Source organism: Thermogymnomonas acidicola JCM 13583 (assembly GCF_001316105.1).
Classification (GTDB): Archaea; Thermoplasmatota; Thermoplasmata; order Thermoplasmatales; family Thermoplasmataceae; genus Thermogymnomonas; species Thermogymnomonas acidicola.
Genome location: NZ_BBCP01000005.1, coordinates 1 through 53,965 on the forward strand (window position 1 = coordinate 1; position 53,965 = coordinate 53,965).

Genomic DNA, 53,965 nt, shown 5'->3' on the forward strand with positions numbered 1-53,965 from the left:
CCATTCCCCCCCTCTCTCCTCTCTTTCCAGGCCCTCATCTTCCCTATTTCTCCCATCGTCCTTGACCTTATCTCTTCCGGCGTGGGGTACCTTGAGACCCTCCTTCCCCCCCCTCCAGGTAGGGGCTAGCACGCCCTCAACTCTCCCTCCACACGGGCACTGCGGCCCGCCCTGGCCAGCGGGCACCACGTATGTGTTCCCGCATGAGGTGCACCTGAACACGTCCTTCCTGCCAGAGAACTTACCCCCCCTCTTCGTCCTCGGCTCCCCCCCGTCCACCTCCACTATGTCCAGGGCGAAGTCGAACGGCCTGGCCGAAGCGATGGATGTGCCTATGCCGAAGACCTCCGCCCCTGCCTGCACTAGGGAATCGAGGTTCTCCAGCGTTATGCCACCAGACACCATGATCCTGACGTCACTGTGGCCCCTTAGCGCCAGTTCCCACCTCACCTCCCTGATGAGCTGCTCGAAGTTGCCCCCCCTCCTTGAAGATGGGGTGTCCAGCCTCATGACCTCCACGTCCGGGTTCTCTTCCACCGCCCTGATCGCGGAGAACTTCTCGTCCATGAACGTGTCGATTAGTATGACCTTCTTCCCCCCCCTGGGCAGTGATTGGAGCGTGTACCTCCACGCGTCATCGTCACCAAGGATTATGGCCAGGGAGTGGGGCATGGTGCCGACTGCGTCCCTGCCTATGATCTCCGCGCCAATTATGCCGCTGACGCCGTCCGCGCCACCTATGTAGGCCGCCCTGTCGATCATGGGCGATATGCCGGGTGCATCCTCCTTATGCCGAAGGAGTAGAAGGGTATGCTTCCCAGCCTCATCCTGACCCTGGTGGCGTATGTGGATATGCCCGAGGACTGGCATATGAAACCCAGGATGCTAGACTCGAACACACCGAACTCGGAATAACGGCCGGTTATGCTCATGAAAGGCACGGGGGGGATGCCCCCTGGAGTCCCTGGGGGGGTTTAGTATTGTGCCTCCGGGACGGCCCTGAGGTCGACGTCCTTGCCCTCCAGCAGCGATACCACCTCGTCCAGGCCAGAGAAGGTGACGAACGTGTCCAGCGGGCCTGAGACCGTGGCCTCCATGGTCACCACCGTCCCTGCCCACTTTCTTGAGCACCTCCATGGTCCTGGAGAAGTAAACGTCAGATGCCCTGCCTTCAAGGATATCCTCCTCTGTCGCTATGTTGAACCTCCTCAAGCGTACCACCACTCCGTCCTCTCCCCCCCCACATCCTGGATCTCTATCCCGCTCTCCCTGAGGGCCTGCCTGATCCTGTCGGACACCTCGTACATCCTCATGGCCCTCATCTCCCTCCTTATGCCCAGAACGTTCTCAACGAGCTTCCCGGTATCGGCCTTTGGCTCCTGAGTATGCCAAGGAACGCATCTGCCCACTCCAGGAACGACCTGAACTCCTGCACCCTCTCAACCCCCCCCTGGCGTTGGCCTCCCTGCAGGCCTCCACAACCACCCCCCTATGGCGCCCCTTGTGTCCATATCACTGTCCATGCAGGCCATGACCCTGCCACTCAGGTCGCCTGTATCAGCGGCCCAGGTGCCGGTGGTGGCCCTGTAGTAGGCGTTCTGTATGTACCTCCTGAGTTCGTCCGAGGCCCTTATGGTCTCCTCATCGAACTGCAGGGTGTTCCTGTACCCGGTGCCCAGAACATGGAGCCTCACGGTCTCCTTCGGGTACCGTCCAAGCAGCTCGCCTATGGTCACATAGTTCCTCAGTGACTTGCTCATCTTCTCCCTGCCCACGTTCACCATGCCTGTGTGCAGCCAGTACCGTGCCAGGTGCCTCCTGCCAGATATGGAACGCATCTGCGCGATCTCGTCCTCGTGGTGCGGGAAGATCAGGTCAGAGCCGCCGCCGTGTATGTCGTACTCCGGTCCGAAGTATGCCTCCGTTATCGACGTGTCCTCTATGTGCCACCCGGGCCTCCCATCACCCCCCCAGGGTGAGGGCCAGTACGGCTCGCCTGGCTTCATGAACTTCCAGAGCACGAAGTCTCCGGGGGTTCCTCTTCCCCCCCTCGCCCTCCACCCTCATGTTCGGTATCAGCTCGGAGAGCTTCTGGTGCGACAGCTCCCCCCCGTAGTCCGGGAAGGTGGTTATGTCGAAGTAGACGCCATCGCTGGATACGTAGGCATGGCCTGAATCGAGGAGCCTCTGCACCTGAGACAAGATCTCGTCCATGTAGAGGGTGCTCGGCGCGTACAGGTTCACGGAATCTATGCCCAGGGCCCCCCCCATGTCCTCCATATAAACGCTTAGGAACCTGGAGGCCACCTGCCTGTAGTCCGTGCCCTCCTCCTGTGCCCTCTTGATTATCTTGTCGTCTATGTCCGTTATGTTCTGCAGGTAGAAGACGCTGTAGCCCTTCAGCCTCAGGTACTTCGCAACCGTGTCGAAGAAGACGTATGTGCGCGCGTGGCCCAGGTGGAAGTAGTCATACACCGTGGGGGGGCCGCAGACGAACATGTTCACCCTCCCCCCCCTGTGCATCTCCCTGAACTCCTCCTCGCGGCCGGAGAGGGTGTCCCTGATCCTCATCGGACGCAGGATGGACAGGATCACAATAATGTTTTCTCCGGGCCAGCCTTCCGGAGCACTCCTCACGTCCCGGAAAGTGTTATCTCACCATGCTCCATTCCGCCCTGTTGATCCTGAAGTTCGCCCTCGCCCTGGCGGTGTTCGCGCTCACCCTCTACCTGGTCACGGCAAGGCCGAAGGGCCTGCAGATAGCTTCGGTGCATGATAGGTGCAGCCTTGGCACTCCTGGCCGGCATAACCCCCCCGCTCCGTGACGTTGCCACCGTCTGGGGCATCGTGTGGGACTCCACCTTCACCTTCGTTGCCATCGTCGTCATGTCGCTGGTATTTGACGAAGCCGGCTTCTTCGAGCACATCTCGAAGAGGGTGGAGGCCATGACGCACGGGAGCACCAGGAAACTCTTCACCTACAACATACTCCTCGGCGCAGCGGTCTCTGCCCTCTTCTCCAACGACGGCGGGGGCCTGGTGCTCACGCCCATAATATACTCGGTCATAAGGCGCACGGATATACCCGCACACAGGTACCTGGCCTTCATCATGTCGACGCAGTTCATCACAGACACTGCGAGCATACCCTTCGTGATAAGCAACCTCGTGAATATCATAGGGTCGACATACTTCTCCATAACGTTCCTCCAGTACTTTCTGCACATGTTTTTGCCGTTCGCCACCTCCGTTCTATCGTCTCTTGCCATGCTCTACCTGGTCCTGGGCAGGGGGGGCCTGCCGGAGAGGTTCCACTACACGCCTCCCGCAGATACCTACAAGGACGAGAGGGTCATCGCCCTCGCCATCCCGTTCATGGCCTCACTGATCGCCGTCTACTTCGCCACCAGTTTCCTGAACGTGCCTGTTGCATTCATAGCCGTGCCTGCCGTCGCTGGCCTTGCTGGATACGCTGCCGCCAGGGGGGGCCGCATCTCAGTGTCCAGGATACTGAGGGAGGCACCGTGGCAGATCATAGTCTTCTCGCTCGGCATGTTCATCGTCGTATATGGCCTGGGGGGGAACAGCGGCATGACGCAGTACCTCGCTTACGCACTCTCCAGGATACAGGCCACTGGCCCTGTCGCTTCCACGGTCCTGTCGGGCTACATGTTCGCTGGCATGGCGGGCCTTATGAACAATTTGCCTCTGTGCTCCTTGGCAACCTGGCCATAGCACGCCTGCATGACCCGGGCATACTGCCGTATGTGAACGTGATAGCCAACGACATAGGGCCGAAGTTCACACCCATAGGGTCACTGGCGACCCTGCTCTGGATGTACACGCTGGAGAGGAAGAGCGGTATGAGGGTCTCTGCCCTCTATTATATGAAGATAGGCACAGTCACCGCACTGCCGGTGCTCACACTCACCCTCCTATCCTCCTACCTCGCCTCCCTCCTCTGATCCCTGAAGAAGGGGGGGAATGTGGCGAGCATGGCCAGGGACGATGCGGATGCGAGGACAACAGTGTTCCCGACGCCGAGGATGGGGGGGCCAGCCAGGGAGCCCAGGGCCTGGCCGATGTACATGAAGGTGTTGGATAGGCCGATCACCGAGCCGTATTCACCCCTCACGGAGGCTAGGAGCATTGGGACGAAGAGAGCCTCGAAGAGCGAGTAGCCCAGGAGGAAGAGCGTGTTCGAGACGTAGATGAAGGGCCTCGACGGCAGGATGATGTGCACTGGCAGTGATATCAGCAGTACAGCTGATGCAGTCAGGGCGAATGGCCTCCTCCCCCCCTTTATGTCAGCCAGGCCGGAGAGGCCCACGGCGATCGCTCCGCCGATGACGGCAGGGATCAGGAGGTAAAGGTAATAGGAGTTCAGGCCTATGCCCAGGCTCTGGGTGAAGTAGAAGAAGGCGGAGACGAGGATGCCCGATGCAATGGACGGTATGTAGAGGGGGCGATGGCCTAGCGGGGGGGCCGTGCAAGCGTTCCCCGCGCACCTCACTCAGGCCCGGGACGAGTGCAAGGGAGAGGAGGGCCAGAACGCCGGATACTAGGAAGACGTAACTGAGCCCTATGACCGATGCCAGTACGGGCCCGAGAGCTATGCCCAGCAGGAGGGCTGCACCAACGGCAATGCCCGCGATGGCTGTGGCCCTGCTCCTGAACTCCGGTCTCACGCTCTCCTGGAGGAGCGCGTTTGTGCTCACCGAGACGCTACCCACCCGGACAGGGCCCTGAAGCTATGAGGCCGTAGATGCTGAAGGGGGGGTGGAAGGAGAGTATGTTGCCGAGGGCGAAGGGCACAAGGGCGATGGCGACAGAGGGCCTCCTGCCCATCCTGTCGGAGACAACGCCCATGGGGGGGTACTGCGATACCAGGAGCAGGATTGGCTGGGCGGCGTAAGCAAGGGATACGAGGAGGTCCGATGAGGTGAACTGCCTCGCATAGAGCACCACGACAGGGAAGGTGAGGAAGAGCGCCATGTACCTGAGGAAGTCCAGTGCGGATACGTTGCGGATGCTCCTTATCTCGTCCCGTGAGAGTGAGGAGAACACACTGCGTGAGGGAAACATGGGTTAATTCAGTTTCCATCGCGTAAAATTTTAGGCCCCGTGGCCAAACCGGGCTCAAATGAAGAAGCGCGCCTCTATTCCAGGCCCGCGCATTTAATCCTTTTACTGCATGCATGCTGCGATCTGACCAGGCATTCGCGAAACCTCACCACGGGTGTGCGAAAGTTTAATCTCAAACCTCGGGAGTTACTCGCACATGGGTGTTGAGGAGTTCCTAGCTCCCGGTGAGACCGTGAGGTTTGCATCCAGGGATACCGTGACGTACCAGGACCAGGAGTACGAGTTCTACATAACGGACAGGAGGCTCATATGGTTCAGCTCAAAGGGGGGGCTGATATTGAAGAAGAAGAACCTGCTGTCCGTGCCCATAGAGCAGGTCAGGAACGTTGCCTACGAGGAGAAGGGGGGGCTGGTGAAGAAGAGGGCCAGGATAGAGATCATCATGGCGGACAGGCGCTATGAGTTCTCGGGCACCGCGCAGTCCATGAGGGCCATATACGGCGAGCTGCAGGCCCATATGGTACCTGCGGGGGGGAAACAGGGCACACAGTGATGGCGCACAGGTGGGCAGGGAAGGTAAGGCGCGGTGGGGGGGCCCTGTCTGGGTACTGGCCAGCGGGACCAGGCCCGGGCAGTACCGCAGGCTGCGCTCCCCATCGCCATCAGTCCCCATGCAAACATGGTGAGGATAATTACAAGGGGGGGATTGCGTGAAACCGTCCCCCCCTGTCGGGATGGGGGGGAACCCTGTCCCTCCACGGACTCATGTCAGGTATTCCCGTTCCGGTGGTGGTCAGAGGCTGAACTCCCCCCCACCCTCTCGATGGCAGTGCTCCTGTTCCTGTATGCCAGGTATGTTATGACTATGGCGGCAAGGTAGATGCCGGCAATCCACGCGGAGTAGTTCAGGGGTGCAGGCGGTGCGGGGTAGACCGTGTAGAAGATCGCTACAGCTATGGCTGCTGCCACCAGTACAGGTATCACCGTGTGGACGAGGGCCCTGAGATCCCCCCCCTTCCTCCTGTGGTAGGCTGTGAGGCCTATGCCGGCGATGGCGTGGTTGGAGAGGGAGAAGATGGAGTTGCTTATTATCAGGAAGACACCTGCGGTCAGCGGGCCCAGGACGATGCCAGACACTATGGCTATCACAGCCGCCAGGGCGCCGTTGAATATGACCATCCTTCCCGGGGCACCGTGCCTGTTCACCCTGGCCATCCACTGCGGGAAGAGGATGCCGTCCCTGGCGAAGGCGTATGACGTCCTGACCGCCGCGGTCTCGAAGGACACGCCGGAGGAGTTGAAGCTGTTCACTATGAAAACTGCAAAGACTGCGGCCACTGCCGGGCCGAGGAATTTCGCGTATATTATGATGCCCGGGTCGCTGAGGCCCGCGTAATTGAACATGTCCGCTATGCCGTATGATATGGTCTGCGAGTAGCAGTTCAGGATTATCGCCAGGCCCAGGATGGTCGCCAGGAGGGCTAGCGCGAGAGGAACGTTTTTCTTCGGGTTCCTGGTCTCCTCCGCCACTGGCACAACTGTGTTCAGGCCGCCGAACGTCGCTATGCCAAGCACCATGGCGACCAGTAGCGTGGTGGCACTGTTCCCTATCGGTTGGGCTGTGAAGGCCACGGGCGATATGGAGCTGTGGTTCACAACAAGCAGCGCTATGGAGGTGCCGATCAGGAACGCTATCTCGCCAGGCCGGTGTAGAGCACATAGCGCATGGACGGCTTTATGCCAGGTAGTTCAGGGCGGAGGTCTCCGCTATCACAGCCAGGGTTATGGGTATCCAGAGCCATGGGTACGCTTTTGCAACTCCAGGGAAGATCACGTATAGGAACGATGAGAGGCCAAGGACGGCGAAGCCTGTGTAGCCCAGGAGGTAATAGTAATAGTAGGTTGTGCCGGCATAGAAGGAGAGGAACCTCCCGGCCCTGTTGAAGGCCTTCCTGTGGTACGCAGCCCAGGAGTAGGCCGAGGCCACCTCCTTCGACCACTCGTACGTTATGAGCGTCATGCCAAGGTATATCAGGAAAGAGAGCGTTACGACAAGCGGGAGCGAGCCTCCGACTATGCCTGCGAGGCTAACGAAGAAGAGCGCAGTGACGGCCGCGGGCCCGTTCGTGCCCAGTCCTTGGGCGAAGGCGTCCCAGAGCGTCAGGACACCCCCCCTCCTGAGTCCCTGTTCTCCTGCCATGAGAGGTAAAATGTGGCACGTACAATATGAATGTTTGGAAATGCGTTCTGGATATTCGCTCTGAAATGGAAGATATTCCCGGCACCATGACGGGATCGTTAACGTGTCACTGCAGATAGAGTGCCACCATGTCCTCCAGGCTGGGCCTCCTCCTCACGAGCCTCGGACTGCCGTCCAGCATGACTTCCGCGGGTGTTGGGAGGAGGTTGTAACTGGATGCCATGGAGGAGACATAGCACCGCAGTTCCCCCCCACAACCATGAGGTCGCCGGGTGACGGCACAGGCATCCTCAGGCCCCCCCTTGCTGTGAAGTCAGTGTTCTCGCAGGCCTGGCCCACGACATCGAACTCACCCTCATCGCGCTCCGACCTGTAGAGGAAGAGGATCGGGTGGGACGCGCCGTACAGCGGTATGCGTATGAGCGTATTCATGCTCACGTCAGTGCCCACGTATACCCGGTCCGCCACCTTGACCTCTGTCACGGTTGCGATCAGTAGGCCCGCCTCTGCCACAAGGTACCTGCCCGGTTCTATCACCAGGCCAGGAGATCCGGGTATGCCGGCGGAGAGGATGGCCTCATTCGCGAGCCTGGCTGCCCTCTCAAGGTCAAGGGGGGGCTCCTGGCCCTCAGCGTAGGGCACGCCGAAGCCTCCGCCGATGTCGATGTAGTCGAACGCTATGCTGCACCTTGCGGACACTTCCAGCGCTGCCCTTGCCGCAGCCTCAGCCACGGCGCCGAAGAATTCCGGATCAAGGTTGTTCGAGCCCAGCATCATGTGGAGGCCGAAGCTGCAGGCGCCGTGCTCCCTTGCGGTGGAATAGGCCCTAATGGCATCGCCCAAGGGCATACCGAATTTGCTCCCATGGCCTCCAGTGGTTATCGCGCGGAACTGGCCGGAGCCGAAGCCAGGGTTTATCCTGAACGAGACGCGCTCCGGCCCCCCCATGTCCATGACCTTCTTGTACTGCTCGAAACAGTCGAAGTTCACAGCAATGCCGTTTTCCAGGAACCAGATGAGATCCTCCCTGGAGGCGTAGCTGGGCGTGGCCATGACCCTGTCACGGGTAAAGCCAGTGAGAGCGAGAGCTTTGCCTCGTTGACGGTGGAGGCATCGATGCCCGCACCCAGTCCCCCCCTCAGGACAGAGAGGATCGGAGGGCTCGGGTTTGCCTTGCAGGCATAGTGCACATCCGCCTTTCCGAACGCCCTCTTCATTCTGGCATACCTGGAGCGGATCGTTCCAACATCGTAGACTATGAGCGGCGTACCGAATTCTTCCGCCAGTGACCACAGCGTCCCGGCACCTATACCTTCGTGGAACCGCATTTCCGGTGGGGGGGAGAATCGCTCAATTGATTAAAAAACAGACCCTGCGTGTGGAATGGTGCAGGCTTCCCTGCCGGACGCCCGGGTGAGGTACGCTCCAGTTATTCCTTCTTTACGCCCAGCACCTGTGCTATCTCGGACCTCAGCTGGTCATCGCTCTTGCCATCCACGCTTATGCCCAGGTTCCTGGCGGCCTCCCTCACGTTCACGGTGGCCTGCTGCTGGGGGCGTGTAGTTGATGGCGTTCCTAATCTCCCTCTCTATCTCCATCTTGCCCCCCTCTGAAACTCACCCCGATGCCCTGCCCAGGCTCCTGGCCAGTTCCGGTATCTTCTTACTCCCGCCGAAGAGAATGACCGCCACAATCAGTATCTCGAGGATCTCCTCAATACTGATCATTGCTGAGTCATAGTTAGGACATATATTAATCCAACCATGGACGAAATTGAACACTGTCGATCGCCGTATCTAAAGCACGGTGTAGATAAGATAGATATACAGAATCGTACTCTTAACCGCATGGCGAAGTTCCCCCCCAGCGAGGAGTGGGTGAAGCAGTACGTGGAGAAGCTCAACAGCAACCCCCCGATTACGAAGACGCGGCCAGGAACTGGGAGGGCGATATAACGTTCGTGGTTAAGGGAGATGAGAGGTTCGCGGGAGAGGCATACCTGTACCTCGATCTGTACCACGGGAAGTGCAGGGGTGTCGCCTATGCCTTCAACGACTCCTCGGGCCTTAAGAAGAGCGAGTTCAGGTACATAGGCACATATTCGAACTGGGTGCGCCTGCTGAAAGGGGAGATCGACCCGATACAGGGCGTGCTCATGGGGAAGTTCAGGCTTGAGGGCCCCCCCATGGTCAAGGTCATGAGGTACACAAGGGCGGCGAAGGAGCTGGTGAGGACCGCTGCAATGGTGCCTACGGAGTGGTAGGGTTGTGGTTCTTCAGGGTTCCGCAGGTTGTCTTTGGCGAAGATGCCCTATCGTTTCTGTCGACACTGGGCATCAAAAGGGCCTGCATAGTGTGCGACAGGTATCTGGCCGCTGCGGGGGATGCCACAGAGGGTCATGAGGTTCCTGGACGGTGCGGAAGTGGCCGTGGTCAGCGACTTCGGTGAGGAGCCATCTCTCGGAGATGTGGAGAGGAACCTCACGCAGGTCAGGGAATTTGGCCCGGACTGGTTCCTGGGCCTGGGAGGCGGTTCGTCCATGGACATGGCCAAGATCCTCTTCGCCCTGTACGAGAGGCCGGACATCAGCGCGTACGACATAACTCCCCCCCTTGTGCCCTGGGCCTCAGGAAGAGGGCCAGGCTGGCGCTCATACCGACCACGAGCGGCACGGGCTCGGAGTGTTCCTGGGCAGCGGTGCTCTCCGATGAGGGGCACAGGAAGAACGAGCTGCTTCGCCGGAGATCATGGCCGACTATGCCATCCTTGACCCCCTCCCTGGTGCTTGGCCTGCCGAAGGGCGTGACGAGGAACACCGCGGTCGATGCGATAACGCACTCCGTTGAGGCGTACGCAAGCGCCTGGAGGAACCCTTACTCCGACGCCATGGCGGAGAAGGCCTTCGAGCTGATAGTGAACAGCATCCTTCGGGTCCTGAAGGACCGTCAGACGTTACTGCCAGGGGGGGAACGTGCACATAGGTGCCTCCATGGCCGGCTCTGCCTTTTCGAACTCACAGATAGGCCTCGCCCACGCCCTGGGCCACGCCCTGGCTCGCACTTCAGGGTGCCACATGGCATGTCCGTGGGCCTCTACCTGCCATCGGTGGTGAGGTTCAACAGCCAGGCCGTGCCGGAACGGTACAGGAGGCTGAACTCGCTCGTGCCAGATGGGATACGGAAGGGCACCCTCGATCTCTCCCTCCAGGCCCTGTTTTCGGAAATGGGCAGCCGCTGAGCGTTGACGAGGCCGGGATCGACAGGTCAAGGTACCTGGAGAGCCTGGAGGGCATGGTAGCAGTCGCATCTGAATCCACAGGCACAGTGGGGAACGCAAAGGACGCGTCCACATCTGACATACGCACCCTGCTGCTCTCCGTGCTGCCTGAAAAATGATTAATAGCCTCACCCGATCTGTGACCATGGGCGTGCCAGGGGTTGACTTCGGCCAGTACCACCACTCCACAAGGAGGAGAGCGAGGCGCTGAGGCAGAGGATCGCATTGATCTTCTCAAGGGCCTTCTCATACCTCGAGGAGAGCAGGTTCTCCCCATCATCCGTTGTGGACCTCGGTGCCGGCCTTGGGTTCCTAACCCACCTCGTCCTTTCAAGGTTCCCCCCCAGGGCCAGGGCCACGCTGGTGGACACATTCTCAGGCCACGGCCTCCGTGGAGCCTCGGTGGACAGGGCTAGGGCCAATATGGAGGCCCTCGGCTACGCGCAGAGGGTGGACTTCTACGTGGCTGACGTGCGCTCCCTGCCCTTCAGCGACGCGTCTTTCGACATGGCCGTGACGAGCCTGGTCTTCCACAACCTGAGCGATGGGGGTTCAGAGGGCTTTCTCGGAGATGCAGAGGGTTGTGAGGCCCCCCCTGGGCTACATGCTGTACGGCGACATATTCATCGAACTGGAGAGGCACAGGGATTACCTCAGCGGCTGCAGGGTGATGCAGAAGTATGAGGAGAGGCTCGGCGAGGAGATGTTCTACACGCTCTACGTCATAAGGAAGGACCCTGACTAGACCTCTCCCTGCTTAGCTTCGATAAGTTCTCTATCAGTGTCCTTGTCCTCCTGTCCCCCGCGGTCAAGCGAACCGACCGCTTCCCTGAAGAACTCTATGGCCCTGTCGTAGTCCCTGACGTTGACAGGCTTCGGGACGCCGTCCTTGCCGCCCACCGCGAAGGAGAACTTCACGGGGGGGTCGCGGGTTGATGCCTTCTCTCCCGTTATGACCTCTGCCATGTAAGAGATGGCGCGCAGCGTGCTCTTTCCAAGGCCAGGCATGTCCACCAGCTGCTCGAAACCCGTCACGTCGTACTCGTACAGCTGCCGCAGCCTCTTCCAGTCCACCCTTATGTCCAGGTTCAGCACCGGCTTACCGGTACTGTCCAGCGTCCTCTGGCCACCTATTGCGAACATTGACATGAGGCTCTCTGGCCTCTCCCTTAGGACCTCGACCATTGCCCTCCTGTTCCCCCCCCTGCTTGATGATGCCGTGAGGTCAAGGACGCTGTCCTGCGGGACAGGGGCGGATATGCCCTCCCTGTTGTCGTCCAGCATGGTGCCCATTGTGCCGCTGTACCAGTGGTACCTCCTGGCCATCCTCTTACCCTCGTTCATCCCCCCCTGCTGCACCACCGAGAAAGTGCCGGAGCCAACCACAAGGAACTGCATGTAGAGGTCGTAAGAGTCCTGGAGGAAGGCGTCGTCTATCCTGGCAACCCTCTTCGCCAGCCTCATTGTCGTGTCTGCGTCACCTATGAGGCCAGCGCTTTCCGCGGCCTCGACCTCCTCCCTTGTCGCTGACATGTGCCTCCCCCCCTTGCCACCTGCCACAGCGATCTCCCTGGGTGCCTGGAGTAATATTCCTTGATGGCCGAGAGCGTTGCGGTGGTCGTGCCGCTTGAGTTCCAGTCAAAGCCTATTACCAGCGACAGGGCATGGAACCAGAAGGGGGGGTCAGAGAAACGCCTCACGAGCTCCTTCGCGCCGTAGACCTGCACTATGGTGTCGCAGAGCAGGCCGCCCAGTTCGACCATCCTCCTGTACAGGTATTCCGGCGGGTGGCCGTAGTGGAGGGGGGGAGGAGCGAGAAGCCTGTCCTATTCACGCCATGCCAGTGCTGAAATGCATATAAGGCATTCCCATCGCTGCGCAGCCACAAAAATTTTAAGATCGGGGGGGAGGCCATCACACCCTATGGCGGAGTTCAAGTGCTACGTCTGCGGAAAGAAGGTGCTGACCGGCGAGAAGTTCACCTTCACCAAGAGCGGGTCCGTGCACTACGACTGCTTCATATCCGAGAGGAGAAAGCAGGTGAGCGATGACAAGCAGGAGCAGCTCAGGGCCCTCTCGATCATACTCGACATAGAGCTTCAGCACCTCCTGAACGTGCTGTCAATAAAGGTGGACGATGAGAAGGCGCAGGAGATCGTCAAGAAGAAGTACAAGGATATAGAGGCCGCTGCGGGTGACACGACCAGGCAGATAAGTGCCCTCTGATCACCTGCCGCCTTTCTTTTCCTCTTTTCCGGTCTGCTTCTTCTTAAACTCGGTGTACCCGCACCGCCCGCACGATAGCCTGTCCTCGTGCTCCGCGAGGAACACGCCGGGGGGGCCACACCTGGGGGGGCAGTACCTCCTCTCCCTGACTACCTTTTCCCCCCCCTCAAGCTTGTACAGTTCCCTCTTCTGCATCCTCAGCTCGCCTCTTTCTGCTTCAGCCCGTTCCTTATCAGTTCGTAGTCAGGCTCGTACAGCATCGCGCTCTCCCTGTCCCTGTAGACCTTGGCGTAGCCGGTGATCGCGTGCTGCCCTGCCTCCTGCAGGTTCCTGTCCACTATGACCAGGCTGCTGTCCACTCCCAGGTTCCTGGCCAGCAGCTGCCTGACCTCGTCCCTCTTCGGTGTGGGTTCCCTGCCGAAGAGGACCCTGTAGCGCACTTCCTTCCTCTTCAGTAATACGTTGTCCCTTGTCTCCAATACCTTGAGCTCAGCCATTGACCATCATCTCCAGCATCCTCGTAACTCTATCCTTCTCCTCAGGCGTGACCCTTATGCATGCCATGCCAACGTCCGGGACGCCGTAAGCCACCACCGTATTGAGAGGTGCGTAAAAAATTATCGGGATCACCGCCAGGTCCTCCTCTCCCTCCACCTCGATCCTCTTTGGCCTGCCGGTGAGGAAGGCATCCCTTATCTCGATCATGAGGTCGTGGGATATGGTGCCCGCCTCGTTGATCACGCGGACTGAGCCTTCGATGTGCTTGAATGAGGCCTCGCCCCCCCTCTTCGTCTTGAGATCCACGACCTCAACGAAGGGCCTTATGCCTGCCCCCCCCTGAGCCTCTCGGTCGTCACGTCCCCCCCACAGACGCCACCATGGCCTCGGACCTCAGGTCTTCTGGGGGGGTGCAGATCCTGTGCTCGAACCTCGATACCCTTTCCCTGACACCGGGGGGGGCAGGACGAGCCTACTGCCTGACCTTAATTGCATACCTGCCCTTCTCCCTGTACCCTCCTGCCTCCGCTATGACGGAGTGCTCCGGGTCCTCGATGATCACGAAACCGGCCCACTCGTTTGTAGTCTTCTCCTCGGGGTGCACCGAGCACACCTCGTCAGTGGTGAGCCTCTTACACTTCCTGCATGCCCTGTACTCTGCCTTTGCCATGGCACATCACGCCTGTACCTTCTTCTCCGCAAGCCACTGGATCTTGCCTAGGCCCATCTGCTTCATGGTGAGGCCTATCCTGCTGTCGGCGATGGATGAGGAGCTCAGGTTTATGTGCACTATCTTCACCCTGACCTTGTCACCCACCTTCAGGTCCTTCTTGGTGTCCTTGCCTATGAACCTCTGGTTGCCCAGGTCTATGTCGATCCTGTCGTCCATGATCTGGCCTATGTGGAGCAGGCCCTCGAAGGGCCCGATCTTTATGAACGCGCCGAACTTCTGCACCGACACCACTGTGCCCTCGACGATCTCCTGCATTTCCGGATAGAATGCGATTGCCCTGTACCTTACCCTCTGGTAGACGCCACCGTCACCATGGACTATGGTGCCGTCACCCTCTGCGCTCACATCGGTCAGCGTGACAATGTAGCACTTGCCAAGGTTCCTGCCGGTCTTCTCATCGTTAACGTCAACAAGCTGGCCCTCCAGCTTCTCCCTGGCCACCCTCTCCACCACTTCATCGTAGTCCTCACCCAGGAGCTGGGGGGGCGGTATCCTGACAACTTCCTCATCATCAATCTCAACGTACATGTGTGAATCTTCAACCTCCCTGAGAACGTCCAGAGCGTACAGCTCCACAGGTAATCGCTCATGAAAACTTAACTTTTTGCCTCTCCCTCTGAAGTGCATGCATTATATCGGTACCGGCCATATACTCACCATGCTGTCAGAAGAGCTGGAGATGCTCAGGTCAAACGTCAGGGAGTTCGTCTCAAGGCATGTGGAGCCCATCGCCAGGGAGGTTGATGAGAGGGACGAGTTCCCCCAGGGAACTCTTCAGGGAGATGGGGAAGCAGGGATACCTTGGCATCACCGTGCCGGAGAGGTACGGTGGCTCTGGCCTGGGCTACACGGCACAGTCTGTGGTGCAGGAGGAACTCGGTTATTCCTCCGCATCGATAGCGCTCTCCTACGGTGCACACAGCAACCTGTGCCTTGATAACCTCTACAGGAACGGGAACGAGCACATAAGGGAGGAGTTTGTGCCCAGACTGTGCTCTGGCGAATGGATAGGTTCGCTCTGCCTCACTGAGCCGGGTTCCGGCTCCGATGCGCTTGCCATGAGGACAAGCGTCACAGAGGACAGGGGCGAGTTCGTCCTAAACGGGAGTAAGACGCTGATCACCAACGCGCCGTACGCGGACCTCATGCTTGTCTACGCCAGGGACGGGGACGGGTACTCCGCATTCGCTGTGAGGGCAACGGACAGGGGAGTTTCGAAGGGCTCGAAGTTCTCCAAGATGGGCATGCGCGGATCGCCCACAGGGGGGGAGCTGCACTTCCAGGACGTCAGGCTTGGCCCAGAGAGGCTCGTGGGCCAGAGGGGGGGAAGGCCAGGGACGTGATACTGAGCGGCCTGAACATGGAGAGGGTGATCCTGGCCTACCTGTTCCTGGGCCTCGGGAGGAGGGCCTTCGACATGGCCATGGCGTACAGCGTGCAGAGGAAGCAGGGTGGCAGGGAGATAAACGAGTTCGAACTGGTCGAGCAGAAGTTAGCGAACATGTACACTTACCTTAGGACGAGCAGGCTCCTGTGCGACGACGCGCTGGGGGGGCTGTGAGCAGGGACCCGATGGACGGCGTCGCGGCATCATCCGCCATATACTGGACAGCCGAATCGGCGGAGTACTGTGCCAGGGAGGCTGTGCAGGTGATGGGTGGCTACGGCTACATCAGGGATTCCGGGGCGGAGAGGCTCCTGAGGGACGCTGTCCTGGGGGGGCAGATAGGAGCGGGCACCAGGGAGATAAGGGAGCACGTGATCGCCAGGGGGGGCCTGGTTAAAAGGTATAAGAGAGAGGGCTCAATACGGATATGATGCTGTGCGTGAACTGCGGTGCCAGGGAAGCGGAAGGGGGGGGCCACTGTGCAGGCAGTGCACCGCAGCCCTCCTGGTCGTGAGGGAGGGGGGGAAGAAGCAGAGGATAGAGGTGTGCCCCCCCAAGTGCAGCTCCATCCACGTGGGCGGGAAGTGGTACAGCGCGGACAGCACCGCTCCGCTGGCCAGGCTCCTGGCATCGTCCTTCCACTTTGAAAACGCGTCGCATGTCAGGGTAGATGAGGCCAGCCTTGACCTGGGATCATCCACCATAAGGGGCAGGGCAACGGCCACAGTGAAGGGTGTCGATGTTTCACTGGACCTTGAGAGGGAGGTGTTCGTTGCCAGGGTCTCCTGCCGGTGTGCAACAGGGTCACTGGCTCCTACTATGAGAGCATACTCCAGATCAGGACGTATTCCGGGTCGAACAGGAAGCTTCTGGAGGAGGCACTCTCGGTGGTGGAGGAAACGGTCTCAGCGCGCTCAAGCGACCCCCTCGTCATTCATATCGAAGGTCGAGTGGCTGCCGGAGGGTGTCGACATATACATGGGCAGGAAGAACGATGGGCAGAGGGCCGCGGCAGCGCTGAGGTCGAGGTACGTGAGCACGGTCAGGGTCAGCAAGAGGCTCGCCGGCTACCGGGAGGGCAGGGAGTTCCACAGGTTCACATACAGCGTCAGGATCCTGGACCTGTCAAGGGGGGGACAGCCATTAACATGGGCGGGAAACACTACCTCTCTCGTCCATCTCCGGCTCTGCAGTCCACCTGGTGAACACCGGCGACTGGAGGGAGGAACAGGTTGCGCCGCAGGAGTTCTTCACAAGGCAGTGGGAGCAGAGCAGCGTGCAGCCGGAGAGGAGGCGCGGCCTCGTCCTGGCCAGGAGGCAGGGTGAGACAGACCTCATGGATATGTCCACGTACAGGGTCGTGACGGCCAGGGGGGGAGAGGCCCAGAGCGATGAGGTGGAATACATAGTCTTCAGGGAGCAGGCGTACATAATCTGAGGACACAACACTTAATCTATGCATTTGACCTAACGGTGCGGGTTGTCATGCAGATCAGGTCAGAGTGGGACACGCTGAGGGAGGTCATGGTGCACAGGCCGGAGGTGGAGATCGAGTACGCCATGCTCGCACCGAGGCCCTTCCTCTTCGAGAGGGTGTTCAACACAAGGATAGCGCTGGAGGAGCACCATAGGCTTGAGGATACCCTGAAATCACTGGGCGTCAGGTGCCTTGTCCTGAAGGACACGGTTGTCGAGACTGCGGATAGGGACAGGGCTTTCAGGGAGAAGCTGGAGAGGAGGATACTTGACAGCGTGCGCTTCTTCGGCTCCGTGCAGTCCGTGGAGGCGGCAAAGAGGGAGCTGGAGAGGAACGTGCACGAGATGGACTCGTCAACGCTCTTCAGGATCCTGACCCTGGAGCCCTCCATTGACCTGAAGAAGGACAATGGCTCCGTGGTGGAGTATCCCACAGTCTATTCCAACCTGCCACTTGCGAACCTCTACTTCATGAGGGACCAGCAGGCCGTTTCGCAGGCAGGCATAATCTTCGGCAACATGAGGAAGAGGCAGAGGGCCAAGGAGGCAGACATAACGGAGTTCGTCTTCAGGGAGGCCCTGGGCCTCAGGAACACCTTCAGGGTGGGCGGTGAGGGCACGTTCGAGGGAGGCGACTTCATGCCTGCAGGCGACTTCGCGCTCATAGGTACAGGGCCAAGGACGAACCTGCAGGGCGCAATGCAGGCAATGTCCTCCGGCCTCATGGACTTCGATGAGGTGGCCGTGGTGGACAACCCGGTCTACGACTTCATGGACAGGGAGAGAGACCAGATGGCCAACATGCACCTGGATACATTCTTCAACATAGCTGGAAAGGGCCTTGCCGTTGCTTCGGTGGAGCTCATGAAGAAGGCCAGGGTCTCGGTATACTCGAAGTCCCAGAGGGGGGGCAGGTACGAGAGGATGGCCGATACCACTCTGTATAACTACATCAGGCAGAACGGCTACGACATCCTGGACCTGAGCGTGGGCGAGCAGCTGTGCTACGCCTCCAACTTCCTCACGGTCTCGGACAGGAAGATAGTGGCCGTGGACACGCAGGGGGGTGGCCAGGAAGCTGATGGGTGCGGGCGTGCTTGGTGACCAGGTGCTTTCAATCCTGAGGAAGGAGCTGGACGGGCGCAGGATGTTCCCGGACAGCCAGGCGGTGAGGGACTTTGGCATCGATGTCGTGAAGCTCGACCTCAGCGAGCTCACTGGCGGGTACGGAGGGGGGGCGCACTGCATGACCGCGGCACTGGCCAGGTCGTAGGATCGAAAGGTTTAATTGTCGCTCAAAATTACGAAATATTCAAAATTCCACGCTTCACAGAGGGATTGGATGGCAAAGGAAAAGGTTCAGAAGAAGGCAAGGGACAAGTGGCGGGAGAAGGTATGGTTCACGATAATGGCGCCTGACTTCCTGGGCGGGAAGGAGATAGCCATGAGCCCGGCCGAGGACGGGGAGGCCATGGTGTCCAGGAAGGTGGAGGTACCGATATCAGACCTTACGGGCAACTTCAAGAGGGCCAACGCAAAGGCCATCTTCCAGGTCACGGGCTGCCAGGGCTCCAAGTGCTCCACACAGTTCATAGGGCACTACCTCAGCGACGATTACATAAGGAGGATGGTCAGGAGGAGGAAGGAGAGGATAGATATAATTAGGGACTACACGACCTCCGACGGGTCTGTTGTGACGTTCAAGGTCGTGATCGTGACTGACGGCAAGTTAACGAACACCAAGAGGCTCCAGATAAGGCACACCGTTGACGGGATGCTCGAGTCAAAGATCAGGGGGCATGGGCTTCCAGGACACCGTGCGCTACATAATAGGCGAGGACATATACAACGACATCATAGAGAGCACCAAGGACATATACCCCCCCATAAAGAAGGTGGAGCTCAGGAAGACAGAGGTGAAGGGCCAGTCCGTGCAACCGGCACAGGGCGAGCAGCAGCAGGAAGTGGAGACCGAGGCCCCTGCAGGTAGCTGAGAGAACAGGCAGGGAACCGGACCTCTCCCATATGGCCTCAGGGGGGGAGAGGCCATGGCACTTTTTCAAGCGTAGAGTTAATTTTTCATCGCCAGGCCTTTTCAAGTCCCGATACTGATAAGAGGAGTGAGGGGGGGATCGCTGGCCATGGGACCCACGGTGGCCGGATACGGCCAGTTCATAGAGAGGAAGAGCAGCCTTTCCTCGATGGAGATATTCGCCAGGGCCTCATCGGAGGCCATGGGCATGGCGGGCCTGTCCCCCGGGTGACATAGACGGGTTCCTCTTCGCCACAACGCCCGGGTGCGTGGAGCCTCCGGAGAGGATGATGCTAGCGGACCAGGTCGCCGGATACCTCGGCCTGCATGGCCTGGGCTACATGGAGCACCTGGACATAGGTGGCGCGTCATTCAACGCCATGGTTTTCAGGGCAGCGAGGGCTGTGGATGCGGGCCTCGCCAGGAACGTCCTGGTGCTCGGCGGCGGCAAGGGCAGCATGAGGAAGGAGGCGGCACTGGCCGGCCACAGCTACGAGAGGTATTACACCCCCCCAGCGGCCAGGGCAAGGGAATACCTGCCGCTCAGCGACTACGCAATCCTTACCTCACACTATAACACTGTGAATGGAGGTGAGGACAGGGGGGGCAGGGCCATGATAGCGGTGAGGGAGAGGGAGAACGCGAACCTGAACGGTGGGGGGGCCTTCTTCAGGGGGGGCCCACTGGATGCTGATGATATCCTCGAGTCCCCCGTTGTCTCTGACCCACTGCACCTCCTGGAGTGTGCCTCGCCCTCCGACGCGCCTCAGCCTTCATAGTGTCCTCCTCGGCCGGGTCTGACTGTTCCGTCTCGATCCTCTCCTATTCAGAGGCGCATGACCCCAGGCCGCTCTTCGAGAGGCCCGAAATGCTGAAGACGCCGGCACACAGGAGCATACCTTCGGCCATGTCCGCTGCCGGCGTGTCCGCAGGGAAGGTCGACCTCGTGATGCTCTACGACGCCTTCACGACCATGGTCATGCTGGAGGTGGAAGCGGCCGGGCTGGCGGAGAGGGGAAAGGGGTGGAAGTACGCGGAGGAGAACAGCTTCGGGCCGGAGTCGAGCACGCCTATCAACACTAACGGTGGCACGCTGAACACCACACAGCCAGCTTTCATGAGCGGGGGGGGCGTGATACTGCACGAGGCCCTCGAGCAGCTCTGTGGCAGGGCGGGCAGGAGGCAGGTGAAGGGCGCCCAGAGGGCCATGGTGAACGCCATAGGCGGCATCATGAACCACTCCACCACCATAGTGCTGGGGGGGGTGTGAGCCGTGCTGCTGGAGATCGAGGAGAAGTATATGGAGCGGAGCGCTCTGGCCTCCTGCCCTACTGCGTGTGCAACATGTGCGGCCACAGGTTCTTCCTGCCTAGGGCCCACTGCCCAGCCTGCCTCTCCAGCGACGTATCGGTCACTGCGTCTGATGTCACAGGTAAGCTGGTTGCGTTCACGGTCATAAGGAGGGTCTTCAGCGAGCCAGTTGCGGTCGGCATTGCTGACTTCGGTGGCCTCCTGGTGCACGGTAACATGACGACCGCGGAAGGCCTGGCCGTGGGCATGGAGGTCAGGGTCGCCGGCGCATCCACGTCAGGGTCGCCTCTCCTGGCCCCTGCAGGGCGCACTACGTGACGGAGAGCCCACCGTCGATGACGTATGTTTGGCCGGTGATGTATGAAGCGCGGTCTGAGCAGAGGAAGAGGGCCAGGTCCGCGACGTCCCTGGTCGTCGCAAGCCTGCCAAGCGGTGCCCTCCTGGACACCGCCCGCCTGAACTCCTGCGGGTCAATGGAAGACTGCTCAGCGTACCTCCTCACCATGTCAGTCTCGGCCCAGCCTGGAGCTATGGCGTTAGCCCTGACCCCCCCGTAGCGCCCGTACTCCGCAGCAATGGACCTTGTGAGCATGATGAGTGCGGCCTTGGAGGCAGAATAGGGCATGCCGTTGTGCACCGGTATTAACCCGCCCAGAGATGCTATGTTCACTATGGACCCCCCCTGCGCTGGCCCGCCATCTCCCTCAGTGCATGCCTGCACATCAGGAACGCACCGGTGAAGTTCACCCTCATTATCCTGTCAAGGTCAGCCGGTCTATGTCCGCCACCGGGGCTGGCCTCCCGTCTATGCCGGCGTTGTTGATGAGTACATCCACAGACCCGAAGGACTCCCTGGCCAGCCTCACGGCGGATGCGCAGTCCCCCCCGTCCAGGGAGACGTCTGTGCGGAGGAAGATGGCCTCGCCCCCCCGGAGTCCCTTATCATCCTCTCCGTCTCCCTACCCGCCGCCTCGTTGAGTTCGGCAACGACGACCTTCGCGCCCTCGGAGGCGAAGAGCAGTGCTATCTCCCTCCCTATGCCGCTGCCTGCACCTGTCACTATGGCGCTCCTTCCCCCCCTGATCCCTTCCATGGTGTGAGAAGGGCACGGTGGTAGAGAAATGTAACCCTTCCGGGGAAGCAGGGGGGGGAGGAAAAATGGATGGTTTCGGTGATCTTTATATACAGTGTTATGTTGATTATAATATGCCGGAATATAATTATCAGCTAATACTGAAGAATATCTTTCCATCGGCAATGTGGGACCACCCGGACCAGGAGATAGTGTACAGGGAGCTGAGGCGGTACAGACTGGCGCAGTTCTACGACAGGGTGTCAAGGCTGGCATCCGGGCTCTCAAAGATCGGGGTGAGGATGGGTGACAGGGTCGCTGTGCTTGACTGGGACACGGACAGGTACATGGAGGCGTACTACGCGATACCCATGATGGGTGCCGTGCTGCACACGGTCAACATAAGGTACCCGCAGGACCTCATATTCTACACCATGCAGCACGCGGAGGACTCGTTCGTCATACTCAGCGAGGAGTTCCTGCCCGTGATAGAGAGGACATCGAACCTCTTCAGCTTCGTTAGGGGCTGGATCGTCCACTCCGACACGAAGAAGGAGGTGAAGACCTCTCTCCCCCCCAACGTCTACCAGTACGAAGACCTTGTGTCACATTCGGAACCATACGAGTTTCCGGACCTGAGTGAGAACACCACTGCCACGATATTCTACACCTCGGGCACAACGGGCCTGCCGAAGGGTGTGACCTTCACTCACAGGCAGCTGGTGCTTCAGGCCATGGCCAACTCCCTGGTGGGCAACAGGAACCCGCTGCACCTGAACGAAGACGACGTCTACATGAGCCTGGTGCCAATGTTCCATGTGCATTCATGGACAATGCCCTACTTCGTCGTGATCTCGGGCAACAAGTACGTGCTGCCCGGCCGCTTCGACGTGAAGAGGGTCCTCGATCTCATCAAGAATGAGGGCGTGACCTACTCCTTCATGGTCCCGTCGATCCTCTACATGATACTGACGCACCCGGAGGTCGACCAGTACAGGGACTACCTGAGGGGGGGCTGGAAGGTATCGGTCGGTGGCTCGGCCCTCCCCAAGGGGGGGCTCGCTGAGATGGCCTCAAAGTTTGGTATAACCACCATAGGCGGCTACGGCCTATCGGAGACGTGCCCGGTGCTCACCGTTGCGACCTACACCAGGAGTGTTAAGGCAATGAGGGAGGAGGAGCAGATCGAATACAGGATAAGCACGGGGATCCCGCTGCCCCTTGTTAACCTCAGGGTCGTAGATTCCAATGGCAAAGACGTTAAGAGGGACGGTAAGACCATAGGGGGGGAGATAGTTGTCAGGGCCCCGTGGCTCACGAAGGAGTATTACAAGGACCCGGAGAAGACGCAGGCACTGTGGAGGGACGGCTGGCTACACACCGGCGACCTTGCCACCATAGACACGATGGGATACCTGCACATAGTGGACAGGGAGAAGGATGCAATCAAGAGTGGAGGAGAGTTCATACCCTCTCTCCTCCTGGAGGACATAATATCCCTGGCGCCCGGGGGGGTGGGCGAGGTTGCGGTGGTGGGGGGGAAGCACGACGAGAAGTGGGGCGAGAGGCCCGTGGCCTTCGTCACGAAGAAGGGAGACGTGACGGAGAAGTCCATACTGGAGTTCCTGGAGAAGCAGGCATCCGCGGGCAGGATACAGAAGTGGTGGATACCAGACAGCATAGTCTTCGTGGACAGCATGCCCAGGACGAGCACAAACAAGATCGACAAGAAGGAGCTCAGGAAGGTCCTGGAGGCAGGGGGGGTCAGGGGGGGGTGAGGCCCTCACTGCCACCGGATCTCGTGCCTCCGTCGCTGGAAGAGTGCACCCGGATGGCGGATCGGTTCTGGGAGCACCCTGTCACACCCCCATGAGTCCGTCCGTGCCTCCGGCACGCCCCTTGCCCCATACTTTTCCTGTGGTCCCCCCCTGCTGAAGCCGCGCATGTGGCCTGGGTCCCCCCCATGCAACCCGTGCCCTGTTGGACAGGGACATCGGGGCCACCTTCCGGGCCACTGCTGTCAGGTAGTTGCTGTTTCATGGGGTCTGTCTAGAGAGGCCCAGGGGAAAAGGCAAGGGCCGTTACGCACCTCTGCCACCTGTGCCCGTGGGGGCCCTGCAGCATGGCCGGATCGGGGAGAACAGTATGGTCATCCCTGCCGGGAACTCGCGCTACCCGGGTGGGGCAACGGTTCAGTGGGTGTCAGGCCCGTTCAAGCTGTCCCAGAATAGCAGTTCGAACCTGCAGGTTTCCCTGAACACCCCGGCGGCTGTTTTCTGATCTCCCTGCATCCCCTCCACCATTTCCCTGAGGCGCTCAACGTACTCGCAGAATTCCCTTGAAGACCAGTGGGACGAGAGCCTCACAAGTACCGGGTGCTGGGACTTTCCTGAAAGCCACTTCCAGGCCTGGTAGTAGGCCCATTCCTCTGCAAACAGTGCCACAGCCCCCCCGTATACGAAGTCCATGGAGGTGGCCAGGTGGTTCAGGAAGGAGACGTAGGAAACAGTGGCCATTGAAGGCTCACGGCCCAGGTCCACCCCCCCCAGGTCCCTGGAGACCTCCAGGAAGATGGGCACTTCCATTGTGGCGAGGCGGTGCGTGGACTCCAGGAGGAAGTCCAGGTGCCCTTCCGGGGGGGCCCTGCTCGCCAGGGCCAGCATGAACCTGATGGCGCCCCCCCTGACGAAGTGGTAGTCTTCCAGCACCCACGGTCTGAGGGAACCGGGGTCTCCCACGACCTTCACCATGTACGGGTGTGGTACGAACCTGGCCCACACGTCCCTGTTTTCACCGATAAGCCGTTCAGTGTCCACCCTCATATCCGGCCAACACAATAGCGGCGAGGCTTTATACTTTAGTGCCGGGGCCACAGTTTGCACTCCATGGCCCGTGTGGGGGGCCGGAGAGTGCCAGCCGTATGGCAGGGTCCATCAGGATACTCATTGAAGCACCGCAGCCGGGACACAAAGCACGGGCCTGTGACCATCAGAGCATCGCATCACGTTATGGTGGAGGTGTGTCACGGCGGTGCGGTCACGGTGTGACCACCTGCCTGCCAAGCACCTGGCCGCTGTGGAGGGCCTGCAGGCCAGCGTATGCATCGTCCAGGGGCATCCTGGCCGTAACTGGCTTCCTGTAGTCGATCACACCCTTCCTGGCGAGCGCCACCACCTCGTGCTGCTCCGCCAGGGTCCCCCCCACATAGGAGCCGGATATGTTCCTCTCCAGCAGCACCGTGGAACCTGGGGGGGAGATTGTATCCGTCTTCCCGCTGCCCATGAGGCCCACCAGTACGTATATCCCGCCCTTGGCCAGGGCACGTATGTATGTGGATAGCGTGCCGGAACCCACGAGGTCTATGACTGCACGCAGCCCAGACCCGTGGGTCTCGGCCCTGATGCTGGACAGCACGTCGCCGTCGTGGGGGGGCACGATGTGGCTGTCCAGCGGGGGGGTGATACTGGATACGAAGTCGACGGCGCTCTCCTTCATGTCTATGCCGATCAGGTTGGCCTGGGGGCAGAACTTCCTTATGTACTGGGCAGCGTACGCCCCCCCCAGCCCACCGAGGCCTATGACCGCCACGTAGTCGTCCGGGCGGACGTACGGCGCTGCCTTCCTCACCGCCCTGTACGTTGTGAGGCCTCCGCAGGTCAGGGGGGGTGCAGCGGCCGCCAGGTCTGAAATGCCAGATGCATTTATCAGGTACCTGTAGTGGGGGGGTACCAGGTAGTATTCCTGGAAGCCCCCCGTCCGTGTGGATGCCTGGGACAAGGGGGGGGAATCCGAGAGGTTGGTGAGGCCCTCTGCTGTGAACATGTCGTCGTGCTCCCACTGCCACGCGTAGACCAGAACGCCTGTGCCCTCCCTGAAGGCGTCTGGTACCCTTTCCCCCCCTACCCTCTCAACCACGCCCGCGATCTCGTGGGACTGTATGTGCGGGAGCCTCCTGGGGGCCCCCCCGGTCGAGGACCACACGCCCTCCCAGACATGCACGTCGCTGTGGCAAATGCCCGCGCCCACCACCCTTATAAGCACCTGTTCTCCCCCCCTGGGCTCCGGCGTTTCGGCAGTACCGGGGGAGAGGGGGCTTCCTGAACTCTGTCAGGTACACTGCCCTGTGCCTTCCTTCGTCTGGCATGTGCATGAATACGCCTCACTCGTTTGTTAGGTTTACCCTCAATAGGAAGACTGCACACATTCCCCCCCATGCGGGGGGGCCGTCCAGGAGCAGCACGGGGGGGGTTTGAGACCACCGGCCATGGCCGGAATAGAAAACGCAGGAACCCCCGATCGCACCAAGGGAAAGTTTTTTGATGTGGTGTGGGACTGAGGCAGTATGTTCGAGATAAGGGGGGGAAGACCGCTGTGGTTACAGGTTCCGGAAGGGGGGGCATAGGCCGTGACATAGCAGTGCAGCTGGCCAGGCTCGGGGGGGCAAGGGTCGTTGTGAACGTCAAGAAGAGGCAGGAGGACGGAAAGGAGACGCTCAACATGGTGCTGGGCTACAGCGACGGGATCCTGGTACAGGCCGACGTCTCCAGGAGGGACGGGGGGGCCAGGACACTGGTCAGGGAAACACTTGACGCCTTCGGGCAGGTGCACATCCTCGTGAACAACGCAGGGCTCGGCATAGGCGCACCGTTCCTTGATGCGGACGACGCGCTGATAGACAAGATGGTCTCAACCAACCTGATGTCCGCCGTCTACTGCTCGCAGGAGTTCGCCAGGGTCATGCAGCCCGGGGGGGCTGCATAGTCATGATGGCCTCCATGGCGGGCGTGAGGCCAATGTCCATGCTCTCGCTCTACGGCATATCCAAGGCCGCGGTGATAAAGCTGGCGGAGTACCTTGCGCTCGAGCTCGCGCCGAAGAGGATCAGGGTGAACGCCGTGGCGCCCTCGGTCGTGAGGACGAAGATGGGGGGGAGAGCCTGATAGAGTTCCTCGGCCTCGACGATGAAGAATACGGCATGAAGCACACGCTCACGGGAGGATGATAACGGTGGAAGAGGTCACCGATGCTGTGCTGTTCCTGATCCGGTCGGAGAGCATTACAGGCCATACCCTCATGATCGATTCCGGCCAGGCCCTCATGAGCGAGCTGAGCCTCGCCAGGCTGGGGGCCGGCCAGGAGTGATCAGATCTCTCTATCGATACCTGCAGCGAACCTGGCGAGTCTCTTGCTGTCCGTGTAGTCGTAGGACCTGAAGAGCTCCAGGACGCTCGCCTCTATCGATCCCTCCGCGTGGATCATGGCGGCCGTGTAGAGGGCGCCGAACGATGACAGTATCTCCCTGGTCAGGGCGATGAGCCGTGCCCTCTCCATGGGGTCAGAGCCTTCCTGCCCTTCAAGTACTTTGCAACCAGTTCCCCCCAGTTCACCTGAGAAGTCCTGGGATGAAGGCATGGTGGAGGCCAGCCCTCCAGCGACGTCCACAAGCGCCTTAACCATGTCAAGGTAGCCTGTGTTCGCAACCAGCTTGCCGACGTTGGTGAACACCGTGTCGGGTATTGCTATGCCGGTCTCCCTGTCCACCCTGCAGTTCACAGCTGCTGCTATGGCGGTGGCCCTTAGGAGCTCCTTGTACCTTATGGCCTCCACCACATCCCTCCTTATGTGGGACCTGTCGTCCACGCCGTTGTACTCGGCCAGCAGCTTGGCCAGGCCGGTGAACAGGTCACCTATGCCTGCCCTGTATGATATCGCCGTGAACCTGTGGAACGTGGGGAACATGAGGGAGAGCGCGCTGGCGGCCCTCCATTCGCCCGCTAGGAAGACCCTGTCCCAGGGGGGGACAAAGACATCGTCGAATACCGTAAGCGATTCCGTCTCAATGTTCTCCCGGCCCAGTACGAACCAGGGGGGGTCTGTGAGCGCGGCCTCCGCAGCGGGCTCGGGCTTTGCCACCATCTTCAGCCCGGGCGCGTTCGCCGGCACGGCGAAGGCCACAGCATAGTCGGAGTCCTCCTGCGACATGGCCCTGGTGGGCAGCACTATTATCTCGTTCGATACCGGGGCCTGCGTTGTGTGCGACTTCGCACCCCCCCTTACGACTATGCCGTCGCTCCTCCTCTCCACTATCCTCACGTACATGTCAGGGTCTTCCTGCTCGTGGGGGCCTCAGCAGCCTGTCACCCTTCACGTCCGTCTGCGCCACCGCGATTGCGGGGTCCGTGTCTAGGACGTGGGAATAGTACCTCTGGACCCTGCTGCTGTAGTCCGTTCCGGCCTCCCTGTCAACCGCCTTCGATACTATCATGAGGGCGAAGAGCGCGTCGCTGCCTATTGCCTTGATTATGTTGAAGGTACCCCCCCGGCCCATCCTCGTTGTCCTGTAGACGAGTTCGAACCTCTCCATCAGGTCCTGGCTGCTCCTGGGCACGGTGAAGAACCTGCTTACCTCCGTGCTCTCTGTCCTGTGCAACCGTCAGTGCCCTCGTCTCCGGGGGACGCCTGCCACCGGTAGACCAGTGACGCGTGCCTCACAGCGGCTGACAACACCTGGTGCGATGTTATGTCCTCCACCTTCTTCCCCCCCCTGTAGTACACGGAGCGCCCGTCCCTGAGGCTGCTCATGTATTCACTATCGGTCCTGAGCATGGCACATCCATGTTCCCATGGGATCGGACGTTAATAATGGTTGTATGCAGTGCAACGTCCGGGAACCCCCCCCGGTCATGCCTCCCCCCCTGCAGGCCCATGCGTCCCGGCAGGTCCAGCTGCAGTAAAATGTTTGTATTCAAATTCGAATTATAATTGAAAAATGTAGAACGCTAATAATTTTGTTAAGGAAACAATTAAATATATGGAATAACCTGTTTTCTCGGGTGCAAAAGTTGCCAGAGGAGAACAGGTCATGGGTATCGGTCGTGGCGCTCGCCAACACAGGCTTCGGCTTCACACTGTTCCTTGATGGCTTCATATACACGGGCCTGGTGCCGGAGGCCCAGGCACTGGGAATGCTTGTGTTCAGCCTGATATTCATGATAGGCCTTGGCTACTTCATTGCGGGCGTGATCGAACTGAGGCTCGGCATGCACAACACCGGCTATGTGGTTATGGCGTACAGCGTCTTCGGCTTCGTCATAGGGTCGATATACCTTTTCTCGTACGGCCTGAAGCTCTTCTACCCACCGTCGCCAACGGTGATGCTTGCCTTCTGGATCTTCTGGATATTCGTTTCCGCTCTGTCCGGCGTCATACTCAGGCCGCTTGGAAGGATAGTCTCCATTAACCTCTACTGGCTCGCCGTGACCTTCGCCCTCTTCGCGGCTGCCGGCTACGGGAACCCAGTAGTCGAGCTTGTGACCGGAATAGTGGCATTCGCACAGGGGGGGATACTGAACTGGTACATTGTGGCGGGCGTGGTCGTGAACACGACTTACGGAAAGATGCTGGTGCCGATGAGGTAAGTACATAAAATAAATAAATATCATTTTCTCAATGTAAGCGCATGGCCTCCAGGGTATCCGTCATCGGGTTCGGCACCATGGGCTCCGGAATAGCAGAGGTATTCGCACTCAGGGGCATGGACGTACGCGTGTACGAGGTGTCGGACGCTGTCTTCGGACAGAACGTTAAGGCGGTCAGGTCGAGCGTTGAGAGGCTCAGGCAGAGGGGGGGCATAACTGCCGAGGGGGGGCCAGACGACGTCCTGGGCAGGATCAGGAGGGCCGGCAGCATCGAAGAGTGCGTCAGGGACAGCGAGGTTGTGGTCGAAGCGGTCAACGAGGACGCAGCGCTGAAGCGTGATGTATTCAGGAAGGTCTCCATGGCGGCACCAGGTGGTGCAGTCCTCTCCACGAACACGAGCTCCATATCCATAACGTACATACAGAGAGCGGCCGAGAGGCCGGAAAGGGTCGCAGGCCTGCACTGGTTCAACCCCCCCCGGTCCTCATGCGGCTGGTCGAGGTGGTCAGGGGGGGCGACCTCACCTCGGACAGCACTGTCGAAGCATTAGAAGCATTAGGCAGGGAGGTGGGGGGGAAGGAGGTCGTGGTGTGCAGGAGGGACATAAGGGGGGGCTTCATTGGCAACAGGATCATAAGGGCCATGAAGTACCACTGCACTCTCCTGGTGAGGAGTGCAAGGTACACCGTGAGGCAGATCGATGCCTCACTGGTGCACGGCATAGGCATGCCGCTGGGCATATTCGCGCTCACAGATTTCACGGGCGGGCTGGTGCTTGAGAGCCAGGAGAGCAGGACATACGCGGAGATCGTCAGGGAGGTTCCGGGGGTATGAACCTTCCCTGGGGGGGTACCACAGAATGTTCATGCACTACCTCTCCCTGGTTGCACCTATGGTGCAGGAGGGGGGCGGACAGGGTACAGGCAGGGCCGGGGCTTCTATGATTACCCGGGCCCGGGGGGGGTATGGGAGAGGCCTGAACTCCGGCCCGAGGAGGCGGAGGGTGTTGAGGAAGTCCATATCCTGGCTCCGGTCTACAACCAGGCGGAACACATGGTGCGCCACGGGGGGGTCTGCAACGAGGGAGACATCGAGAGGGCGCTCAGGTACGGGTTCAACGTGTCCCGGCCACTGATGCCGTATGTGAGGGAGAGGTTCGGGGGGGAGTGGGCCGTGGAAAGCACCCTCAGGGAGTTCTCTGATACCTACAGTATGGTGCAACCGTTCTACTCGAGGGGGGGTGAGTGGTGATGGATAGCGTACTCTTCTCAAAGGAAGGGCAGCTGGCCAGGATAGTTCTGAACAGGCCAGAGAAGCTCAATGCCATCAGTGTGGAGATGCGGCACGCCATGATGAGGATGCTGGATGAGGCTGAGGGTGACAGTGAGGTCAGGGCCTGTCCATATCTGGGAACGGCAAGGCGTTTTCTGCAGGGGGGGCAGACGTCTCAGACCTGCATGGCATAGCCTCTAAGAAAAGCCTGGAGGAGAGGGAACAGGCCTCCAGGGGGGGCGACACGATCACGGACCTGGGCATGAGGATAAGGTCACTGGACATCCCGGTGATAGCGGAGGTGCACGGCTACTGCCTGGGTGGCGGGTTCGAGCTCGTCCAGTTCTGTGACATGGTCTACTGCACCGAGGACGCTGTGTTCGGGCAGCCAGAGGTAAGGATAGGCATCATACCCGGGGGGGGCGGTGGCACGCAGAACCTCCCGAGGATCGCGGGGGGGCAGAGGGCAGCGAGGGAGATGGTGTTCACCGCCAGGAGGATCGGTGCCCAGGAGGCCCTGCGCCTGGGCGTCGTGAACAGGGTGTTCGGGGGGGGCCAGGATGAGATGCACAGGTACGTCATGGACACTGTGAGCGAAATATCGCAGGCGCCGAGGGTCACCATAGCGTATGCCAAGAGGGCCATGAACGCAACGCTCAGCACGCCCATCCAGGACGGCCTGGCGTTCGAGAGGCACCTGGTCAAGGCGCTCTTCGGGTCTCCGGAGACGGAGAGGCTGATGTCCGCCTTCCTCTCAAGGCAGGGTCACAGGTAGCCGGACCTGCGGCCGAAGATGGCGGTGGACGCGACCTCCAAATCCAGGTCAGGCCTGACAAGGAGGGCCTCCAGGGCGATCACGTCCCTGTAGAACCTCTCCACGCCGGTCTGCTGGAAGTACCCGTAGCCCCCGTGGGCCTGCAGAGCCAGGTCCGTGGCCTCCCTTGATACAGTGAGTGCTGCGTGCTTGAACGCGGCCTGCCTTGCTGGGTCCACTGACCTTATGGTGGGCAGCATATCGGTCAAGAGGGCAACAGTGCCGGAGAGGAGTGCCAGGCGCCCGCCGATCACGCCCAGGTCGCTGAGGCTCTGGCCGAACGCCTTCCTGCTTGACGCGTATTCAACAGCCCTGCCCAGGGCGGCACCGGCCATGCCCAGGGCCATGGCCCCCCCTATCTCGGGGCCCAGGCGTGACAGGAACATGGGCGAGCCACCGCTGTTTCCGAACTCATGTACGGATAGCACCTCCACCACCTCAATGTCACCGGTGCCAAGTGCCCTGAGCCCCCCCAGCGGGACTTTCGTCCCCCCCATGTCCCTGCGCACACCCTCAAGGAGGAATGCCCTCTCCCTGCGTATCGCGATGAATTGCCGGGAACCTGGACCGACGACACCCTGGAGCAGAGAGCCCCCCCGCTCCACGGTGTCCCCCCCGGATGAGGCGTCTATGTGCAGGCCGGGCGGCCGCAAGCCACCAGGGCCGGTCTTCACCCTGTCCCAGGCGCTCTCGAAGAGGGGGGGCAGCATGGAGCAGAGAGCCACTGTCTGGAGGGCAAGGGAAGGGCTACGCGCTGCTGTGTCATGGATCACGTACAGGTAAGCTTCGTCTCCCAGGCCAGGCCCACCAAGCCTCTCTGGCAGGCCGCAGGTCAGGAAGCCCATCTCGGTGAACTGTCTGATGAAGCCCTCCTGGAACCCGGATTCTTCGGATTCCTCCAGGTCCGCCGCGTGCCCATCGAGGAACTCCCTGAGGGAGTTCCTCACCATCTCCACCTCCTCAGATGGCATCGAAGTCGAGACCTCCCCCCCTGAGGACTTCCCTGGCAATGACGAGGTCCTCTATCTCGCTCGTGCCTCCCATATGGGCATTATGCGTGCGTCCCTCAGGAACCTCTCCGCCCTTCCGCTTATGCCCGACTGGCCCAGGTACCGTACGACCTCACTGGACACCTGGACCGCCACCTCGCTGGCGAACTTCTTGGCCATGCTGGAGAGTGCCGGGTTTGCCCTGCCGTCCTGGGCCTCCTCAGCTGCCCTGTACGTTATCGCCCTTGCCAGGGACACCCTGGTGAAGAGGGAGGAGAGCAGTGACATGCCGTGGCCCTTCCTCATGTGCTCCAGGCGGCCACCACGCACCTCTCCGACAAGTATGTCCATGGCCCCCTCGGCTATCCCGAGGGACATTGCGGCCACGTTTATCCTTGACCTGTTGAAGAACTCCATGACATGGTAGAATCCCATGCCCACCTGCCCGAGCACGTTCTCCTCGGGCACCCTGCACCCGTCCAGGACGACCTCCGTGGTAACCGAGGGCCTCACACCCATCTTGCCCCCCCTGAGCCTCGTCGCCTCCAGACCCGCTGTGCCCCCCCTGTCGACTATGAAGAGCGTGAGGCCCCCCCTGTGCCTCTTCTCCTCCACCGATGTCCTGGCCAGGACGATGAGGTAGTCTGCCACGGAACCGTTAGTGATGAACATCTTCCTCCCGTTCAGCACATAGAATCCGCCCTCCTTCCTTGCCTCAGTCCTCACCGATGCAACGTCACTGCCCCCCCCGCCGGCTCCGTGACGGCAAGGGCGGAAATGGCCTCTCCCCCCCTCACTGACCTGTCAAGGTACTCCCTCTTCTGCCGCTCGTTCCCGAACATTGCCACCAGCTCTGAACCGAAGAGGGGCTGCTCCACAGCGGTCAGGCCAAGGCCCGGGTTCACTTTGCAGACCTCCTCAATCACGGCAACCCTTGTCATGACGCTCCCGGTCAGGTAGTGGAGGAGCGGCCTTGCGGCCCTGCGTATTTCCTCCGGGTATGCCCCCCCTTCGTCCTCATAGGCCTCAGTACCTGGGCCTGTGAGCTCACGGAGGGCAAAGGCCCTGGCCTCCTCCCTGGCCCTCAGGATTTCTGGTCCGTTCCACCTGCCCATGTTACCACCCCCCCATCAAGGATCCTGGATGCGACCCCGTGGGACGTCAGACGCTGTGGCTCAGGTTGTCCACACGCCCGCCGTCGACAACGATTACCTGGCCGTTCATGTAGGACGAGGCACCGGAGGCCAGGAAGAGGACAACGCTGGCAATGTCCTCCGGCCTGCCAGTCCTGCGCAGTGTGGTCCTGGAACGGAAGTGTTCCCTCGTGGCCTCAACCTCTTCTTGGCTCCTGCCACCTACGGTCATGTCAGTCTCCACCCAGCCAGGTGCTATGCAGTTGACCCTCACGCCTGTGCCCGAGAGGTCGAAGGCTAGCCTCTTGGTGAACGCGATCACGGCTGCCTTGGTCATGGCGTAGAAAGTTGTCCCCGGCGCAGCCGTGCCTATCCCGGCATTGGAGGCTATGTTCACAACGCAACCTTCGCTTGACCTGAGGTCGTCCAGGAACTCAAGCACTGTGTATACGGGCCCCCATCATGTTGACGCCCACCATCCTCCACATGAGCTTGTCATCGTAGTGCTCCAGGTCCATTGGGTAGAGCACGCCGGCGTTGTTCACCAGTATGCTTACCTTGCCCAAGTCGCGGTGTATCTCCTCCGCCATCCTGTGCACATCTTCCCTCTTCGATACATCAGCGTGGTATGCCCTGCCCCCCCCGACTCTCTCCGCGGTCTCCACGGCACCCTCCCGGTCCCTGCTGTAGTTCACAGCGACCCTTGCCCCAGCTGCGGCCAGCGCCTCGGCCACTGCCCTGCCGATGCCCCTGCCGGAGCCGGTAACCAGGGCGACCCTGCCATCCAGGATACCAGGCATGCCTTTTAATACGTTCACAACTAGATACGGTTTTCCATGCCCCCCCTGGACGCCGTGGGCGTGGGTGCACCGCTCAGACGTGAGACCTGAGCGTTCCGCCATCGACAACTATGAACTCCCCCCCGTTTATGTAAGATGCCGCTGGCGAACACACGAACGCCACTACCCGGGCCACCTCCTCCGGCGTTGCTATCCTGCCCACAGGTATCTCCCTCTCGATGTCCCTGGTTATTGCCTCGACCGGTATGGACAGCCTCTTCGACCGGTACTGGAGGAGCTGGGACTGCCTGTTCGTCATCACGTAGCCCGGCCCGATGCCGTTCACCCTTATTCCCCCCCTGGGCCCGAGCTCGAAGGCCAGGGTCTTTGTGAGGCCTGCTATGGCTGGCCTCATGGCATTGGAGATCGCAAGGTTGGGCAGGAACTCCTTGGACGACCTGGACATCATGTTCACTATGCACGAGCCAGGCCCCCCCATGAGGGGCAAGGATGACCGGACGAGCCGGACAACGCCCATGAAGAGCGAGTTGAACGATGCGACCCACTGCTCGTCGGTTATGTCCAGAAACTGGCCCGCGGGCGGGCCACCGGTGTTCGTGACCAGGATGTCAATGCTCCCGAGCCTTGAGGAGAACTCTGCCACGAGAGAGGATATCGAGGTCGCGTCTCCGGTGTCCACGGTGGCCGGTATCACTTCCACAGAGTGCCTTGAGGATATCTCCGACGCTGCCCTAGTTATGCGTTCCCTGTCCCTCGACGCCACCATGACCGTGCAGCCCTCGGATGCGAGGACGTCCGCAATGGAGAAGCCAATGCCATCGCTGGCGCCTGTGACCAGGGCCTTCTTACCCCTGAGCCCGAGGTCCATGGCCTGCCATTGCTAAGTGGTATTTTACAGGATCTGGGAGGGTGAACGATTGCGATCTCATTAACTGCATTCACTTGTCCCGGGAAGGCCCCCCCGGCAGATGCCAAATTTTATTATCACCCGCAGGCTGTATGACCGATGTCATACACAGCCGAGATCAGCAGGAGGAACCCCGGGCTTTTCATATTCCTCCTTGACCAGTCAAGGTCAATGAGCCACAGGATCGCAGGCGGAAAGAGGTCCAAGGCAGAGGAGGCCACCGATGCCATAAACAGGCAGATCTACGAGCTGGTGAACAGGTGCACTAAGTCCGATGGCATCCGTGATTACTTCGAGGTTGGCATTATAGGCTACGGCTTCAGGAAGGGGGGGGAGGCTGCATCGTTACTGGTCAACAGGAACCTGGTGCCCATATCGGAGATGGACTCCCTGATCCTAAGGATGGAGACCAGGAAGCAGGTGATAGACGGGGAGGAGGTTGACTTCGAGTTCCCCCCCATCTGGTTCGAGCCCGTGGCTGCCAGCGACACGCCCATGGTCAGGGCACTGTCACTAGCGGAGGAGTGGGCCAGCGCCTGGGCATCGGAACACCAGTCCAGCTTCCCACCGGTCATAATAAACATAAGCGACGGCGATTCCACTGACGGCGACCCGGTGCCAGTGGCGGAGAGGATCATGGGCATAAGTACCGATGACGGGAACGCGATGATATGGAACTGCCACCTCTCTGAAACGAAGACCGACCCGGTCTCGTTCCCCCCCTCAGACCCCCCCGGGCAGCTCCCACCTGACAAGTACGCGAGGCAGATGTTCTCCATGTCCTCCCTTATACCGGAGAGCATGGTGGCCATAGCCAGGGAGGAGTACAGGGACGTCAGCGAGGGGGCCAGAGCCTACGTGTTCAACGCGCAGCTGGAGGACCTGATCAAACTGTTGGACATAGGCACCAGGGCCATAACGAACCAAATGAGGTAGATGCAGGCAATACGAGGGAGCGTCCCCCCCAAGGCGGGCAACAGGCCCGAGGAGAACGAGGACGCCTGGGCCTGTGCCGGGGGACAGGGGTATGTTCTCTGTCTCCGACGGGGCCAGCGAGTCCATATTCTCCGGCCTCTGGGCCAGGATACTGGTCGAGAGGGCCGTGTCGCTCAGCCCCCCCAGTTCGTTACGGTGCGTTCCGTGCTGGATGCCATGGTGGACAGGGCCAGGGATGCCTGGTACTCTGGCATTAACTGGGAGGGGGGGCTGAAGTGGAATGTGAAGAACAAGGCGACCAGGGGGTCTCATGCCACGCTCCTGATCGTCCATGTCGGCGAGACCGTTGTGTCCTCCGCTGTGGGCGATTCCTGCCTCTTCATAAGGAAGGGGGGGCAGCAGCTGGTATCGTTCCCGATAAGGCATGTGAATGAGTTCGGCATAACGCCTAGCCTTGTGTGGAGCGGCTACGGGGGGGCGCCGCTGAGGAAGAGGGTGAGCACCAGGAATCCGTGGAAGGTCTTCAGTTACACCGGCCCATATGACGAGGTTCTTCTTGCCACTGACGCCCTCTCGGCCTGGGTCATGTCAGAGGGCGCAGGGGGGGCAATGGAGAGGCTCAGGAGCGAGGAGCCGGAGACGCTGCTGCCGTCCCTCCAGAGGGAGGGCTCGGTTAGGAACGATGACCTCACCTTCATCCTTGTCAGGAGATAGGGCTCACCTGTAGGCTTCCCTGACCTTCTGCGGGCTGCCGCCGGCCCAGTCCGGGTCCTCGTCCAGGAACTTCACCAGGAACTGGGTCAGCTTCTTCACCTTCCCGCCCATGGAGATGAGCCTGGATATGAGTTCGGATTCTCCAGGTGCCGTGAAGTCCCTGGAGGTGAAAAGGAGCCTGTCAGCATCGCCGTCGTTGTAGTCCCATAGACTAGGGTCTTTTGCCACAGCGATGAGGGAGAGGAGGATCACGAGGCTGGAGAAGCCATCGATCCTCTCGTTATATTCGTACCTCCTCCTGGGGGGTGCTGGAAGTTCTCATGGCCCATCTCGGGGGGCCTTCTTGCCCCCCCTGAAGGCAGGCACGTACATGCCGTCGTAGTCTATGAAGTACATCTTTCCATCGGACACAAGGATGTTGTCGCCGGACAGGTCGCCGTGCGCTATGCCGTTCCTCTGGAGGGCATACACCTGGTCTATGAACGTCCTTGCGGCAGATTCCAGCACCCTTGGCTTCCCCCCCAGGTTCTGCTCTATGAACCTGTTCAGGTTGATGCCCTCTATCCATGACATCCTCAGGGCAGGATAGTAAGTTTCGGGCCTGCTCATGACCCTGATGGCCTCCTGGAGGTAGTGGAACTCCACCAGGAAAGGCAGTTCCCTGGAACGCAGGTACCTGCTTACCTCCCTGTACCGCACGTTCAGTTCTCCGCTGGCCCTGGTGAAGCACTTGAGGGCGTAGTACCTGCCGGACACATCGATCTTGAAGACAACGCCGAAGTTCCCGGAGCCGTGGATGTAGCTGCTGTACCTGACATTCGGGTTCTTCACCGGCGTACCGGAACGGAGGTCCTGGTACCTGCTGTTTATAGAGAACCCGGGCTTCTGTATTGCCTGCGCGTACTGCGATGAGGTGGGCCACTGGGTTGGAAGGGGGGGCTTCAGGGGGGGGCTCTTCCTCGGCCTCGGCACTGCCAGGTGCTGCCTCTCCCTTCTCCCTTGCAATGAAGGTGAATGCCCTGTGCCTCTCACTGCCATCCCTGTATGTGATGGATATCTCAACTGCGTACTCCCCAACCTTCCTGGCCACCACGGGGGGGATGTAGAAGACGCCGGGGGGGCCCAGCATCCTCATCTCCCTCTCCCTGGCGGACGTGGGGGGGCCGCTGATCCTTGCAGTTGCCTCCTTTACCTCCCTCCCGGGGGGGGATGCCCTCACAACTATGACGTTCTTCTCGCCCCCCCTCGCCACCTCGTCCTCCCCCCCGTCCACCCTGACGGACCTCTTACCCCCCCCTGTGATGCTTTTCCTCATCAGGAAATCCCTCAGGCCCATTGCCAAAGACCGCAGTGCTTGTAGGTGTAAAGTATACATAATAGTTCTGACCTCCTGTGCACCACCGTATCTGGGCCATGCGGGCAGGCAGCCCTGGCCTCCCATGCTCTTTCGCATACGCACTTGTCCAGGCTGTAGTGTGGGTGTACCCTCCACCCGGTAAATATTCTCAGGAGCAGGCATTCTTTAAAATTGGTGAAGTGCTCGAAAAATTTAATATTATTCTTATCAATTATGATAAGTGGAAGACAGGCAGGAGCGGGGGAAAGCTGGAGCAGATGGTCAGGAACTACCTCATGCTCTACCCGGACATCTACTCCTCACTGAGGAGCGGGATAGTGAACATAAGCAGCCTGGCCAGGGACATACATGACAAGTTCCCAGAGTACAGCATATCATCCATAAGGTACACGCTGAACAAGATATCATCCGAGACTGCTGAGAAGGGCACTTCCAGAGGCTACCTTGAGGAACTCCTCGGCAGGAGCAAGATCACCCTGCAGGACAAGATTGCTGTCGTAACCACATCAAGGCCAATAAACGTCAAGTACCTCTCCGCCACCTACCTCCAGGACTCCATAGTTTACATAGTGGACGAGCTCAGGGTGGGAAAGATAGAGGTGGGCACATCAGGCCAGGTGGAGAGGGACGTGAGTGCAATACATATCCTGTCGCCCAAGGAGATAGAGAGGGTGCCGGGTTTCGTCATGAGGATAACGGAGAGGCTCTTCTCCGCCGGGATAAACATACTGCAGCTCATTTCCTGCTCAAACGAGACCATAATCGTGGTGAGGAGGAGCGACGGCATAAGGGCCTACGAGGCCCTCACCCTCTAGTCGAACCTCCTGATCCTGGCGTTCTCCATCAGGTCGCTGAGGGCCTGGAATGCCCTGGGGGCCTGCGATGCTTTCAGTAGGACCAGGGTGTCGGTGTAGCTGTTCGTCGCCTCCTCTATGTTCACGCCTGCCATGGCAAGCTTCTCGTACAGGTATGCGAGGAAACCCTCTGTTTCGATGAGCTCCTCGGGCCCCCCCCTTATGACTATGAGCGACAGATCCTCTGCAATGTGTACCGCTTTCCTCTCCAGGTCCTTCCTGAACTCCCCGATGACCTGAGCCTCCGCTATGACCGTGACGTAGTTTGGGCTCGTTGTTACGTATATGTTGTATATCTTGTTCCCCGAGAGGATGTCTCCGAGTATCTGGAGGCACTCTCCGTGCCCAGGACTACCTTCACCACACCGCCGTAGAGCGATAGGTTGGAGTGTGCCAGGACGTTCATTATCCTGTTCTCGGCCCTGGGCAGGGAGGCCCTCTTCCTCTTGAGCGCGGAGAGGATGGCCTGCTCGGTCACCTCCGAGTTCAGCCTGTCCCTGACGATTGGCCTTATCATCCTGGCCACCTGGCTGAGGTTCGCGTAGCCCCCCCTCTTGAGCGCGTTCGCTAGGAATATGTCGTTTTCGACCACCTCACTGACCATGGACTGTACGCTCCGCTCCCTGGCCTGATCCGTCATGCTGTGACCGATATTGGTCAAAAACTATTTATACTGAGCGGTCATACATCGACACTCATTGACAGGGTGTTGGAATGAAGACGGAGTGCAGCATGTGCGGTGGTTTAATCGAGGTACCGGATGACTGCTTGAAGGGCGAGCTTGTGAGCTGCCCAGACTGCGGCACTGACTATGAGGTCGTGGGCGTGGGCGGCGGGCAGGTCACGCTGCAGGCCGCGGAGGACGTTAAGGAAGACTGGGAGAATAAAATCAGAATTATTTGTAATTAATCCGAGAGAATTGATATTTTTGACAACTATCTTTTCAGAGTGATAGAAATGGTGAGCGTTGGAGTTGTAGGTGCCTCTGGCTACGTTGGCGGAGAGATACTCAGGCTCCTCCTGCAGCACGGAGGGGGGGTCGACGTAACCCTCGCCACCAGCAGGACCATGAAGGGAGAATACGTTTTCAAGGCCCACCCTAACCTCAAGGGCTTCACGGAGCTCAAGTTCACAGACGATGACCCGGTGACCGCGGCATCAAAGGTGGACCTACTCTTCCTCTCCGTGCCACACGGCTCTTCCGTGAAGGTCACGCCGGAGATAGTGGAGATGGGCACCAGGCTCATAGACATGACCGGCGACTTCAGGCTCAAAGATCCGTCCCTCTACCCCCCCATCTGGTACGGGTTCGAGCACCCTGCACCCGACCTCCTGCCGAGGTTCGTCTACGGGCTCCCTGAGACCCACAGGGAGGAGATAAGGAATGCCAGGTTTGTGGCCAACCCTGGCTGCATAGCATCCTCCACCATATACTCCCTCCTGCCCTTCGCCAGGTCGGGCATGATCAACGACGTCACTGTCGTCGACGCGAAGACAGGGTCGTCGGCCTCAGGGAATGCGGCGAACAGGGCTTCGGTGTACTCGGAACGTTACAACTCCATCAGCCATACAGGGCTGCAGGCCACAGGCACACGGCGGAGATCGAGCAGGAACTCTCGCAGCACGCGGGGGGGAGGAAGGTGAAGGTGGCCCTCTCCGCGCACGCGGTGAACATGGTGAGGGGGGGCATACAGACCACATCTTCTGTCTTCACGGACAGGGAGGTGGCAGAGGTGGACGTGTGGAAGATCATGAGGCAGACCTACCGCGGGGGGGAGCCCTTCGTACGCTTCATCAGGGACAGGGACGGAGTATACAGGCTCCCAGACCCCAAGATCACGGTGGGCTCAAACTTCGTGGACATAGGCTTCGAGATAGACAGGCACACGGGCAGGGTTGTCGTCATATCGACAATAGACAACCTTATCAAGGGAGCTGCAGGGAACTCGGTGCACTCCATGAACCTGATGCTGGGCTTCCCCGAGACACAGGGGGGGCTGAGCACGATCCCGCTTCATCCGGCCTGATTGATATGATAGTGGTGAAACTGGGTGGGAGCCTCCTTTCCTCGGAGGCCTGGAAGCAGGTGGTGAGGGAGGCAGCCTCCATGGGAACAGTCATACTGGTGCACGGAGGGGGGGCCACAGGGTTAACAGCCTGGGCCAGAGGTACGGCGTGGAGCAGAAGTTCGTAACTTCTCCTGAGGGCTACAGGAGCAGGTACACCGACTGGGAGACCATGGAGTTCTTCAGCATGGTCATGCGTGGTCTGGTTGCAATGGACATCCTCAGGGAGATGCGCGCCTGCGGCAGGGACGCATATCCTCACTGGCCTGGACATGGGCCTCATAAGGGGGGGAGAGAGGAAGAAGAGGCTAGTCGTGCTGAACGAGAGGGGGGGCGCAGGATGGTGATAGACGGGGGGGGTTCACGGGGGAGGCCAACGCACCTGCGGGCAGACGTCCTCACCGGGATAATGTCGTCAGGTGCGGTGCCTGTGATCGCGCCGATAATATGTGGGGAGGAGAACGAGCCGCTGAACGTTGACGGAGACAGACTCGCCGCTTTCATAGCGTCCAGGATGCGTGCGGACGCTCTTGTCCTCCTTACGAACGTGCCTGGCGTTGTTCTGGACGGCCAGGTGCTGAACAAAATCGACAGGTCGAACTACGATGCGGTGCTCCAGAGGGTCGGGAACGGCATGGACAAGAAGCTCATGGCGGCCAGGGAGGCAGTCGAGGGGGGGGTGCCAGATTGGCTGTGATCGCGCAGGGGGGGAGCTCTGAGAATGCCATCTCCAGGGCCATATCTGGGGCATCGGGGACGGTGGTCACATGGACGTGAGGGAAACGGAAGAGGAGCTGATGGTCCATTCATACCAGAGGTTCGGGCTCGTCATCTCCAGGGGCAGCGGTGACAGGCTCTACGATCCATCTGGAAAGGAGTATGTGGACCTGATGAGCGGCTACGGGGGGGTGGCAATACTTGGCCACGGCAACAGGGGGGGTCCTCGAGGCCCTGGAGAGGCAGTTCATGGAGATGGACATAGCCCACGCCTCTCTCTACACGCCGGCGAGGGCGCAGTTCCTCAGGGAGTTCTCGTCCATCCTGCCATGGAAGTCATCCATGACTTACCTGGGGAACAGCGGCACCGAGGCTGTGGAGGCCGCGATGAAGGTCGCCTTCAAGTACACGAAGAGGAGGAAGTTCATCGCAATGGAGAGGTCATACCACGGGAAGACTATGGGCTCTGTATCCCTGACACACTCGCAGAAGTACAGGAAGTCCTTTAGCGGGCTCCTGTACCCGGAAGTCACGTTCGTGCCATTCGGGGACGCGGAGGCCCTGCGCAGGGTCCCGGACCTGGACAGCTACGCCGCTGTGTTTGTGGAGCCAGTGCAGGGAGAGGGCGGCGTGAACATACCTCCAGGGGAGTACCTGAAGGAGGTAAGGGAGGTATGCGATGACAACGGCATCCTCATGGTGACGGATGAGGTCCAGTCAGGCATGGGCAGGACTGGCAAGTGGTGGGCGCACCAGCACTTCGGCATCGTCCCGGACATCCTGACTGCGGGAAAGGGCATAGGCGGCGGCATACCCATGTCCGCAACATCCGGCAGGAAGGAGTTCATGGAGGTGCTCGAGGTTGGGGGGGAGCAGTCGTCCACCACGGGCGGCAACCCGCTTGCCTGCGCTGCGGGCACAGAGGTCATAAGGCAGCTGAAGGGCGGGTTGCTTGAGCGCGTTGACAGCATTGGGAGGGTACTCAGGGATTCGCTCACGGAAACCGTGGGTGACCACAGGCTCGTAAAAGAGGTCAGGGGCATGGGCCTCATGAACGCCGTGGAGCTCAGAATACGCTTCCTTCCGGTCCTCATGTCCATGATAGACGGGGGGGGTGCAATACCCCTCTACTCCGGGATAAACACAATCAGGCTTCTGCCGCCATATGTGATAACAAGGGAGTCCGTAGAGATCGCAGCTTCCGCCATGGAGGGCGCGCTGGAGAGGCAGGTGGCCAGTGCAAGGGAGGGTGGCGCGTGACGCAGGTGTCAATAGTCTACGACCTTGTCAGGTGGGAGGAGAAGGCCCTGATGAAGGCCGCCCAGGACAGGGGCCTCACCGTGAGGATGATCGATTCCTCAGACATCGTAATGGACCTGAACGGAAAGGTACCGGAGGAGTTCGGTGACGTGACGCTGCAGCGTTCTGTCAGTTATTACCGGGGGCTGCACATAACCGCCTACCTGGAGTACCTGGGCCACCCCGTTGTGAACGACCTGAACAGCACACTGATAAGCGGCAACAAGATGCTCTCCTCACTTGCCTTCGTGAAGAACCGGGTGCCGACACCGCACACGGTTGTGGCCTTATCCACTGAGAAAGCAATGGAGCATTCTCAGGCATACTTGGTGGCAGGGCCGTGATAAAGCCCGTGACCGGTAGCTGGGGCAGGATGGTGGCACTCCTCAGGGACAGGGATGCTGCGGAAGCCGTCCTGGAGGACAGGGAACACATGTATCCCCCCCTGTACTCCGTCTCATACCTCCAGGAGTTCGTCGAGAAGCCAGGGAGGGACATCAGGGTGTTCGTTGCAGGAGACCGTGCCCTGGCCGCAATATACAGGTACCGGGGGGGAGACCAGTGGAGGACCAACACTGCACGTGGTGGGAGGGCGGAGAAGTGCCCGATAGACAGCGAGCTGGAGGATGTGGCCGTGAGGGCCGCAAGGGCAGTGGGCCCCCCCGGGGGTGTACGGTGTGGATGTGATGGAATCGAAGGACGGCTACCTCGTCCACGAGATCAACGGCACCACGGAGTTCAAGAACACGGTGGCCCAGACAGGCGTCGACATACCAGGGGCCATCGTGGACTACGCCCTGAGTGTGATAAAATGAACGTCTCCCGGGCCCTTCTGGAACTCCTGGAGCACTATTCGCCGAGCGGCAGGGAGGAGGGCGTTGCCAGGGTCGTTGAGAGGCTGGCCAGTGAGGCTGGGTACAGCCAGGTTCGTGTGGATGCAACTGGCAACGTCATAGCGGAGGCCGGCTCGGGGGGGAGGCCCAGCGTTCTGCTCTGCGGCCACATGGACACCGTGGCAGGCTTCATTGAGCCCAGGGTGGATGGCGACCGAATATTCGGGAGGGGGGGAGCGGTGGACGCCAAGTCACCTCTACTGGCCCTCCTGCTCGGCGGCGCATGGCACACAGGTCTGGCTTCCCTGGGAAGGTGGTGTTCGCGGGCGCTGTTGGCGAGGAGAGCAGGAGCAAGGGCATATACAGCATATCCAGGGAGCTCCAGGCGACGGACTTCGCTGTGTTCGGCGAACCCAGCAACACCAAGGACATCACCGTTGGGTACAAGGGCAGGCTCCTCGTTTCGGTTTCTGTGGACACAGAGGCGCACCACGCAAGTGCACCATGGCTGGGCAGGAACGCTGTTGACGTCGTTTATGATATCCTGGGAAGGCTGAGGGGCGAGTTCGGGAACGGCTCACAGTTCAGGGACACCTCATGCTCCGTTACAAGGCTGAGTGCGGGCACCGCGCACAACGTCACGCCCTCCAGCGCGAGGATGCTACTGGACTTGAGGTTCCCGCCATCGGTCACCGCGGCGGAGGCCATGGAGAGGCTCAGGGGCGTGCTTGGCGGCGACGGTAGCCTGAGGGTGAGGAAGCTCTCCTCTGTGGAAGCCTATGTCTCCGACATGAAGTCGCCCCCCCTGGTCGCGAGCTTCAGGAGGGCCATTGAAAGTGTCACGGGCTCAAGGCCGTCTCTCCTGTTCAAGAGCGGGAGCGGGGGGGACATGAACATCCTGGGCAGGCTCTGGGGGATCCCGTGCATAACATACGGTCCAGGCGACCCGCAGATGTCACACACCCGGCTGGAGTGGGTGAGTGCAGGTGACGTGGAGAAGGCCGCTTCGGTCACGGCGGAGGCCCTCCTTGGCCTTGGCAATGTGTCCAGGGGGGGTGATTGATGCCATACCGGTCCGTATACGTGGGCTTCCATGGCACAACCTTAAATAGGGGGGGTGGTATGATACGCTCTATCACATGAACGCTTACGACGGTCGTGAGATGACTCCTGCAAAGGACAGGAGTCGGTGCCTTCATCAGTGATGGCCTGGAGCGCAGGGACACAAGATCTCTTCTACCAAAGGTCGCTGAGAGGCTGAGGCTCACATTCTCGCTGTGGGGGGCTATGAGGAGGCCTTCCTGCCGAAGGTGCAGAGGTACGATGGCCTGCTCGCCGATGGCATACGCCTTGTGTACGGCAACGAGTTCTACGTTGCGGGCCAGACCTGACTTCGCAGATAGCGGTGAACTGGAGGCGGGACACCTGGAGCAGGAGGCTGTACTACATTTCCCAGGTCCTGAGGTCCGGCCCTGAGGGCCAGTGCAGGCTGGCGCTGAGGTCGTGCGCGGCGATCCCCCCCTGGATGACACGGTTGAGGCCATATCCCTGATGATATCTTGCCTCGAATCCCTGGGCATAGGGGGGGACTTCTCCATCGACGTGGGTGACATGTCTGTGATAAAGGAGGCAGTGCCGGAGTCACTTTGGGAGCAGGTCAGGTCCGCGTTCCTGAGGAGGAGTCCTGGTGTCCTGCGGCAGGTACCACTCGACGACAGGTCGAGGGCAAAGCTGCTGGAATTCCTGGGTTCCAGGGGGGGAGAGAGCATGGGCATCCCGTCCCTGGAGTACATTAGGGAGAAGGTGGGGGGGACAGCAGGCTCACCTTTGACATGTGCACCGTGAACCCGGAACCTTACTATAGCGGGATCGTCTTTGAGGTCTACTCTCCCAGGAGCGGTGTCCTCCTTGGCAGGGGGGGTGGAAGGTACTCCATAGGCAGCTTCTCAGGCTCAGGCTTCGCCCTGGACATGGAGGCAATCGCCTCGCTCTACGACAACAGGAGGGGGGGCGTGGAGAGGAGAGTGATCACGCGGTCAGACATAGGCCGGGCCATGGTGGAGGCCAGGCGTATGGTCAGCATGGGCATACCTGTGGAGGTGGTGCCGTGATCTTCGTGATCCCCCAAGGGCCGGCTGATGGGGGGGCCCTCCCTGCAGGTGCTCAGGCTATCGGGTGTGGAAGTCCCGGACACTGCGGGCAGGTCACTGGCCCTCAGGTCTGGGGGGCAACACCTTCCTGATATCCAGGGCGGCGGACGTTCCGGGCTACGTGGAGGCAGGGGCGGAAATAGGCATAACGGGGGGGAGCGATGTGGTCGAGGAGAGCGGGAATGACGTGCTGGTCCCCCTGGACCTCCCGTTCGGCAGGTGCAGGCTCAGCATAGCCGCACCGCCTGGCTTCAGGGGGGGCCTGAGGGACGGAGTCAGGATAGCGTCCAGGTACACGAACATAGCCTCAAGGCTGCTCTCCAGCAGGCGCGTGAGCGGTTCCGTGCTCAAGCTCTCCGGCTCTGTGGAGCTGGCCGCGGTCACTGGCATGGCCGATGCGATCCTTGATATAGTTGAGACTGGCAGGACACTGGAACAGAACGGCCTGCTGGAGTACGAGAAGGTGATGGACGTGCGTGCCAGGTGGTTGTGAACAGGGTCTCGTGGAAGACGAAGTACAGGGAGATGAGGGCCCTTATCTCGAGGATGGAGGCGGCATGCAATGGGGGGGGTATTGAGAGTTACGTTGCCGGTATCCTTGAGGATATAAGGGCCCACGGGCTGGAAGCGCTGAGGCGCTACTCACAGGAGTTCGACGGCTTCGGTGGCCCCTTCCGTGTACCGGAGGACGAGGTCGAGGGTTCAGGGCAGTTGCTCCCCCAGGGTGTCAGGGAGTCGATAGAGAGGGTGGTGGAGAGGGTCACGGAACACCACAGGCTGCAGGTGAGGGGGGGGAACGAGCTCTATGTTAAAGACGGCTCACTCTACGGCATACTCAGGAGGCCCATCAGGAGGATAGGCATATACGTGCCCGGGGGGGGCAAGCCCCTCCCCTCTTCACTGATAATGGCAGCAGTGCCGCCAGGGTGGCCGGGGGGGTTGAGGAGATCGCCGTGTGCACGCCACCGAAGTCAGGCAGGGTTGCAGCGGAGATACTGTATGTGGCTAAGGTCCTGGGCATAAGGGAGGTGTACAGGATAGGAGGTGTGCAGGCCATAGCTGCCATGGCCTTCGGTGTTGGCATGGAGAGGGTCGACAAGATATTCGGTCCAGGGAATAGGTACGTAAATGAAGCGAAGAGGCAGGTCTTCGGGCAGGTGGGCATAGACGGCCTCGCAGGCCCATCGGAGGTCTTCGTTGTATCCGATGGGAGCCAGCCCCCCCCGAACTGGTCCTTGCCGACCTGGAATCGCAGCTGGAGCACGGGCCAGATTCGAAGGCATGGCTATGCACCACGTCCGCCAGGGAGGCCATGTCGCTCAACGGGGGGGGCAGGATAGAGGTCATGCTCGCCGGTAGCGTGGAGGAGTGCATAGACAGGGCCAACGAGATTGCACCTGAGCACCTGGAGATACTGTGCGCTGAGCCCCCCCTCAGGTACCTGGAAAGGGTGAAGAACGCAGGTGCGGTCTACATGGGGGCCCTTCACACCTGTGCCGGCGGGTGACTACTTCCTCGGCGTCAACCATGTCCTCCCAACGGGCGGCACGGTCAGGTTCGGCTCAGCGCTAACTGTGGAGGACTTTGTCAGGCGCATCTCGTTTGCGCACGTGTCCAGGGGGGGTGACTTTCAGTCCGGTGTCGGGAGCGGCATAACCCTGGCCAGGGCTGAGGGCATGGAGGGGGGGCATGCAAGGTCTCTGGAGGCGAGGCTGTGAGGAGGCAGACCAGGGAGACCGATGTTTACGTTGAGGTCTCCACAGGGCCTGGGAGCACCGAGGTCGCCACCGGTGACAGCGTCTTCGACCACATGCTGAGGACTCTCTACTTCCACGCGAGGTTCTCGGGCACTGTGAGGGCCACCTGGGACCTCAGGCACCACCTCTGGGAGGACGTGGGCATCACCATGGGGGGGCAGGAGCTCAGGCGGTTCAGGGAGAACTGTGCGAGGTTCCACTCCACCATCGTGCCAATGGACGAGTCGCTGGTCCTGTGTTCCGTGGACGTCTCAAGGGCCTTCCTCAGCTTTGATATGGATGTCAGGGAAGCGGAGGGCTTCGACCCGATGCTGGTCCGTGAGTTCATGTGGGCCCTCTGCAGGGAGCTCGGCCTCACGCTCCACATCGTCGGCATGAGGGTGGGGGGGAACACACACCACGCCGTGGAAGCATCGTTCAAGGCCCTTGGCATGTGCTTGGCAGTGCGCTCAGGCCCTCTGACAGGACCGAGAGCACGAAGGGGTCACTATGATGGGCGTTGTTGACCTAGGTCTTGGGAACATGAGCAACGTGCTCAGGGCCGTGAGGGGCACCGCAGTGAGGGATGTCTACGGTGTCGAAAGGGCGAGTGCACTCATCATACCTGGCGTCGGTTCTTTCAGCGCGGCCATGCCGACGCTGGAAACGGTGAGGGAAGCGATCATTGGCAGGGTGAGGGAGGGCATACCCGTGCTGGGGGGGATATGCCTGGGCCTGCAGCTCCTCTACGAGGGAAGCGAGGAGGGACCTGGCCGCGGCCTGAGCATATTCAGGGGGGGCACCGTGAAGCGCTTCTCAGGAGTCCGGGTGCCCCACATAGGCTGGAACCAGGTGGAGCCGTCAGGAGAATCTGTGCTTCTGAAGGGCATAAGGCGTGGGGGGGAGTTCTTCTACTTCGTGCACTCCTATTACGCCCCGGTATCGGAGTTCACAAGGGGGGGCTTGACGGATTACGGGGGGGGTGCCTTCTCTTCTGTGGTCGAGAAGGGCAACGTTTTCGGGGGGTGCAGTTCCATCCAGAGAAGTCTGGCCAGGCAGGGGGGGCCAGGGTGCTAAGGAACTTCGGGGGGGTGATGGCATGAGGTTCAGGGTATTTCCAGCAGTTGACATACTCAACGGCAGGGCGGTGAGGCTGTACCGGGGCATGAGGGAGAGGGCCACGGACTACGGCGACCCCCCCGTGGAGGTGGCGGAGAGGTTTGCATCGGTAACCGGCACGCTCCACATCATCGACCTTGACGGTGCATTCACAGGCTCGCCTAAGAACATGGCAGTCGTGAAGAGGATCGTTGACAGGACAGGTGCCTACGTGCAGGTGGGAGGTGGATTCCGGAGGATGGAGGCGATAGAGGAAGCATATTCCACAGGCGTCCGCTCGGTTATACTGGGCACAGCTGCACAGGACCTCGATTTTGTCAGGGAGGTCGTCAGGCTCTTCCCGGATACGGCTGTCAGCCTGGACTCCAGGGGGGGCGGCCTCATGGCCACCAACGGCTGGACCCGCGTCTCAGGGCGGCATGTGTCCTCGGGCTACTCTGCCATGAAAGGCTGGTGAGGAGGTTCATATACACGTCCGTGGACAGGGACGGCACCATGGCCGGTGTGGAAACGGTCGAGAGGTTCTGGGCAGACGAGGACTTCATTTACGCGGGCGGGGTGACAACCGCTGACGACGTCCTGAGGCTCATCAGGTCAGGCTTCACTGGCTGCATAATAGGGAAGGCTCTTTACGAGGGCACGGTTGACCTGAAGTCCCTGGGGGGGGCCTGTGAGTTGCTGGCGAAGAGGGTTGTCGTTGCGCTTGACGTGGCCGGTAGGAGGGTTGTCAAGGGCATCCGCTTCAGGGGGGGCCTGAGGGACGCAGGGGGGGACCCCGTGGAGCTGGCACGGCACTACGAGGAGCAGGGTGCAGACGAGGTCGTGTTCCTTGACATAACGGCCTCCCGGGAGTCCAGGGAAACCATGGTGGCACTGGCAAAGGCTGTGGCGGAGGTGCTAACAGTCCCGTTCATGGTCGGCGGCGGAATCGGGGGGGACCTCGTGACAGCGGTGAACATAATAAGGTCAGGTGCGGACAAGGTCTTCGTGAACACTGCAGCCGTAAGGAACCCGGAGCTGCTGAGGGACATGGCCAGGACAATCGGCTCCTCCAACGTGGTCTGCGCCATTGACGCAAAGAGGGCAGGGGGGGGAGGGTACGAGGTCTTCGTGGCTGGCGGTACTGCACCAACTGGCCTCAAGCTTGAAGACTGGGCCCGCAGGGTGGAGGACCTCGGGGGGGCAGGTGAAATAATGCTGACGTCCATTGACAGGGACGGCACAGGACAGGGCTTCGACACTGGCATGCTAACGGCAGCAAGGGAGGCCACATCGCTACCAATAATAATTTCCGGGGGGGCGCGGGGGGGACCATGGAACACTTTCTCGATGCGTTCAGGGCAGGCGCTGACGCGGCCCTGGGGGGGCCTCGGTCTTCCACTATTCCCGCTTCAGCATTGGCGACCTTAAGGAATACCTCTGGAGGAACGGTATACATGTCAGGAGGTGAACTGGCGGAACTCATTTCAAGGATAGGCGACAGGGTGCTCCCGGTGGTGGTGCAGTCCGTAGGGGGGAGAGGTGCTGACCCTGGCCTACGCCAACAGGGAGGCCCTGGAGCTCACGGCCCGGACAGGTTACGCCCACTATTATTCGAGGTCCATGGGCAGGGTGAGGATGAAGGGGGGGGAGGTGAGCGGCAACACCCAGAGGGTAGTTGAGATAAGGGGGGGAGACTGCGACTTCGACTCTCTCCTTTACCTGGTGGAGCAGAAGGGGGGGCCTGCCTGCCACATGGGCTATAGGACGTGCTTCTTCAGGAACGCTCCCGGTGCGGAGAGGGAGAACGTTGATTACTCCCTTGCTGTTCTCAGAGACCTGGAGGACGTGATTGAGAGAAGGAGGAGGGAGGGCGGAGAAAACTCGTACACCCGGAGCCTCTTCATGAAGGGGGGGAGGGAGGAGGTCTACAAGAAGTTCGGGGGGGAGGAGAGCATCGAGGTGCTGCTCGCGCAGGGGGGGAGGGAGAGGATCATATACGAGGGTGCCGACATGCTCTACCACTTTCTGGTGCTCCTGAACCTGAACGGTGTCAAGCTCTCTGAAATCATGTCGGAACTTTCGAGGAGGAGGAGATGAGGTACCAGAACAGGCCATCTGCCTTGTCAGGCTTGATAGGAACGAGAGCCCCCTTCGATATACCTGCAGAGGTCAAGGAAGAGGCGGTAAGGGCCATGCTGGAAAGGGAATGGAACAGGTACCCGGACGCTGAGGGGGGGGAAGGCCTCAGGCAGGACATAGCGGATTCACTGGGACTGGGCATGGGGAACGTGGTTGTGGGAAACGGCAGCGACGACCTGCTGCCAGAGGTCATAACCATGTTCAGGCGTATCTATGTATACGAACCGACATTCGAGATGTACAGGTTCTTTGCAGAGAAGCACGGGGTGCAGTACGTCCCGGTGTGGCTCAGCCCGGAGTTCAGGTTCCCGGAGCCTCCGGAGACAGGCAGCGGCGACCTTCTGGTAGTGTGCAGGCCCAACAACCCGACCGGGACGGAGGCGGAAGAGGACATAGTCCTTTCAGCACTGGAGCGTGGCACCAATGTCCTTCTAGATGAAGCGTACTGGGACTTCTCTGGCCACACGATGGTAGAAAAGGTCAGCGATTACCCGAACCTAATGGTGCTCCGGACATTCTCCAAGGCGTTCTCCATGGCAGGCGTGAGGGTCGGCTACCTGGTGGCCAGTGAAGAGACGGCATCTAGGGTGCTGGGCAGGAGGGCGCCGTTCCCGGTCAACGTCCTCTCAGAGTGCGTGGCGCGTGCAATGCTGAGGCACCGCGACCTCGTCAGGAAGACTGTCGATTACATAGTGGCTGAGCGGGAGAGGATGGAGCAGCGGCTGGGCGAACTCTGCGTCAGGAGCACCACAAACTTCTTTCTTGTAAAGGGCGACATGAGGGAGAGGCTGGCCGAGAGGGGGGGCATCCTGGTCAGGAAACTGTCTGGCAGGCTATCTGAGATGAGCAGGGTCACCGTGGGCGAGAGGAGGGAGAACGACGCGTTCCTGGAGGCCTACCTTGAGCTGGTGTCCGGGGGGGCTGGCGGCCGCCTGGCCGGGCCATGATGGTTTAGGCACCACCACAGGGGGGGCGGCTTGAAGCGGAAGCACTGGTAGGCCCCCTTGACCGGCATGCCCGTGTTGCCATGGTGTGCATGGTGCCGGGACAGGTAACCCATGGCCTGTCGTCATGCGGATTACCAGGCCATGAAGTGCCGGTATATCTGGTGGAGCACAGCTGGTGGCACCGTACCTCGGTCTATGGTGCCGGGCGAATGGGAGGCGCCCACCGCTGGCCAGTTTCCGTTTTGAAAAGTTGCCGTATTTTCACTGCAGTTTCTACCATTCCCTTCACCCCTGACAGTTCATGCATCAATATATTACAGCTAACTAGTCTAATACTTAATATATTACAATAGATGTCACTTGATATCAGAAATGAAATGAATAAATAGATACAATTGATAATACTGTGTATGGAAAGTGCGAACGCGGAACATACGCACGAGAACCAGGACAGGAAACTGAGGAAAGCGCTCTCCACCTGGGACCTGCTGATGCTCAGCGTGGGCGGCATAATAGGCTCCGGCTGGTTATTTGCCGCCTACGGTGCATCCGTCCTCTCGGGGCCAGGCTCCATAGCGGCCTGGGTTATAGGGGGGCGTCATAGTGATATTCATAGCGCTCGTCTATGCGGAACTGGGCGCGATGATACCTAGGAGCGGTGCCATAGTGAGGTACGGATACCTGTCACATGGCAGCTTCGCTGGTTTCATATTTGGCTGGGCTTACTTTCTCAGCGCTGTTTCTGTCCCGGCCATCGAGGCGGAGGCTGTGGTGACCTATGCCGCCAGCTACGTGAAGCACCCTACCCTGGTGGCCAACGGTGTCATGACTGGCATCGGGACGCTCATTGCCATGCTCCTCATGACCGGCTTCTTCGTCCTGAACTACTTCGGTGTCAACATAATGGGCAAGTCAAACCAGGGCCTGACATGGGTGAAGGTGGCCATACCTGTCGTGACGATAGTGGTGCTCTTCGCGGTGCACTTCAACCCCTCAGATGTGGTGCCTCCCAACGGCTTCCTCCCGTACGGGTGGGCGCCCGTATTCGCCGCAATATCGAGCAGTGGCATAGTCTTCTCGTACTTCGGCTTCAGGCAGGCCCTGGACTACGGTGGCGAGGCCAAGAACCCGCAGAGGTCGATACCGATAGCAACTGTTGTCTCTGTGCTGATAGGCATACTCATTTACTCGCTCCTCCAGGTCCTCTTCGTAGGGGGGGCATCAACTGGTCGGCAATGGGCATTGCCCCCGGGCCAGTGGCAGACACTGAACGCCCTGGCCACAGCAAGGGATGCCGCGGCCCTGCACCCCCTTGCCTATAACCTGAGGAACTCACCGTTCGCAACGATAGCACTTTCAGCCGGCATGGTGTGGCTCACTTACACACTTTATGCGAGCGCATACCTGGCGCCTGCAGGGACGCTCAACGTGTACATGGGCACATCCACAAGGACACTCTACGGCATGGCGGTGAACGGCCACCTACCTGCTTCGTTCAAGAGGATCAGCGATTGGACCAGGATACCACTGCTGCCCCTGGTGGCCACGCTGCTCGTTGGCTTCCTCTTCTTCCTCCCATTCCCCAGCTGGTACAAGATGGTGGGCTTCATAAGCGGGGGGGCCACGGTATTCACCTACGTGGTCGGCGGGGGGGCCGCCCTCATGAACCTGAGGAGGCAGGCGCCAGAGCTGAGGAGGCCCTTCAGGCTGTGGGGGGGTGCCAGGGTGCTATCGCCGGTCGCGTTCGTCCTGGCCTCTGAGACGGTGTACTGGACTGGGTGGCCGGACACGCTCTACCTCGCGATAGCGATATTCGCAGGCTTCATCCTCTACTTCGCCCTTGCCTTCGCCGGCAAGATCAGGCAGAGCTTCGACAGAAAGAACCTGAAGGCAGGTGCCTGGGTGCCTGTGTTTATCCTAGCCCTGACGCTCCTCTCCTACCTCGGAGAGTACGGTGGAATCGGTGTCCTGGGGTTCCCTGTGGACCTCATCGTTGTGGCGGTATTCAGCCTCGGCATGTACTTCTGGGCAGTGCACTCGGGCATCAGGACGGAGGAGGTGGAGGCCATGGTCAGGTCAGGGGGGGACCAGTACGTCTGATGCACACCCTTACCCCTGGCCCACATGTCCTGAATTCTTGCCCACAGGCTCGGGATTTTCCGTTCGACCAAGTTTTTAATACTATCACCGCATTGCGTCCTGAAATCGTAAATCTCTTTACGAAATTCGTAGAGGTGTACGTGTTGGCAATGAACATGGTGGAGAAGATCCTGGCGGAACATTCCGGCCTTAGCACGGTGTCGCCGGGCGATATTGTGAATGTGAGCGTGGACAGGGCCATACTCCTGGACATAGCTGGACTGCACCCAGAGCTGGTGAGGAACCCGCCGAAGAGGCCATTCGATCCGGACAGGGTGTCCATAGTGTTCGACCACTTCGTGCCGCCGGCAACCGTAGAGCTGGCGGAGGGCACGAGCAAGATAAGG

At 60.2% G+C, this 53,965-nt stretch carries 56 protein-coding genes and 22 pseudogenes (1 of these 78 cut by a window edge); 43 read left to right on the forward strand and 35 right to left on the reverse strand.

Going from position 1 to position 53,965, the window contains the following annotated elements:
• Together JCM13583_RS12235 and JCM13583_RS05165 are read right to left on the reverse strand one after the other, a co-directional pair.
• Positions 1 to 1,212 (reverse strand): annotated as a pseudogene (locus tag JCM13583_RS12235) (nicotinate phosphoribosyltransferase); the annotation flags it as partial.
• A pseudogene (locus JCM13583_RS05165) lies at positions 1,209 to 2,571 on the reverse strand (cysteine--tRNA ligase). The pseudogenes JCM13583_RS12235 and JCM13583_RS05165, both read right to left, overlap by 4 nt.
• An 89-nt stretch (positions 2,572 to 2,660) precedes the next feature.
• Here JCM13583_RS05165 and JCM13583_RS05170 point away from each other — a divergent pair.
• A pseudogene (locus JCM13583_RS05170) lies at positions 2,661 to 3,965 on the forward strand (arsenical efflux pump membrane protein ArsB).
• Here the strand turns inward: JCM13583_RS05170 and JCM13583_RS05175 are convergent.
• Genes JCM13583_RS05175 through JCM13583_RS05185 form a run of 3 tightly spaced genes read right to left on the reverse strand, consistent with a single transcriptional unit; the run spans position 3,944 to position 5,085 of the window.
• Positions 3,944 to 4,330, reverse strand: a complete 387-nt coding sequence (locus JCM13583_RS05175; RefSeq protein ID WP_075056947.1) for a hypothetical protein — start codon at positions 4,328 to 4,330, stop codon at positions 3,944 to 3,946. The pseudogene JCM13583_RS05170 and the gene JCM13583_RS05175 sit on opposite strands and share 22 nt — an antisense overlap.
• On the reverse strand, positions 4,308 to 4,733 hold the full coding sequence (locus tag JCM13583_RS05180; protein ID WP_075056948.1) for an MFS transporter: 426 nt from the start codon (positions 4,731 to 4,733) through the stop codon (positions 4,308 to 4,310). The genes JCM13583_RS05175 and JCM13583_RS05180 overlap by 23 nt, the downstream gene beginning before the upstream one ends.
• Complete coding sequence (locus tag JCM13583_RS05185; protein ID WP_162509434.1) at positions 4,726 to 5,085, reverse strand: MFS transporter; 360 nt, start codon at positions 5,083 to 5,085, stop codon at positions 4,726 to 4,728. The genes JCM13583_RS05180 and JCM13583_RS05185 overlap by 8 nt, the downstream gene beginning before the upstream one ends.
• A gap of 196 nt (positions 5,086 to 5,281) precedes the next feature.
• Here JCM13583_RS05185 and JCM13583_RS05190 point away from each other — a divergent pair, with 196 nt between their 5' ends.
• On the forward strand, positions 5,282 to 5,638 hold the full coding sequence (locus JCM13583_RS05190; RefSeq protein ID WP_162509435.1) for a PH domain-containing protein: 357 nt from the start codon (positions 5,282 to 5,284) through the stop codon (positions 5,636 to 5,638).
• 215 nt (positions 5,639 to 5,853) lie between these two features.
• Here the strand turns inward: JCM13583_RS05190 and JCM13583_RS12240 are convergent, their stop codons facing one another.
• From JCM13583_RS12240 to JCM13583_RS05205, 5 genes are all read right to left on the reverse strand, one after another.
• Positions 5,854 to 6,741: an APC family permease gene (locus tag JCM13583_RS12240; RefSeq protein ID WP_171823447.1), complete on the reverse strand. Its 888-nt coding sequence runs from the start codon at positions 6,739 to 6,741 to the stop codon at positions 5,854 to 5,856.
• A gap of 79 nt (positions 6,742 to 6,820) precedes the next feature.
• Positions 6,821 to 7,285: a hypothetical protein gene (locus JCM13583_RS12245; protein ID WP_162509437.1), complete on the reverse strand. Its 465-nt coding sequence runs from the start codon at positions 7,283 to 7,285 to the stop codon at positions 6,821 to 6,823.
• Between the two features lie 153 nt (positions 7,286 to 7,438).
• On the reverse strand, positions 7,439 to 8,338 hold the full coding sequence (locus JCM13583_RS05200; RefSeq protein ID WP_162509438.1) for a hypothetical protein: 900 nt from the start codon (positions 8,336 to 8,338) through the stop codon (positions 7,439 to 7,441).
• Complete coding sequence (locus tag JCM13583_RS12250; RefSeq protein ID WP_162509439.1) at positions 8,272 to 8,613, reverse strand: hypothetical protein; 342 nt, start codon at positions 8,611 to 8,613, stop codon at positions 8,272 to 8,274. The genes JCM13583_RS05200 and JCM13583_RS12250 overlap by 67 nt, the downstream gene beginning before the upstream one ends.
• 288 nt (positions 8,614 to 8,901) lie before the next feature.
• Positions 8,902 to 9,012: a twin-arginine translocase TatA/TatE family subunit gene (locus JCM13583_RS05205; protein WP_075056952.1), complete on the reverse strand. Its 111-nt coding sequence runs from the start codon at positions 9,010 to 9,012 to the stop codon at positions 8,902 to 8,904.
• A 120-nt stretch (positions 9,013 to 9,132) separates the two neighbouring features.
• Here JCM13583_RS05205 and JCM13583_RS05210 point away from each other — a divergent pair.
• From JCM13583_RS05210 to JCM13583_RS05225, 4 genes and pseudogenes are all read left to right on the forward strand, one after another.
• Positions 9,133 to 9,548, forward strand: a pseudogene (locus JCM13583_RS05210) (SCP2 sterol-binding domain-containing protein).
• Positions 9,549 to 9,668: 120 nt separating this feature from the next.
• Positions 9,669 to 10,055: an iron-containing alcohol dehydrogenase gene (locus JCM13583_RS12255; protein ID WP_162509440.1), complete on the forward strand. Its 387-nt coding sequence runs from the start codon at positions 9,669 to 9,671 to the stop codon at positions 10,053 to 10,055.
• Positions 9,983 to 10,522 (forward strand): iron-containing alcohol dehydrogenase, encoded by a 540-nt coding sequence (locus JCM13583_RS05220; protein ID WP_075056953.1) that lies wholly within the window; start codon positions 9,983 to 9,985, stop codon positions 10,520 to 10,522. The genes JCM13583_RS12255 and JCM13583_RS05220 overlap by 73 nt, the downstream gene beginning before the upstream one ends.
• Positions 10,523 to 10,786: 264 nt before the next feature.
• Positions 10,787 to 11,245 (forward strand): class I SAM-dependent methyltransferase, encoded by a 459-nt coding sequence (locus JCM13583_RS05225; RefSeq protein ID WP_075056954.1) that lies wholly within the window; start codon positions 10,787 to 10,789, stop codon positions 11,243 to 11,245.
• A 57-nt stretch (positions 11,246 to 11,302) separates the two neighbouring features.
• Here the strand turns inward: JCM13583_RS05225 and JCM13583_RS05230 are convergent, their stop codons facing one another.
• Positions 11,303 to 12,121, reverse strand: coding sequence for a DUF763 domain-containing protein (locus JCM13583_RS05230; RefSeq protein ID WP_171823448.1), 819 nt, complete (start codon positions 12,119 to 12,121; stop codon positions 11,303 to 11,305).
• Positions 12,043 to 12,324 (reverse strand): DUF763 domain-containing protein, encoded by a 282-nt coding sequence (locus JCM13583_RS12260; RefSeq protein ID WP_162509443.1) that lies wholly within the window; start codon positions 12,322 to 12,324, stop codon positions 12,043 to 12,045. Before JCM13583_RS12260 ends, JCM13583_RS05230 begins: the two co-directional genes overlap by 79 nt.
• Before the next feature lie 160 nt (positions 12,325 to 12,484).
• Between JCM13583_RS12260 and JCM13583_RS05235 the strand changes: the two genes are divergently transcribed.
• Entirely contained in the window at positions 12,485 to 12,787 is a 303-nt protein-coding gene (locus JCM13583_RS05235; protein ID WP_075056955.1) for a DUF2175 family protein, read from the forward strand.
• Here JCM13583_RS05235 and JCM13583_RS05240 read toward each other — a convergent pair whose 3' ends face one another.
• From JCM13583_RS05240 to JCM13583_RS05260, 5 genes are all read right to left on the reverse strand, one after another.
• A complete protein-coding gene (locus JCM13583_RS05240) occupies positions 12,788 to 12,982 on the reverse strand; it encodes a 30S ribosomal protein S27ae (protein WP_075056956.1) in 195 nt (64 codons plus the stop codon).
• A gap of 2 nt (positions 12,983 to 12,984) precedes the next feature.
• Positions 12,985 to 13,284, reverse strand: coding sequence for a 30S ribosomal protein S24e (locus JCM13583_RS05245; protein ID WP_075056957.1), 300 nt, complete (start codon positions 13,282 to 13,284; stop codon positions 12,985 to 12,987).
• Entirely contained in the window at positions 13,277 to 13,591 is a 315-nt protein-coding gene (locus JCM13583_RS05250; RefSeq protein WP_171823449.1) for a GTP-dependent dephospho-CoA kinase family protein, read from the reverse strand. The genes JCM13583_RS05245 and JCM13583_RS05250 overlap by 8 nt, the downstream gene beginning before the upstream one ends.
• A 166-nt stretch (positions 13,592 to 13,757) precedes the next feature.
• A complete protein-coding gene (rpoE, locus tag JCM13583_RS05255) occupies positions 13,758 to 13,955 on the reverse strand; it encodes a DNA-directed RNA polymerase subunit E'' (protein ID WP_075056958.1) in 198 nt (65 codons plus the stop codon).
• Between the two features lie 6 nt (positions 13,956 to 13,961).
• On the reverse strand, positions 13,962 to 14,546 hold the full coding sequence (locus tag JCM13583_RS05260) for a DNA-directed RNA polymerase (RefSeq protein ID WP_075057049.1): 585 nt from the start codon (positions 14,544 to 14,546) through the stop codon (positions 13,962 to 13,964).
• A 130-nt stretch (positions 14,547 to 14,676) separates the two neighbouring features.
• Between JCM13583_RS05260 and JCM13583_RS05265 the strand changes: the two are divergent.
• The 7 genes and pseudogenes from JCM13583_RS05265 to JCM13583_RS05290 all read left to right on the forward strand — a co-directional run bounded on the left by JCM13583_RS05265 (position 14,677) and on the right by JCM13583_RS05290 (position 20,542).
• Positions 14,677 to 15,836, forward strand: a pseudogene (locus JCM13583_RS05265) (acyl-CoA dehydrogenase family protein).
• A 4-nt stretch (positions 15,837 to 15,840) separates the two neighbouring features.
• On the forward strand, positions 15,841 to 16,731 hold the full coding sequence (locus tag JCM13583_RS05270) for a hypothetical protein (protein WP_075056959.1): 891 nt from the start codon (positions 15,841 to 15,843) through the stop codon (positions 16,729 to 16,731).
• Entirely contained in the window at positions 16,682 to 16,843 is a 162-nt protein-coding gene (locus tag JCM13583_RS13860; RefSeq protein ID WP_171823450.1) for a hypothetical protein, read from the forward strand. The genes JCM13583_RS05270 and JCM13583_RS13860 overlap by 50 nt, the downstream gene beginning before the upstream one ends.
• 47 nt (positions 16,844 to 16,890) lie before the next feature.
• Positions 16,891 to 18,154: pseudogene (locus tag JCM13583_RS05275) on the forward strand (arginine deiminase).
• A gap of 69 nt (positions 18,155 to 18,223) precedes the next feature.
• Positions 18,224 to 18,875 (forward strand): annotated as a pseudogene (locus tag JCM13583_RS05280) (30S ribosomal protein S3ae).
• Positions 18,876 to 19,022: 147 nt separating this feature from the next.
• Positions 19,023 to 20,183: pseudogene (locus JCM13583_RS05285) on the forward strand (thiolase family protein).
• Entirely contained in the window at positions 20,180 to 20,542 is a 363-nt protein-coding gene (locus JCM13583_RS05290) for an OB-fold domain-containing protein (RefSeq protein WP_075056961.1), read from the forward strand. Before JCM13583_RS05285 ends, JCM13583_RS05290 begins: the two are co-directional and overlap by 4 nt.
• Here the strand turns inward: JCM13583_RS05290 and JCM13583_RS12265 are convergent.
• The 3 genes from JCM13583_RS12265 to JCM13583_RS13865 all read right to left on the reverse strand — a co-directional run bounded on the left by JCM13583_RS12265 (position 20,535) and on the right by JCM13583_RS13865 (position 21,317).
• On the reverse strand, positions 20,535 to 20,894 hold the full coding sequence (locus tag JCM13583_RS12265) for an SDR family oxidoreductase (protein WP_171823451.1): 360 nt from the start codon (positions 20,892 to 20,894) through the stop codon (positions 20,535 to 20,537). The two genes, JCM13583_RS05290 and JCM13583_RS12265, sit on opposite strands and share 8 nt — an antisense overlap.
• 82 nt (positions 20,895 to 20,976) lie before the next feature.
• A complete protein-coding gene (locus tag JCM13583_RS12270; protein ID WP_162509446.1) occupies positions 20,977 to 21,141 on the reverse strand; it encodes an SDR family NAD(P)-dependent oxidoreductase in 165 nt (54 codons plus the stop codon).
• A complete protein-coding gene (locus JCM13583_RS13865) occupies positions 21,087 to 21,317 on the reverse strand; it encodes an SDR family NAD(P)-dependent oxidoreductase (protein ID WP_171823452.1) in 231 nt (76 codons plus the stop codon). The genes JCM13583_RS12270 and JCM13583_RS13865 overlap by 55 nt, the downstream gene beginning before the upstream one ends.
• Before the next feature lie 113 nt (positions 21,318 to 21,430).
• On the opposite strand from JCM13583_RS13865, the gene JCM13583_RS05300 reads away from it, so the two are divergent.
• Positions 21,431 to 23,074, forward strand: coding sequence for a fatty acid--CoA ligase (locus JCM13583_RS05300; protein WP_075056962.1), 1,644 nt, complete (start codon positions 21,431 to 21,433; stop codon positions 23,072 to 23,074).
• Positions 23,075 to 23,488: 414 nt separating this feature from the next.
• On the opposite strand, the gene JCM13583_RS05305 is transcribed toward JCM13583_RS05300, so the two are convergent.
• Together JCM13583_RS05305 and JCM13583_RS05310 are read right to left on the reverse strand one after the other, a co-directional pair.
• Complete coding sequence (locus JCM13583_RS05305) at positions 23,489 to 24,112, reverse strand: hypothetical protein (RefSeq protein ID WP_171823453.1); 624 nt, start codon at positions 24,110 to 24,112, stop codon at positions 23,489 to 23,491.
• 220 nt (positions 24,113 to 24,332) lie between these two features.
• Positions 24,333 to 25,337 carry an alcohol dehydrogenase catalytic domain-containing protein gene (locus JCM13583_RS05310; RefSeq protein WP_075056964.1) on the reverse strand — a complete coding sequence of 335 codons (1,005 nt, stop codon included), beginning with the start codon at positions 25,335 to 25,337 and terminating at the stop codon, positions 24,333 to 24,335.
• A 291-nt stretch (positions 25,338 to 25,628) separates the two neighbouring features.
• Here JCM13583_RS05310 and JCM13583_RS05315 point away from each other — a divergent pair.
• A pseudogene (locus tag JCM13583_RS05315) lies at positions 25,629 to 26,438 on the forward strand (SDR family oxidoreductase).
• On the opposite strand, the pseudogene JCM13583_RS05320 reads toward JCM13583_RS05315, so the two are convergent.
• Positions 26,439 to 27,902 (reverse strand): annotated as a pseudogene (locus tag JCM13583_RS05320) (4-hydroxybutyryl-CoA dehydratase). It lies immediately after the preceding pseudogene.
• A gap of 227 nt (positions 27,903 to 28,129) precedes the next feature.
• Here JCM13583_RS05320 and JCM13583_RS05325 point away from each other — a divergent pair.
• From JCM13583_RS05325 to JCM13583_RS05335, 3 genes are read left to right on the forward strand one after another with little or no spacing between them, the layout of a single operon-like run.
• On the forward strand, positions 28,130 to 28,714 hold the full coding sequence (locus JCM13583_RS05325; protein WP_075056965.1) for a hypothetical protein: 585 nt from the start codon (positions 28,130 to 28,132) through the stop codon (positions 28,712 to 28,714).
• Positions 28,715 to 28,755: 41 nt separating this feature from the next.
• Positions 28,756 to 29,265 carry a hypothetical protein gene (locus tag JCM13583_RS05330; protein ID WP_075056966.1) on the forward strand — a complete coding sequence of 170 codons (510 nt, stop codon included), beginning with the start codon at positions 28,756 to 28,758 and terminating at the stop codon, positions 29,263 to 29,265.
• Positions 29,266 to 29,282: 17 nt separating this feature from the next.
• A complete protein-coding gene (locus JCM13583_RS05335) occupies positions 29,283 to 29,549 on the forward strand; it encodes a hypothetical protein (protein WP_171823454.1) in 267 nt (88 codons plus the stop codon).
• Positions 29,550 to 29,585: 36 nt separating this feature from the next.
• On the opposite strand, the gene JCM13583_RS13870 is transcribed toward JCM13583_RS05335, so the two are convergent.
• Positions 29,586 to 29,735: a hypothetical protein gene (locus JCM13583_RS13870; RefSeq protein ID WP_171823455.1), complete on the reverse strand. Its 150-nt coding sequence runs from the start codon at positions 29,733 to 29,735 to the stop codon at positions 29,586 to 29,588.
• A 33-nt stretch (positions 29,736 to 29,768) separates the two neighbouring features.
• Between JCM13583_RS13870 and JCM13583_RS05345 the strand changes: the two genes are divergently transcribed.
• The gene (locus JCM13583_RS05345; RefSeq protein WP_075056969.1) at positions 29,769 to 29,966 is read left to right on the forward strand and encodes a hypothetical protein; all 198 of its coding nucleotides are present in this window, start codon (positions 29,769 to 29,771) and stop codon (positions 29,964 to 29,966) included.
• Positions 29,966 to 30,762: pseudogene (locus JCM13583_RS05350) on the forward strand (enoyl-CoA hydratase/isomerase family protein). Before JCM13583_RS05345 ends, JCM13583_RS05350 begins: the two are co-directional and overlap by 1 nt.
• Here the strand turns inward: JCM13583_RS05350 and JCM13583_RS05355 are convergent.
• The 6 genes from JCM13583_RS05355 to JCM13583_RS05370 all read right to left on the reverse strand — a co-directional run bounded on the left by JCM13583_RS05355 (position 30,753) and on the right by JCM13583_RS05370 (position 34,591).
• Entirely contained in the window at positions 30,753 to 31,772 is a 1,020-nt protein-coding gene (locus tag JCM13583_RS05355; protein ID WP_075056970.1) for an acyl-CoA/acyl-ACP dehydrogenase, read from the reverse strand. The pseudogene JCM13583_RS05350 and the gene JCM13583_RS05355 sit on opposite strands and share 10 nt — an antisense overlap.
• A gap of 51 nt (positions 31,773 to 31,823) precedes the next feature.
• Positions 31,824 to 32,516, reverse strand: coding sequence for an acyl-CoA dehydrogenase (locus tag JCM13583_RS12280; RefSeq protein ID WP_162509448.1), 693 nt, complete (start codon positions 32,514 to 32,516; stop codon positions 31,824 to 31,826).
• A complete protein-coding gene (locus tag JCM13583_RS12285; protein WP_162509449.1) occupies positions 32,513 to 32,905 on the reverse strand; it encodes an acyl-CoA dehydrogenase family protein in 393 nt (130 codons plus the stop codon). The genes JCM13583_RS12280 and JCM13583_RS12285 overlap by 4 nt, the downstream gene beginning before the upstream one ends.
• 46 nt (positions 32,906 to 32,951) lie before the next feature.
• Complete coding sequence (locus tag JCM13583_RS12290) at positions 32,952 to 33,365, reverse strand: SDR family oxidoreductase (protein WP_162509450.1); 414 nt, start codon at positions 33,363 to 33,365, stop codon at positions 32,952 to 32,954.
• Positions 33,358 to 33,723, reverse strand: a complete 366-nt coding sequence (locus JCM13583_RS12295) for an SDR family NAD(P)-dependent oxidoreductase (protein ID WP_162509451.1) — start codon at positions 33,721 to 33,723, stop codon at positions 33,358 to 33,360. Before JCM13583_RS12295 ends, JCM13583_RS12290 begins: the two co-directional genes overlap by 8 nt.
• A gap of 73 nt (positions 33,724 to 33,796) precedes the next feature.
• Entirely contained in the window at positions 33,797 to 34,591 is a 795-nt protein-coding gene (locus JCM13583_RS05370; protein ID WP_075056971.1) for an SDR family oxidoreductase, read from the reverse strand.
• A gap of 138 nt (positions 34,592 to 34,729) precedes the next feature.
• Between JCM13583_RS05370 and JCM13583_RS05375 the strand changes: the two genes are divergently transcribed.
• Entirely contained in the window at positions 34,730 to 35,566 is an 837-nt protein-coding gene (locus JCM13583_RS05375; RefSeq protein WP_075056972.1) for a VWA domain-containing protein, read from the forward strand.
• Positions 35,567 to 36,280 carry a hypothetical protein gene (locus tag JCM13583_RS13875; protein ID WP_171823456.1) on the forward strand — a complete coding sequence of 238 codons (714 nt, stop codon included), beginning with the start codon at positions 35,567 to 35,569 and terminating at the stop codon, positions 36,278 to 36,280.
• Between the two features lie 3 nt (positions 36,281 to 36,283).
• Here the strand turns inward: JCM13583_RS13875 and JCM13583_RS05385 are convergent, their stop codons facing one another.
• Positions 36,284 to 36,532 carry a hypothetical protein gene (locus JCM13583_RS05385; RefSeq protein ID WP_075056974.1) on the reverse strand — a complete coding sequence of 83 codons (249 nt, stop codon included), beginning with the start codon at positions 36,530 to 36,532 and terminating at the stop codon, positions 36,284 to 36,286.
• 66 nt (positions 36,533 to 36,598) lie between these two features.
• Entirely contained in the window at positions 36,599 to 37,252 is a 654-nt protein-coding gene (locus JCM13583_RS05390) for a phosphotransferase (protein WP_171823457.1), read from the reverse strand.
• A 642-nt stretch (positions 37,253 to 37,894) separates the two neighbouring features.
• Between JCM13583_RS05390 and JCM13583_RS05395 the strand changes: the two genes are divergently transcribed.
• Positions 37,895 to 38,452, forward strand: coding sequence for a hypothetical protein (locus JCM13583_RS05395; protein WP_075056976.1), 558 nt, complete (start codon positions 37,895 to 37,897; stop codon positions 38,450 to 38,452).
• On the opposite strand, the gene JCM13583_RS13880 is transcribed toward JCM13583_RS05395, so the two are convergent.
• Positions 38,449 to 38,586 (reverse strand): hypothetical protein, encoded by a 138-nt coding sequence (locus JCM13583_RS13880; RefSeq protein ID WP_171823458.1) that lies wholly within the window; start codon positions 38,584 to 38,586, stop codon positions 38,449 to 38,451. The two genes, JCM13583_RS05395 and JCM13583_RS13880, sit on opposite strands and share 4 nt — an antisense overlap.
• Here JCM13583_RS13880 and JCM13583_RS13885 point away from each other — a divergent pair.
• The gene (locus tag JCM13583_RS13885; RefSeq protein WP_171823459.1) at positions 38,585 to 38,731 is read left to right on the forward strand and encodes a hypothetical protein; all 147 of its coding nucleotides are present in this window, start codon (positions 38,585 to 38,587) and stop codon (positions 38,729 to 38,731) included. The genes JCM13583_RS13880 and JCM13583_RS13885 overlap by 2 nt on opposite strands.
• Before the next feature lie 37 nt (positions 38,732 to 38,768).
• Here the strand turns inward: JCM13583_RS13885 and JCM13583_RS05400 are convergent, their stop codons facing one another.
• Positions 38,769 to 39,131 carry a hypothetical protein gene (locus tag JCM13583_RS05400; RefSeq protein ID WP_162509455.1) on the reverse strand — a complete coding sequence of 121 codons (363 nt, stop codon included), beginning with the start codon at positions 39,129 to 39,131 and terminating at the stop codon, positions 38,769 to 38,771.
• 74 nt (positions 39,132 to 39,205) lie between these two features.
• Between JCM13583_RS05400 and JCM13583_RS05405 the strand changes: the two genes are divergently transcribed.
• From JCM13583_RS05405 to lysX, 5 genes and pseudogenes are all read left to right on the forward strand, one after another.
• The gene (locus tag JCM13583_RS05405; RefSeq protein ID WP_075056978.1) at positions 39,206 to 39,400 is read left to right on the forward strand and encodes a hypothetical protein; all 195 of its coding nucleotides are present in this window, start codon (positions 39,206 to 39,208) and stop codon (positions 39,398 to 39,400) included.
• Positions 39,401 to 39,451: 51 nt separating this feature from the next.
• Positions 39,452 to 40,518 (forward strand): annotated as a pseudogene (locus JCM13583_RS05410) (N-acetyl-gamma-glutamyl-phosphate reductase).
• Between the two features lie 148 nt (positions 40,519 to 40,666).
• Positions 40,667 to 41,254: a hypothetical protein gene (locus JCM13583_RS05415; protein ID WP_075056979.1), complete on the forward strand. Its 588-nt coding sequence runs from the start codon at positions 40,667 to 40,669 to the stop codon at positions 41,252 to 41,254.
• A gap of 221 nt (positions 41,255 to 41,475) precedes the next feature.
• Complete coding sequence (locus tag JCM13583_RS05420; RefSeq protein ID WP_171823460.1) at positions 41,476 to 42,534, forward strand: aminotransferase class III-fold pyridoxal phosphate-dependent enzyme; 1,059 nt, start codon at positions 41,476 to 41,478, stop codon at positions 42,532 to 42,534.
• A gap of 50 nt (positions 42,535 to 42,584) precedes the next feature.
• A pseudogene (lysX, locus tag JCM13583_RS05425) lies at positions 42,585 to 43,388 on the forward strand (lysine biosynthesis protein LysX).
• A 34-nt stretch (positions 43,389 to 43,422) separates the two neighbouring features.
• Here lysX and JCM13583_RS12310 read toward each other — a convergent pair.
• Complete coding sequence (locus JCM13583_RS12310) at positions 43,423 to 43,656, reverse strand: hypothetical protein (protein ID WP_162509458.1); 234 nt, start codon at positions 43,654 to 43,656, stop codon at positions 43,423 to 43,425.
• 33 nt (positions 43,657 to 43,689) lie between these two features.
• Here JCM13583_RS12310 and JCM13583_RS05430 point away from each other — a divergent pair, with 33 nt between their 5' ends.
• The 13 genes and pseudogenes from JCM13583_RS05430 to JCM13583_RS05490 form a co-directional block, all read left to right on the forward strand.
• Positions 43,690 to 44,469 carry a M20/M25/M40 family metallo-hydrolase gene (locus JCM13583_RS05430; protein ID WP_075056980.1) on the forward strand — a complete coding sequence of 260 codons (780 nt, stop codon included), beginning with the start codon at positions 43,690 to 43,692 and terminating at the stop codon, positions 44,467 to 44,469.
• Positions 44,470 to 44,888: 419 nt separating this feature from the next.
• Positions 44,889 to 45,251, forward strand: coding sequence for an ATP phosphoribosyltransferase regulatory subunit (locus tag JCM13583_RS12315; protein ID WP_162509459.1), 363 nt, complete (start codon positions 44,889 to 44,891; stop codon positions 45,249 to 45,251).
• Complete coding sequence (locus JCM13583_RS12320) at positions 45,239 to 45,517, forward strand: ATP phosphoribosyltransferase regulatory subunit (protein ID WP_162509460.1); 279 nt, start codon at positions 45,239 to 45,241, stop codon at positions 45,515 to 45,517. Before JCM13583_RS12315 ends, JCM13583_RS12320 begins: the two co-directional genes overlap by 13 nt.
• Before the next feature lie 27 nt (positions 45,518 to 45,544).
• A pseudogene (hisG, locus tag JCM13583_RS13890) lies at positions 45,545 to 46,105 on the forward strand (ATP phosphoribosyltransferase); the annotation flags it as partial.
• Positions 46,103 to 47,274, forward strand: a pseudogene (hisD, locus tag JCM13583_RS14335) (histidinol dehydrogenase). The pseudogenes hisG and hisD, both read left to right, overlap by 3 nt.
• A pseudogene (locus JCM13583_RS05450) lies at positions 47,271 to 47,806 on the forward strand (imidazoleglycerol-phosphate dehydratase). Before hisD ends, JCM13583_RS05450 begins: the two co-directional pseudogenes overlap by 4 nt.
• Positions 47,803 to 48,395, forward strand: a pseudogene (gene hisH, locus JCM13583_RS05455) (imidazole glycerol phosphate synthase subunit HisH). The pseudogenes JCM13583_RS05450 and hisH overlap by 4 nt, the downstream one beginning before the upstream one ends.
• Positions 48,392 to 49,071, forward strand: a pseudogene (locus JCM13583_RS05460) (1-(5-phosphoribosyl)-5-((5-phosphoribosylamino)methylideneamino)imidazole-4-carboxamide isomerase); the annotation flags it as partial. The pseudogenes hisH and JCM13583_RS05460, both read left to right, overlap by 4 nt.
• Before the next feature lie 15 nt (positions 49,072 to 49,086).
• Positions 49,087 to 49,861, forward strand: a pseudogene (gene hisF / locus JCM13583_RS05470) (imidazole glycerol phosphate synthase subunit HisF).
• A pseudogene (locus tag JCM13583_RS05475) lies at positions 49,848 to 50,490 on the forward strand (bifunctional phosphoribosyl-AMP cyclohydrolase/phosphoribosyl-ATP diphosphatase HisIE). The pseudogenes hisF and JCM13583_RS05475 overlap by 14 nt, the downstream one beginning before the upstream one ends.
• Positions 50,487 to 51,479, forward strand: coding sequence for an aminotransferase class I/II-fold pyridoxal phosphate-dependent enzyme (locus JCM13583_RS05480; RefSeq protein ID WP_162509461.1), 993 nt, complete (start codon positions 50,487 to 50,489; stop codon positions 51,477 to 51,479). Before JCM13583_RS05475 ends, JCM13583_RS05480 begins: the two are co-directional and overlap by 4 nt.
• A gap of 410 nt (positions 51,480 to 51,889) precedes the next feature.
• Positions 51,890 to 53,579: pseudogene (locus tag JCM13583_RS05485) on the forward strand (APC family permease).
• A 143-nt stretch (positions 53,580 to 53,722) separates the two neighbouring features.
• Positions 53,723 to 53,965: pseudogene (locus JCM13583_RS05490) on the forward strand (3-isopropylmalate dehydratase large subunit) (it continues 1,041 nt past the right edge of the window).

Excerpts from the sequence above, each read along its gene's own strand:
- JCM13583_RS05260 (WP_075057049.1), bottom strand. The coding sequence starts at position 14,546 with ATGTACGTTGAGATTGATGATGAGGAAGTTGTCAGGATACCGCCCCCC.
- JCM13583_RS05345 (WP_075056969.1), top strand. The coding sequence starts at position 29,769 with ATGGTGCGCCACGGGGGGGTCTGCAACGAGGGAGACATCGAGAGGGCG.
- JCM13583_RS05190 (WP_162509435.1), top strand. The coding sequence starts at position 5,282 with ATGGGTGTTGAGGAGTTCCTAGCTCCCGGTGAGACCGTGAGGTTTGCA.
- JCM13583_RS13870 (WP_171823455.1), bottom strand. The coding sequence starts at position 29,735 with ATGGACTTCCTCAACACCCTCCGCCTCCTCGGGCCGGAGTTCAGGCCT.
- JCM13583_RS05185 (WP_162509434.1), bottom strand. The coding sequence starts at position 5,085 with ATGTTTCCCTCACGCAGTGTGTTCTCCTCACTCTCACGGGACGAGATA.
- JCM13583_RS05405 (WP_075056978.1), top strand. The coding sequence starts at position 39,206 with ATGAAGACGGAGTGCAGCATGTGCGGTGGTTTAATCGAGGTACCGGAT.
- JCM13583_RS05205 (WP_075056952.1), bottom strand. The coding sequence starts at position 9,012 with ATGATCAGTATTGAGGAGATCCTCGAGATACTGATTGTGGCGGTCATT.
- JCM13583_RS05375 (WP_075056972.1), top strand. The coding sequence starts at position 34,730 with ATGTCATACACAGCCGAGATCAGCAGGAGGAACCCCGGGCTTTTCATA.
- JCM13583_RS12255 (WP_162509440.1), top strand. The coding sequence starts at position 9,669 with ATGCCACAGAGGGTCATGAGGTTCCTGGACGGTGCGGAAGTGGCCGTG.
- JCM13583_RS13865 (WP_171823452.1), bottom strand. The coding sequence starts at position 21,317 with ATGGAAGGGATCAGGGGGGGAAGGAGCGCCATAGTGACAGGTGCAGGC.
- JCM13583_RS05245 (WP_075056957.1), bottom strand. The coding sequence starts at position 13,284 with ATGGCTGAGCTCAAGGTATTGGAGACAAGGGACAACGTATTACTGAAG.
- JCM13583_RS12295 (WP_162509451.1), bottom strand. The coding sequence starts at position 33,723 with ATGCCTGGTATCCTGGATGGCAGGGTCGCCCTGGTTACCGGCTCCGGC.
- JCM13583_RS05480 (WP_162509461.1), top strand. The coding sequence starts at position 50,487 with ATGAGGTACCAGAACAGGCCATCTGCCTTGTCAGGCTTGATAGGAACG.
- rpoE (WP_075056958.1), bottom strand. The coding sequence starts at position 13,955 with ATGGCAAAGGCAGAGTACAGGGCATGCAGGAAGTGTAAGAGGCTCACC.
- JCM13583_RS05300 (WP_075056962.1), top strand. The coding sequence starts at position 21,431 with ATGCCGGAATATAATTATCAGCTAATACTGAAGAATATCTTTCCATCG.
- JCM13583_RS12320 (WP_162509460.1), top strand. The coding sequence starts at position 45,239 with ATGTGCACCGTGAACCCGGAACCTTACTATAGCGGGATCGTCTTTGAG.
- JCM13583_RS05330 (WP_075056966.1), top strand. The coding sequence starts at position 28,756 with ATGGCCTCCAGGGTATCCGTCATCGGGTTCGGCACCATGGGCTCCGGA.
- JCM13583_RS05200 (WP_162509438.1), bottom strand. The coding sequence starts at position 8,338 with ATGGCCACGCCCAGCTACGCCTCCAGGGAGGATCTCATCTGGTTCCTG.
- JCM13583_RS05235 (WP_075056955.1), top strand. The coding sequence starts at position 12,485 with ATGGCGGAGTTCAAGTGCTACGTCTGCGGAAAGAAGGTGCTGACCGGC.
- JCM13583_RS05240 (WP_075056956.1), bottom strand. The coding sequence starts at position 12,982 with ATGCAGAAGAGGGAACTGTACAAGCTTGAGGGGGGGGAAAAGGTAGTC.
- JCM13583_RS12245 (WP_162509437.1), bottom strand. The coding sequence starts at position 7,285 with ATGGCAGGAGAACAGGGACTCAGGAGGGGGGGTGTCCTGACGCTCTGG.
- JCM13583_RS12285 (WP_162509449.1), bottom strand. The coding sequence starts at position 32,905 with ATGGGCAGGTGGAACGGACCAGAAATCCTGAGGGCCAGGGAGGAGGCC.
- JCM13583_RS05395 (WP_075056976.1), top strand. The coding sequence starts at position 37,895 with ATGGTCAGGAACTACCTCATGCTCTACCCGGACATCTACTCCTCACTG.
- JCM13583_RS05370 (WP_075056971.1), bottom strand. The coding sequence starts at position 34,591 with ATGGACCTCGGGCTCAGGGGTAAGAAGGCCCTGGTCACAGGCGCCAGC.
- JCM13583_RS05355 (WP_075056970.1), bottom strand. The coding sequence starts at position 31,772 with ATGCCATCTGAGGAGGTGGAGATGGTGAGGAACTCCCTCAGGGAGTTC.
- JCM13583_RS13880 (WP_171823458.1), bottom strand. The coding sequence starts at position 38,586 with ATGGCAGGCGTGAACATAGAGGAGGCGACGAACAGCTACACCGACACC.
- JCM13583_RS13885 (WP_171823459.1), top strand. The coding sequence starts at position 38,585 with ATGGCAAGCTTCTCGTACAGGTATGCGAGGAAACCCTCTGTTTCGATG.
- JCM13583_RS05400 (WP_162509455.1), bottom strand. The coding sequence starts at position 39,131 with ATGACGGATCAGGCCAGGGAGCGGAGCGTACAGTCCATGGTCAGTGAG.
- JCM13583_RS13875 (WP_171823456.1), top strand. The coding sequence starts at position 35,567 with ATGCAGGCAATACGAGGGAGCGTCCCCCCCAAGGCGGGCAACAGGCCC.
- JCM13583_RS12260 (WP_162509443.1), bottom strand. The coding sequence starts at position 12,324 with ATGGTCGAACTGGGCGGCCTGCTCTGCGACACCATAGTGCAGGTCTAC.
- JCM13583_RS12250 (WP_162509439.1), bottom strand. The coding sequence starts at position 8,613 with ATGCGGTTCCACGAAGGTATAGGTGCCGGGACGCTGTGGTCACTGGCG.
- JCM13583_RS05430 (WP_075056980.1), top strand. The coding sequence starts at position 43,690 with ATGGCACACAGGTCTGGCTTCCCTGGGAAGGTGGTGTTCGCGGGCGCT.